Raw genomic sequence first — 57,671 nt, 5'->3', positions numbered from 1 at the left:
CAGTTAGCCTCATATGGCTAGTTAGTTTTATCCAAATGGTTTATTACAATTGTCTAAGTTTACGACTTGAGTATGCTTAATGTCAAGGAGACGCAAACCTAACGTGTTTTGGCTAACTGTAAGGTTTTTTCAGAGCATGCTGTAGGGGATTTTATTACAAAAGGTTTTAAGGGTTTAACGGCAGGTGATACTGGAGATTGATGCTTCCAAATCCTGTTGTGCTACCCCGTTATAAAAACGGGCTTCTTCGCCCACGCTGGCAAAGTAAAGGTTACCATTGCATTGGAAACTTAACACCGTAACCGTGTAATCTTGCACACTAACATTATCTTCAACTGTGCTGAAGACCGCTTTTGCTATCCATGCAGGGGTATTGTCCAACAGTTTAGTTTCTATAGTATCCAACAATATTTTAGGGTTTTTAGCTTTAGTTTTTATGTTAGTTATGTAAAGTTTAATTGCTTCGTCAGGATTAATATTAGCATTTGGTATAGTACGACTAGGTGGCTTTTCAATGGTTAAAGCGGCTGTAGAGCTATCGGGTTTAGTAAAAATTACACGGGAAGGATCTACATCCTGCCTTATCCATGTGCTAGGATGTGCCACAATTACACCGAGAGCTGAATCTGAGTTTGCAGGGCTTGAAAAAACATGAGAAGGTAAATTCGCCAGCGTAGAACCAGTACCTGAGTTCATTACAAAAGCCAGTACGTATACAATAGCTCCGATAATTACCGTAATTAACAATGCCAATAGCATAAATAGCCAGGCGCGTGGTTTAGCTCGCTTGTAGCCAAACTGATTACGTGGCAACACTGCATCCGGTGGGAATAGTTCGGAGTGGTCTCGAACAGTGGAAGGTTTCGCTTGTTCGCCGAAATAATCGAATACACCTTGCTGCTGCGCTACAAAAGATAATTGCCCGGAATCAGCGGAAGCTTCCACAAATGGATTATTTTCAGATGTAGTAAGGTTAACAAATTTCCCTTGAGAGGTTTGGGAAATTAAATTATCAAATTCCTTATTTGAAGGTGAGTTTTCATAGGTGGCTTCGAGTAATAACAAAACATCTCCCACTCGAAGTTTATCTCCGGGACGAACCAGCACCGATTGCATGGGAGCAAGAGATCGCCCGTTTAAGGTAGTGCCGTTCTGGCTGTTCATATCGCAAACAAGCAGCCCGTCTTCTCTTATCTCTAGTTCGAGATGAAAGCGCGACACACTACTATCAACCAGCACTATATCGTTTCCAACTTTTCTGCCTAATTTGAGTTTGGAACGGGCAGGATTATGCCACAAATCAAAGACATCCGGTTGGGGAGCGCCCGGTAACATATGAGGTTCTTCTAAAATTTTTAACTTCATATCAACTAGAGCTGGTATTGTCATAAAATTTCTCAATAACAATTATAGCATGTACTCCGGTCTAGAAAACTAGCCCTTTTTTACTGTTATTTGTAGTAACAAAAAGTGTCCCCGTAATATTTTAAACGGATAAGGCTGCTATGAGGTTCTAGGTTTTTATAACAATTTCGTCAGGGTTTCAGGAAAGACTGCCAACAATCTCACCGTCGAGTATTTCAATTTGGCGGGTGGCATTGCGTGCCCAATAAGCATCATGGGTTACCATTAACACTGTTTTCCCCGAAGCTACAAACTGTTGTAGCAATTTAAAAACATAATTAGCGGCATCACTTGGCAGATTACCAATTGGTTCATCGCCTAATAAAATGGGTGGGTCATTTGCAAGCGCCCGTGCAAGTGCCACGAGTTGCTTTTCACGACGATTAAGATCAGAGGGCTTAAGACGTGGGATTTCAGGGTCGGTAAGACCGACTAGAAACAGACGCTCCATTGCGATCTCGTTGCGGCGGCGAGGGTCAACCACCGTACCTGCTAATTCAATCGCGGTGGTGATTTGCTCCAAAATAGTCAGGCGAGGATTTAGCTGGTTCAAATCACTGTTCATATAGCCAATATTGCGACTTCGCCAACGTACATGGTCGCGCTCTTCTTCAAGATTTAAGCGTTTTTTACCGCGCCAGCTTTCGTGGGTTGGTATTTGATAACCAAGAATTGATACCGTACCACGATCAGCAGCTAGAAAACCGCCCATAATTTCAACTAATTCACTTTTACCTGAGCCGGAAGGACCAACTAATGCTACCAATTCACCTTGACGCAAACCAATTCTCACGTCTTTGAGTAAAAGGGTGGAGGCGCGCCCACTGCCTTCGTTGTACCACACCCCTTCCAAACGCGCTACCTCTGCCCCAAGCCGCGCTTGTGGTACAGCAGGGCGTGCTATTTCAGGGCGATAAAGAGCCGTGCCTTCTGGTAACGCCGCGCTAGATTGCCGCTGGTTTCGCCCAACAACAATCAAATTCACCGCTAGATTTGTTTCGCCCTCTTCAATAGAGCGCCGTATATCATCCGGGCTATTTTGGGTAATTTCCCGAAACGTCATGTCACCTAGGAAAGTTTTATCAAATTTGGTACCATCCTCAAGTTCAGGGATGTTAAGGTCATCTGCTCTGAAAACGGCACTTAGTCGCTGGTTCTCTATTTTAAAATCTGCTTCAACATCGCCAAACCGCAGGATATCGCCATCATGTAGCATGATCGGCGCATCCGCTTGCACACCGTTTACAAAGGTTTTATTGGTGCTACCAAGATCGCTGATATATACGCCGTTTGGGGTGCGGGCGAGGCGGGCATGCTGGCGTGACATACTATTGCTATCAATTACTATATCATTGGCTTGTCCACGCCCAATAGTAGCTTCTTCGCCGGAAAACAGGTAACGCTGACCATTTCTCAAAAAGATGTAAATAAAGATGTCGTCAGAAAGAGAGGCGGTTGGGCGGGTAGTTACGATTGGAGTGGGATTAGGACGTGGTGCTGGTACGCCTGTAACGCCTTCAAAGAGTATTTCAGTCAAGCCTAGCTTAATATGATCGCCGGGATGCAAAGGTAATGGGGCGGTTAGTTGGGCAATTTGACCGTTAACCAAAGTACCATTGATGCTACCCAAATCATGAATCAATAACTGACCATGTTGACCTGCAAAAATCTCGGCGTGACGGCGGCTTACATCGGCGCTATCTATCCAGATAGGACATTCGCGGCTGCGTCCTAGTAATATTGTGGAAATGCCTTGCTCAGGATAAGGCAGACTCAAGCGTTCTCCGGTGCGTGGTCCGGTAACAAAATTCATTTTTAACTGAGGACCTTCACGGTTAACGACTACAGGCTGACTCAATTAACCTACACCCCTTTACCCTAGCGGTTTTGGCGACGACCTCCACGGGCACTTCCAGTACGAACGGTATCGTCTTCATCATCACCACTACCCGCAGCGCTGATTACAAAAAGCTCGCCAAACATTGGAATCGCCATCAACAATGTTACAATTACTGCTAATCCCACCCCTAACCACAGAGAAGTATCGCTATCAAAATTCAAACTATTATGTAGCAAGGCTATCGTAATTCCGCCCAACCAGAAAATAAACTGAGCCATGATAACCAGCAGATAGATGGGAATAAACGCTACAAACCAATTAAAGATGCGTTTCTCTCGCTGTGTATAATGCCTCACATCAGGCTTGCGCGTCAATCGCCTTCGAACATGTACCAATGCTTTTTTGCGCAAGCTTGGAATTTCCACCCAATCCATTAAAGCGTAATAACCGTCGCCTTCCACCAAAGGATTGAGATTAATATATGCCAATGTGAAGGCAATAACGCCTAATTGAAATAGGGCATCCCGGGTATGGGTATCGCTTTCAGACACCAAAAATAGCCACAGAAAACAAATATTACAGAAAAGAATATTGGTTAACGGACCTGCCAAGTTTACGACAATACGGGGCCAGCGTTTTTCCAACCATATCTGGTTTGTATCGACCAAAAACACAGGCCCTACCAGATTCCAGCCTACGCCTACTCCCATTACTTTCCGCCCAAAATGTTTGCAGGCTAGACCATGCGCAATTTCATGAATAAAGAAGTTAAATAATAAGACCAGAATAAGTATCCACCATAGTCCGGTGGCAAATAAAGCAATGGGCGGTTGCACCAGTGCCGAAAGACCACCCTTCCAAACAAAAGCAGCCGTTCCGGCTAGTACAATGAGAGCGAAGAGAAATACAAGCGGTTTCCAGAAAAATACCCTGCCAAAGTAGCGGTACAAACCTGTGAAAAAGCCATCCACATTTTTAATTTCTGTGGTATAAGTCAACGTTCGGAAAATCGGTTGCCACAATTTTCCTATAATGCTTCGTTCCTTACCTTGCTTCTCCCCTAGTAAGCGCTCATCCACCTTAGGCACTTCCAGAAAACCTGCTGCTTGCAACTGCCCCACGAGGTTGGATACACCCTCTAGGTCAAGACTTTTAAATTCCATAAAATAGGACAGTGCCAAATCGTTAATGCTATTATCACCATCCATCAATTGCCACAGGAAATAACCGCCCTCTGAGAGCTTGAAATAATCCTCACCCTTGCTCAAAAGATGCTGGGTTTCACCCATAGCATTGGTTTGTTCGGTGATAGACCAATCGGCTACGCGCTTCGGGCGATAACGTTTGCTGATACCTTTGGCAAAATACTGACCAAGCGCGTAATTTCCGCCTAATTTCAGCACTTCTTCAAATTGGGGGCGGTACAAGGTCAATAACTGCACTTCTTCAACTGCATGACAGGTATTGGTGCGGGTTGGGTTATCGGATAGGGCAGTCTCGCCAAAAAACTGACCCGGTCCGATTGTCATATCGGTGCGATTCTCACCACTACGAGTCTGGAAACTAAGCTCAATTTGTCCTTTGCGGATAATATAAAATGCGTCTGCACGTTCCCCTTCTTTGAAAATAACCCGCCCTTTGGGAAACTTTTTAACCTTCATACGGGCGGCAATTTGAGCTACTAATTGCGGGGGCATTGTAGTAAAAGGGCTGATGCGGTTTAGTACCGCGCCTAGCGGTAAGCCCAATAATTCGGCGCCAAGATTTGCTACCGGATCGGCGCTCTGACTCAATACCGTCTCAAAATCGGCTTTAGCAAGGGCGTAAGCATCTACCAGTTTCCGAGCACGCACTGTCACCGGATAGGTTTCACCTTCGCTAGCAATCCCATCGCCAAAAGTGTCGCCTTCTTCAAGCTCGGCAATAACCTGTTCGGTTCCTTTGCTATTTACGGTAAAAGCAGTAGCCTCACCCCCTACAATCAGGAAGAACTGATCGCATGGTTTATCTTTTTCACCGATGAGTTCACCCGGTTTAAATGAACGATAGCGCATACGAGCAGCCAAGTCGCGGATTGTTCTGTCCGAGAGAGTGCGCATTAAAATAGTGCCGCGTAACCAAGTAGCAGTCGAATAAGTGGCAACTTGTTGTTGAAAGAAAGAAAGGATTTTAGGATTATTGCTGAATGTCCGTACAAAATCCGACTCTTCCAATCGAAGCGCTTCCACCCTAGTACGCGCCACCAAACGATTGACAAAGGGTTGGTTGGCAAAAATTGTACGCTCACCGTAGATTGCACCGGGTCCGATTTCAGCCAGCACCAATCGTTCATCCCGCCGCTCATTCAAAGCACGCGAGATAGTTATATATCCCGATAATACGGCAAAAAATGCCCCTTTACCCTGCCCTTCTCGCGCAATTTCCTGTTCTGAATTGTAAGTAACCTGTTTGAAATAAGGTTGAAGCTGTTTAAATAGTTCATCGTCCAATTCATCGAAAGGTGGAATCTTGCGAAGCGGATGCAGATTCTTTTCTTCCTTAACCGCTTGCATTCCGGCAACATCCGGTGAACCTGAATCTGCGATTGTTTGGGTTGAATCAGCCATTTCAAGGGTAACAGGTTGCCCACTTCTGAGCATCACAGTTTGACCATCTTCGCGAGAGGGTTCATAATCTTCGAAAATGAACTCAAACTGACCTATTTTAAGACGGTCTCCACCGTTCAGGGCAATCGGACGTTTAATATCCTGACCGTTTACCAACACACCGTTGGAAGTACCGAGATCGGTTAACACATAACGCCCTGATTCATATACCAAAATTGCGTGGCGTTTTGAAACATAGGGGTCAAGAAGGCGCAAGTCATTGCTTTCAGAACGTCCTATTTGAACCTGACGATCACGAGGCAAACCAAGAAACCGCGCACCAAGATGTAACTGGCTGTGATCAAGCGCAAAGCGAAGGCGTTGCGAAGTTATTTTCACTGCCTCCAGTTTGGTAGATACTTGGTAGGGTACACGCGAAGCACGATACGAAAACTCACTTCCACGTATATTGATGGTATCACCATCCTGCAAGCGACGGGGGGCATCCAGCGCCACATCATTGATATAAGTAGGGTTGGCAGCGCCCAAATCTCGCAATACGTAGCCATTGCTAATCCAGCGAATCTCAGCATGGCTCCGACTGACATCTTCGTCCAACAATTGCAAATCATTATCGCCAAATCGCCCGATACTGAGGGGATGTGTTGGAATTAACCTAATAAAAGAACCAACCCTCAAGTTGCGAGCATCACTAACCAGCACATCGAGACGAGCAACACCGGGCCAAGTATCTTCAGGCATGTGTTTCTCATCAGGCAATTGAGCCAGTAAGGTTTTAATACCATCCACCGGTACAAAAAAAAGCAATTGGATACTACCACAGCCGATTATATCGCCGGGGAAAAGTGGCATAAGACTGCCGATCTGTTGCCCGTTCAGATAAGTGCCATTGCTGGAAGTATCACGTAGGGTTAAAACTTCATCCTCTTTACGCCAAGCAAACTCTGAATGGTGACGAGATACCCGGTTAGTGGGGTCTTGCAATAAAAAATTCGAATCAGGGGCACGTCCGATAACAAAGGGGGTAATAGCTAATGCATTAAAATCTAACGGGATGCAAGTACCTTGCTGAGGACCGTTAAGGATTCTTAAATGTGGGGTTTGCGGTGCTACTTCCGCCAAGACAACAACCTCTCGAATATTTTAGTTCTAAAACGCAATAAATAATGATATTAATTGGGTATCTTTCAGGGATTTACTTGGCAGATGAGCAAATACTCTTAAAATGAGTATATAACATTATAACATAATAGCCCTGAATTTTTAACGGGCTTATTTGCAACTAAATTTTATTTGTATAATCTATTTAAACGATGCGATTTCAAATTATGGTAGTAAAAAAGAGAAATCCGTCAAGATGTAACATCCCAGCGGATTTGTGAATAAAAATATAATAGCACATTAGAATTCTAGGAGTAACTTACCCGGTTGCGTCCCTCACTCTTACTCTGGTAGAGCAATTTGTCAATACGCTCAAATAAACTATCGGGCGTATCATTGGTGCTATTGAGAGCAGCGCCGATAGAAATAGTAACTTTAATCTCGCCGTGTAGAGTATGCAATTGAGCTTTCCCCACCAACGCTCTGATTTTCTCGCTAATTGCTATTAGTCGCTCTTGATCCATATTGTGTAATACCACAACAAATTCTTCTCCGCCCCAACGACCAACAAAGTCTGTTACGCGAACATTATTAGCAATTGTTTTAGCAACCATTTTTAAAACTTGATCGCCAATATCATGCCCGTAATTATCATTTACCTTTTTAAAGTAGTCTATATCAATTAATAATACACCAATTTGATCACCCAGTTGTTGGGCTTCGCCTAGAGAAAAGCGAAATTTATGCTCGATAAAACGGCGATTGCCAATACCGGTGAGGGCATCTTCCATTGCCTCTTTTTGAAAATTATTGGCTCGTTTGCGTTCTTGTATGGTGATAGAGTTATCGCTGAAACTTTCCACCGCGCCAATAATATTACCTTCCTCATCCACTAATGGAGCTACCCGAACCAATACAGGGACACGATGCCCATCACTATGATGCAGAAACACTTCCGCTTCACGAACCGCACCGTCGGTAATTGTTTCAGAAATTGGACATCCAGTAATACAAAGGAGAGTCCCAGACTCGCTTACATGCATTAGTAGGTTCTCAGAACATTTACGACCTATTACGGTTTCACTATCGTAACCCGTAATACGTGTTGCCCCCTTATTCCAGTAGGTAATCCTTTTATCTTTTCCAACCAGATAAACACCATCAAACAGATTATCTAGGATTATCCGGTAAAATTCTTCTTTTCCAAACACTTTATCACCTTCATCAATGTAACTTCGAAACTTACCCTAATCTAATTATAATTATAATCAATATCACAAGTATTCTGTAAGTAGGTAATATTATAGAACTTTCGCTTTTAGGCAAGGGACTTAAGCCCTTTGTCCGTAATCTAGGCTCATTTTTACTATCGCAAGCGGAAGTCCTAAATAAAATTTTTATGTCAAAACTTAAAGCATCGAACATAAATAGGTTGGGATTATAATAAAAGGTGGGTTGAAAAAACCTTAGAGGTATAAGTTTAGCCGATAAAATCAGGAGCGTAGCACGGAAATAACCAGTTCAGCGTAAAATTTCGCACCTTCAGGGCGTAGGTGAAGCCCGTCGTCCCAAAATAATTCAGGATGATTATTAGAAGCAGCAAACCAATCGACCAGTTGGGTATTGGGGTAGCGTTTCACGCCCCTAGCAATAATATCATTATTTGCCTCTTCCCAACGACGCGGAACTTTATCATTTACAAATATAACCCGCTTAATATCTCCTAAAGTTTGCATAAGTTCGTCAAATTGCTGATCGCTAATACCACCGTTATTGCCCAAATGTATTATTACCAAATTTCCCAGAACGCCTTCTTTCCTATATGCCTTCAGAATATCGGTCGCTCGCATAAATTGGCGACTAACCTCTGCATCGATAGTTAAGCCGGGAATAAAATTGCCCAAGTCTTTTGCTGCACCCAGCATTACCGAGTCCCCAATAGCAGTAACCCGCAAAGGTACTTCAGGAGTTGGAGTTGGTTCAGGTGTTGCGGTTGCCGGTGGTGTGGCAGTAGGCAAGGGTGTATGGGTAGGTTGGGGCGGTTGGGTTGCCTCAAAGGTAGCAATAGCTTCAGGAGTAGAAGATGGCAACAGAGCATAATTTGAAAGTGGAGTTGCCGTAAAAGCTGGCAGAGTAATATTTATTATGTTGGGGTAAGTGATTTTAAGAGAAGTTTCTGCCAGATAAGCAGGAGTTTGAACAGGATGCGCTGCAGAAACAGCCCCAACTAACGCCAGTGAAAATACTATGAATGTAGTTAGAGACATCTTCCAGCGCCAACCGAGTATTCTGCGCTTAATACCGTTAGCCTCGCGCCAAGATTTCCAAGCATTACCCAAAGCGCCTTTACGTATAGGTGTTTCTACAACGGTGTAAGAAAGTTCGGCAAACAAACAGGTTAATACAAGACGTACCACTAACAAGGGCAATCCGTTTAAGGATACATCCAGATTCGAGCGCGTAACCATATAAATTGGCCAGTGCCAAAGGTAAATTCCATATGAGCGCGAGCCAATCCAACGCATAACGCTTAAGCCTAGTAAGCGTGTAGCTAATCTGTTATAGGGATGTACTACTACCGCTATTAAGATTGCGGTAAGAAGTCCGGTTACCAGAAACCCGCCTTGATACAAGAAAGGGTTCGATTCATCCAGCCAAATTAAGATAAAGACTAAGCCGCCAAATGCCGCAAAACCTGTAATGTCCAGAAGTATGGGGGGAATCCTATCTTCCCGTGATTGCATACGCCATGGTGTCCAGAAATATGCCAGCGCCGCCCCAATCAGCAAACCGGTAGCACGGGTATCAGTTCCATAGTATATTCGCGAGGGGTCTATATTCGGTATATAGAGCGCAGCCATCAACAGAGTTGAGCCAATAATTCCTATACCCAGAATAAGCAAAGCTAATACTTTGCGTACTTTTATGAGAACAAAACTTAGGAGCAACGGAAAGAGGATATAAAATTGCTCTTCTACTGCCAGTGACCATAAGTGCTTTAAAAGCGATGGTCTGGCGATAAGCTCAAAATATGATTTATTCTCAAAAATAAGATACCAATTTGTAATGTAGCTAGTTGCAGCGAGGGCATCGCCTCGAATACCGCCTACCTCGTCGGGCAGGAAAATTAATGAAAAAGCCAAGGTTGCGATGAGCAAAAGGAAAACGGCGGGAAGCAAACGACGAGCGCGCCTGAACCAGAACATTTGGAGGTTGGCACTACCTGTGCGACGTACTTCTTCCAGTAATAGCGAGGTGATTAGATAGCCACTAATTACGAAAAATATTTCAACGCCTAAAAAACCGCCCGGTATAAATAGTAAATCGGCGTGATAAAGTATTACTGCAATTACAGCAATAGCCCGTAAACCTTCCAGACCCGGCAGGTATGGTAATCGTGCTTCGTGAGTGAGTTTCTCAACAAAGGTAAACGTGCTTATTTTAGTAGTTATTAGCGGTCTCTGAACCTCAAGCATTGATCAGAATCCTAAAAACTTTGTTGATTTTGTTTGAATTCTGTATGATGTTTATATAATACAATATTTCAGGAATTTATGCTACTACAAACCTGCATTAAAATTTTATTAAACAACAAAACCAAGTCTCGGGGTTTTGCTTCTACATTTTAACATCAGGGAGAGAATTTACAGATATAGTTGTTTCGCTGAGACCTTCCAGCGGTGGCAGTTCAGACAAGTTTTTTAGACCAAACTGATGTAAGAATTCTATGGTGCTTCCGAATAACACCGGATGTCCGATGCTTTCGGCACGCCCTACTTCCTCAATCAAGCTTCGTGCCTGCAAGGTATTTATAACCCCACTACTATCTACCCCACGTATTGCCTCTATTCCTTGACGAGTAATCGGTTGGCGGTAAGCAATAATGGTCAAGGTTTCAAGCGCGGCTGCCGAAAGGCGGGAAGCTGGTTGTAAACCGAGAAAGCGTTCAATATAGGGGGCAACTTCCGGGGAAGTAACCAGTTGAACTGTGTTGTTATGTCTGTAAATACGTAAACCCCTATCGTTGATTTTGTAATCTTCGTTAAGGGTATTGATTAGTTCTTCAAGCCAGTTTGGCTCTACTTGCAAAGCCTTTTGTAAATCGGCAAGATTAACAGCTTCTGCGGAGATGAACAGTATCGCTTCAATAGCGGCTAATTGTCGAGAGATATTGGAGTTTTCCATTTATTTATCAGTCTGCTTGCTCATTGTTAGTAAGTTTTAATACTGCCTGATAAAGAATATCCAAGCTGCTTAAAACACCTTTCCCCTCTTCGGATACAGCCTTAGAGATGTCGGAAATATGCCGGATTGTAGATACTAGCTGTCCGCTGGCATCACGTTGCTGTTGGATGGCTACGGCAATTTGGCGTGCGAGAGTTGCAGTATTTTCAGCCATTGCTACAACTCCCTCCAACGCGCTATTAATCTGGCGTGAACCTGAAATGACCTGAGTAGTTTCACCAACACCCTGTTGAGCAGTTTCGGACGTAGCTTGTATTGCTCGGCGAAAATCATCCATAACTCGCCTGACTTGATCTGCCGCATCGCGACTGCGATTAGCCAAACGTTGGACTTCGTTGGCAACACTAGCAAAGCGTTTACCGTATTCACGCGCACCCGCCGCTTCAATAGTAGCATTCAAAGCCAGCAGATTGGTTTCTTCGGCAACTTCGGTTATCAATTCAATAATTTGGTCGATTTGATGTGCCTGATTGTACAAGTCATCCATCGAATTGGCAAACTCTTGGGCACGTTCACTGATTGATAATAGGGAACTTAAAGCGGTTTGCACATTATCCGTGCCATCTTCAGCTACTTTGAGAGATTCTTGAGCAGTTAAATCTACCTGACGAGCCAAGCGTGCAATCGCATCGTTAGTCTGACCAAATTGTTCAACGGTAGTGGTTACCTCTAATACAGCAGCGAGTTGATTAGTTGTATAAAGGGCTTGCTCGTTAAAGGAGGAGGCAACTTGTCCGGTGAGGGCGTTGACCTGAAGTGATAATTGACGCTCAGCATCACGCTTTTGCGCTAGCTCACGATTAAGGGTATCTAAACTAAAATTTCGCTCTCTCAAACGTGAGATGAGATTTTGCGAATTAGCATCAAAAAACCACGATAGCCCCGCCATCACTACTAAAAGAGCAACAGGAGTGCTGATATTATTAAAAACGTCGGTTGGCTTCTCCAACAAAAAGAGTCCGGGTTTAACGCGGAGTAATGCCACAATAAAAATGCCGGCAATACCAACCCCTGCAAAAATAAAACAGTAAACAGCCCCAATAATTACCGAAGATGCAACTACTGGCAAGATTAGCAAAGTCGAAATCGAACGCAAATCTATAACGAACATTTCATCCGGTGAAGTAAACACATAGGTAAGTACCAAACCGTTTACCAGCAAGAAAAAAATAATAGCAGAGATGTTGGGAGATACTACTCGATTTAACAGAAAACACAAGAGAATTATGGCTAACCCTGCCAACTGAGGAATGAACTGTCGAAAATCAATATTGGGGAAAGTAGGAATCTGAGTGGTTAAAATAAGAACCAAAACCCCTAATCCAGTAACCAACAACAAGACATTAAAAAGCCGGGCGCGCCTTTGCTCGTCCGGATTTAGTCGCGGATTAGGGGCAATCAGTTTTTGCCAAATATTAACTTTGCTCTGCGTTTCAACCTGACGGATAGTACAATAACCCCCTGACCCGATTAAGTTCCGAACTTATAGCCTAGTCCGCGCACATTCAAAATATATTCGGGATTATTAGGGTCACGCTCTATTTTGTGTCGCAGGTGCTTGATATGAACCCGGATCATAGAGCGACTATCAAACTCACTGAGATCATAATTGTGAACTTGCTTTACTAGGTATTTACAACTCAAAACGCGCCCAGCATTGTTCATTAAAGTAACCAACAAGTTAAATTCGGTAGGAGTCAGACTCAGCATCTCGTCATCACGACGAACTTCGTGCTTTCTAATATCTACTACAACGTCACTAACCTTGATTATTTCTTCGTCTTCGATTTTGGCACTTTTAACTTCAGCAATTGCTGCGGATTGGATTTCGCCACCCTCAATTACGCTGCGGGCGAACTGTCGCGCTTGTTCAGCTAATCGTTTTTGGTTTAGAGTTTCTTCGCGTTTTTTCAGCCCTTCTTTAAGGCTATCCTTGAGAGCTTGAATCTTGATCGGCTTAAGCAAGTAATCAGAAGCGCCTGTACGAATCGCTTCCATTGCACTGTCCAGTGAACCATGTCCGGTTAGCATTATCACCACAGTATCAGGGGAGCGTTTTTTTACTTCGCGCATAACTTCGAGACCATCAATATCCCGGAGTTTTAAGTCTACCAGCACAAGGTCATAGACAGCATCTTCCAGAGAAGAAACCGCCTCAGTACCACTTGCTTTGGTAGATATTTCGTAACCTTCATCATCCAGCGCATCACTCAGGTAGCGTAAAATATTTTGTTCATCATCGACAATTAAAATCTTAGGGCTTTTCATTGGTAAACTCCCATCCTAGAGTGAAACTGGCATCTATGCCAAGTAACCAGCTTAAGCAGATGTATTCCAATTTAGCTAAACAAGTATCCACACGGCGAAAAATAAATAAAGATTATGTCTATTTTAGCACACTTTTTAATTCTTTTCTGCATTTTTGATACAACCCCCTGTATACTCAACTGAAATTTTCCGACTTTTCAAATGTGTTAAAATACTTTATGGCAGTTATAAAGTGACCGGAGAGGAGTGCGGTGGCTAATAACCTTATATTGTTTTATGGGTGCGCAAACGATTCATCGCTTACACCTGTAGAATTGGCGATGGATAAGCTGCTGAGATTAGCCGCCGTATCTACCTTACAGACTGCTCGCTCGACCGGTCTTTTTGAAAGAATGCTAGTGCTGACCAACGACCATTCTTTCAACCCACCAGATGGGGTTGAACTGCTGTTCGATAATGAAATTTCTTCTTCTGGTACATTTGATTTTGGGTATTCGCTAAGTCGAATAGCACAATTGTTGCCTTCAAAAGATGCCGTCGTTTATGCTGGAGCAGGGGCAGGGGCGTTGTTCTCTGTAGCCGAATGGCAATCTTTGCTTAAAGTTTTGGAAGAAGAACCGGCAGTTGTAACAGCTAATAACTTTTTTAGCGCTGATATAGTAGGCTGGAAACCGACAGAAGCTGTTAATAAACTTGTCGCTCGTAATGAATTGCCGGATAGTGATAATAATCTGGCTTGGAGTTTATGCCAGCGCGCCGGTTTAGTATGGCGGCAAATGTTACCGGGAGACAGTCGGACGTTTCGTACCATTTTTGATATAGATACTCCTACCGATGGAGCCGCTTTAAAAATATGGCTTGATAATAATACAGAACTGAGCTTGCTCAAAGAGTTTTTAAGTGAGGAAAAATCTTTCCCCACTCGCAACGCCAGCGCTTTTTTACGCGAATTGGGTCGTTTTGAAAGCGAAGTGCTGATAAGCGGCAGAGTCAGTGGTGGAGTGCATCGTTTGCTAGAAACGCGCACACATGGGCAAACCCGAATACTTAGCGAAGAACGGGGTATGCGTGCCAGTGGTAGAGAAGCAAAGGGCTTGGTAAAATCTCTGGCAGGGATAATTCTGGAAAAATCCGGCCCACAGAGTTTTTTTTTCCAACTAGCTGAATTAAGTACAGCCGTAGCGATTGATACACGAGTTTTGTTTGCCCATTTAAAATATAATTTCAGCCGATCTGACCGTTTTAACAGCGATGCTTTTAATCCCGAAGGTATTCATGATGCCTACTTACGGGAATTTACCTACGCAGCAGTGGAGGTTCAAGAGAAAACTGGGCTGACCGTTTTAATGGGCGGTCATTCTTTAATAGCGGGAGATTTAATGTTACTATTGGAGTTAACTCCCCCACGTTTCGGCTAAATACAGGTCGGTTTGTCTTAATATATTAGGTTAAAATAAGCGAGAACAGAAATGGCGAAAAGCAAAAGGTCCTTGAAACAAACCCAAGAATTGGGAGCATCACCTCAAATTACCAAAAGAGCGGCTACACCCGGTGGACAGCCCCCATTGAATACTAGTAATGAAGAGAAACAAACTGTAGATATACGTATTCTCAGTTGGTTCGGCAACAATAATTGGCTGCTAGCACTGATGAATCTCGGTGCGGCTATTGCTATGTTTGTTCTGGGCGGAACTGCGTTAATTACCGGAGGATTTGGGCTATTTTTGCCGCTCGGTTTCGGTTTATTAGGATTGAGATTTGTAGTAGTATTCTTGGAAGTAGCGTTGCAATTGCAACTGGGCGGTACAGGTAAAATCCTGAAAACCGGGTTACCTTTGATTGCGCTAATTTTCTTAGTTATAGGACTTAGCTTAAAGATTTAGACAGTTGTAAATATAAACAGAAGTTTTGGTATTAAAATAAATCACATATTAATAATGAGGTCATTCAAGTAAAATGAATAAAGATTCTTACAGGGTCGCCATGCTCAGCGTGCATACCTGTCCCCTGGCAGTTTTGGGTGGCAAAGAAGCAGGCGGCATGAACGTTTATGTGCGCGAACTAAGCCGAGAACTGGGGCGGCGCGGTATAATGGTAGATGTCTTTACCCGTACCCAGAGCTTGATTACACCCCTGACCCATACTTTGAGCGATAATGCGCGTATTATCCACTTACCGGCAGGACCGCTCAAACCTTATAATAAAAACAAGATATACGATCATTTGCCTGAGTTTGTGCGCAATATCCAGAATTTCCAGCGCAGCGAAGGCTTGCAATATGACGTTATCCATTCCCATTACTGGCTAAGTGGGTATGCAGGCTTGGTGCTGAGCGAGAAATGGCGAGTGCCTGTAGTGCAAATGTTTCACACCCTAGCTTTGCTGAAGAATGCTACGGCGCGCAATGAAAGCGAACTTGAGCCGGATATCCGCACAGAACGCGAAACCTTATTAATGGATAAAGTGGATCGAATTGTGGCTGCCACCGCCGCCGAAAAAGCTTCATTAAGTTGGCAATACGGGGCAGAAGCGGACAAAATAGATATAATTCCTTGTGGAGTGGATTTGAAGCTATTCAAGCCACGTCACAAAGCCGATGCACGTACCCAGTTAGGTTTGACCGCACGCAATATTCTATTGCTGGTAGGGCGAATTGAGCCGATCAAAGGGGTGGACGTACTGATAGGCGCTATTCGGCAGTTGGTGGAAAAGGGTGAGCGAGATACACAGGTGATTGTGGTGGGAGGAGGCAATAAGGCAGGGCAGGACGATAACCCGGAAGCCATTCGCCTTCAGACTATGGTAAGAGAGTTAGGTTTGGATGATTATGTAAAGTTCCTGCCCTCTCAGCCTCAGAACTTGATGCCATTTTATTATAGCGCTGCTGATATTACTATTATGTCAAGCTACTATGAGAGTTTTGGCATGGCTGCCCTTGAGTCACAAGCTTGTGGAACTCCCGTAATTGCCAGCCGAGCAGGCGGGTTGCCCTACACGGTAAAGGATGGCTATAGTGGTTTACTGGTTCCCCCCGGAGATGAAGCTGAACTGGCTAATGCCATCCGCCAATTACTGGATGATACCCAATACCGCAACAAGCTCGGACACCAAGCGATTCTCCATGCCGAGCAGTTTAGCTGGCGCGCTATCGCCGACCGAGTGCTGGAAACTTACCAAGACTTGACCGGTGTCATAGCTGAATCCAGAGTAAGCATAATGAGTAAATAACTACAGAACCGATTTTTATGAATTAAAAATCCCTTTCCTTCAAATTATTTGCGAAGGAAAGGGATTTTTGAGCTATACGGATTATTTTCTAGAAGGGGCGCGTGGGCGCAGAGCAAAGGCATAGGCAGCCATAGCCATCATAATACCTACCAAGCCAATTTCAATAAATGTAATGGCTTGCAAACGCTCGGTCACTACCACAGTACGGCTTGGAGGGTTGGCTGGATAAATAACAGTTGGTCCATTTGGGTCACTGGCAGCGCAAACACTCCCATTTTCACTTGAAGTAGAGCAAGTTACCGAAGAAAGTGCGCCAAAAGTAGGGAGTTGGTAACTAGCGGCAAGTGTCTCTGTTCGAGTGGAAGTAAAGTTAAAAGCACCAATAATGTCCAGGGCTAGAAACAATACCAGCAATGTAGCAGCAATCGCTCCGGCAAAAGTAGAAAAGCGATAAAGCGGTTTTGGCTTCAAACTATTAGCTTGGGCTTGGCTCAGGACAAATGAACGCGGTAGTGGTTGGTCAATAGCCGAAATGCGACGGAACATTGCGCGCACCCGTTGCAAGCCTGCCACTTCTTCCCGGCAAGACTCGCAACTTGCGAGATGTTCCTCCATTTCTTTTAGTTGTTGGGTAGTTAACCGCCCGTCCACGTAGTCATCTAGATGAATAGAATACAACTCATTATGGTGGTCAAAGGCGGATTTTGGTTCTCGCTTAAACACGGCATTCTTAGGACTTTTCCCAAAGTCCTCTCCCGGCAAACCTGCCAGAACCGACAGGAAGGCATAATTAAAGATTGAGGAAAACCAACTCTATATTATAGACGCCTGTTTCGCGACAAAAGTTCCGTATTTTGCAACAATTCGCGTATTTTGGTGCGTCCTCGGTTTAGGCGGCTTTTAACCGTTCCGAGCGAAGTGTGGGTCATCGTCGCTATTTCTTCATAGTTCATCCCCTGCACATCACTCAATATTATCACTAACTTCTGTTCGGGAGGCAGCTTATCCAGAGCACGACTCAGTTCAACCATCATCTCCCGCTGCAAATATTTATCACCCGGATCAGAATCAACGTCTTCTAGCAACGCAAGGGCGCTACCACCTACTTCTTCGGCTTCGTTCACCAGTGCATCCAAAGAAGAGGTAGGGCGGCGGCGGCGGGTACGCAAACGGTCATAGCTTATATTGGTAGCTATACGTAACAGCCAGCTTTTAAAAGACCCGCCGCGATATTGCCCGATTGCGCGATACGCCTGAAAGAAAGTATCTTGGGTAGCATCGGCGGCAGATTCCCTATCCCCCAGCAAACGGTAAGCTAAATTAAATATTCGTTGCTCGTACAAAGTGACCAATTGGTTAAATGCGGGGAGGTCACCTTGCTGAGCGAGAATAACCAAACCGTCTTCGCCTGCCTTATCATCATCGATAGGAGTGCTAATTTTCATGACTTCAGATGCTTCTGATGATTGCTGGTTTCGGCTAATGTAATTCAACATTAGTTACTACCGATTATACCTTCCGCGCTACCGTAATTAATGATAACCCAAAAGGTAAATTAAAATTTGTGTGACGCAAGACTCTAGCTTCTTGAGCCATTATACCAATAAGTATTTTGTTGAGTAGAGGGTGTGGCGGTTTCAAATCACTTTCAAGTTCTTCATCCACTTTGTTTTTGAGGAGAAATTTTTTAATGAGACGAGAAATGGCAGCAGGAGGAAAAAGGAAGGTATTTAGGTAAGACATACGAACCGGCGCAAGACCATGCTTTGCCAGTAAAGCTTGCACCTCTCCCCGATTAAAACGTCGCAACACTCTGACTGCTATATCATGCTCACTGTATAAAAACTGATATGCGGGCAACTTTATAATTGCCAACCCTCCATGATTTAGTACCCGTGCTACTTCTCGAAAGCCCGGTTCTGGGTCGGATAGGTTAGAAATAACCTCGAAACTGACCAGAATATCTATCGAATTATCTGCTACGGGAATTGCAGTAATAGAACCTTGAAATAGGCGGCGGTCAAGTTTGCGCCGACGGCAAAAGCGCAGGGCTTCGCTGCTAATATCAAACCCTACCGCTCGATTAGTGGCGATTTCCCCTTCAAAACCAGCAGCAAGGTGCTGCAAGGTCGCTCCTGTGCCGCATCCGGCATCGAGAACAACTGGGTTTGGTTTGGCTTGCCAATCCCAATGGCGTTGCAGCAAACTGAGAAGATTCCGGCGCATGCCCTCATACCACCAGAAATTATCCTCCACATTGTACATGATACCGTATTCGTGAAGGCGCATTTCAGTAGAGGCAGGGGCTGTTTGTTCAGCCAGTTTCAGGGACAATAAACGCTCCTTTTAGCAGAAGGATAGCAATTATCCTGAGTAAGATAGTCAAATTTCGGTGCTTAATCTGCACAATTTGAGTATATATACCATCAATCAAGCTGTCAAAATCTAGCTATTAGCAATTTTTTCAAAGTATTCGTTCATTACCTGTTCGTGCAAAGAAAAAGCGAGGGGTTCTGGTTTTTCCAGTATCTTTATCTCGGTACTTTCGGCTGATAACCGGAACGGGGGAAGATCGGCTAGGGTACGAAGCTTTGCCAACGCAAAGATAAGCACTGTACCATCCGGTGCGCTTAAAACCTTGAAGTTTTCAAGTTCAGCCGAATCAACAGTTACTCCTGTTTCCTCCAGCAGTTCTCTAGCAGCAGCCTGTTGCCAACTTTCGCCAAGGTCGATAAAACCACCCGGAAGTGCCCACAAACCCTTTTTCGGTTCGATACCGCGACGTACCACCAACAAACCGCTATCTATCGGAAGCAAGGTTACAGCTACCGGAATAGGATTTAAAAAGGTGGCATGACCGCATACCGCACATTTGCGTGGGAAGGGAAGGGCATCCTCAAATTTTGCGCCACACCAAGAACAATAGGAGTTCTTTTTAAACATACTTGAAAGATACGTTCCTTCCTATTCCTACTAGAGCAAGAAGGAACGCATTATACTACTCTGGTTCAATCCAGCGCCCGTGCTGCTTGATTATGGAAATCAAACGGTCGACTGCCTCTTCGGTAGCCACGCCTTTTTCAACAGAGGTTTTGCCTACGAACAGGTTTACTTTACCCGGCGCGCCACCCATATAACCGAAATCGGCATCCGCCAATTCTCCAAGGCCATTGACGATACAGCCCATAATGGCAATTTTCACGCCTACCAAATGTCCGGTTTTGGCTTTGATACGAGCGGTGGTGCTTTGCAAATCAAAAAGGGTGCGACCACAGCTAGGGCAAGCGATAAACTCGGCTTTGCTGCTGCGCGCCCCTGCTGCCTGTAAAATGTTAAACGCCAGTTGTATTTGCTGTTCACCTGTAAGAGGGCTATTATCGCCTTGCATTACCTGTATGCTATCGCCAATGCCATCGGCAAGTAGCGCACCGGTAGCGATGCTATCATTTATCAGGTAATCTTCAACTACGCCCTGCTTCAAACCGGGCGCTTCTAGGTGAATAGGGTAGTCCCAGCCCAATTCTTGCAGTTTTGCAGCCAATAAACGATAGCTCCAAATAGTACGCGCCGAACTGTCCAGACCCAAGCCTAACACTATTTCCTTTACACCTACCTCGCGACTGGTGTAAGCGGCTTCCAACAGGTTATCCAGTTCAGGAGTGTCATAACTGGTGACAGTGCTGTAAAGAGCGTTGCCCGATGCCACACTTTGCAGGAAAAGAGGCTTATCGTTGGCAACTGCTAGTTGTGCTACAAGACGTACTTGAGCGAGATTAGTAGTACCACTTTGTGAGTATAGCGCTAGCATGAAAGCATCTGCCCCGGCTGCTAAGGCGATTTGCGCGTCTTTTTCCTCATAAACTTGAGCCAGTAGAGGTAACTTATCTCCTTGTGCTTTTTTCAGTTCGATTATTTCAGAGGTAAATTCATCTACCACATATATATCAGGTACGGTGGGCGCTTCGGTAGAGGTCTTTTTCTTGCTACCCGCCAAAGGCAATTCGCGGTTGGCTTTGAGCAACTCTTCAAGTCGTGTTTGGGTAAGCAACGCTATTACTTGCGGCACATTCTCGCCACCTAGACGAACACTACCAACCTGTACTACTCTGGAACTACGGCGCACAAAATGGTAAGGGTCACGTCTGTCGGGAATAGTCTGCGAAGCTTCCAGATGGGTAAAAGCTTCCGGCAAAATAGTTGGGGTTTCGTCGGTTGCAGAGGCTTTTTCGAGAATAGACCCATCAATCCGAGAATAGCGACGCGCCAACCGAACAGCTACCGGGATTTCCAATTCAGGGTCTTCGGTGAGAGAAACACGAATAGTATCACCCAAACCATCCTCTAGCAAAGAGCCAATTCCGATTGCACTCTTTATGCGCCCGTCCTCACCATTTCCGGCTTCGGTAACACCCAGATGCAAGGGATAATCCCAACCACGCTCATCCAGTCGCGCTGCCAACAAGCGGTATGCTTGAATCATTACTTTGGGATTGCTGGCTTTCATAGAAAAAATAAGGTCGTGGAAATTGTATTTGCGGGCGACTTCGGCAAATTCAAGCGCAGATTCAACCATCCCTTCAGGAGTATCCCCAAACTGGTTCATAATCCGGTCACTAAGTGAACCATGATTAGTACCGATACGGATGCTGCGCCCTAATTCTTTGCAACGCTCCAGCAAAGGCGCGAATTTTTCCTCAATCTTGTCCAGTTCGGCACGATATTCATTAGCGGTATAGTCACGCTCGGCAAAACGCTTGGCATCGGCAAAGTTGCCGGGATTGATACGCACCTTGTCAGCCCAACGCGCGGCTTCCATAGCAGCGTTCGGGTTGAAGTGAATATCTGCCACCAATGGCACATTTATGCCTTTAGCGTCCAGCGCAGCCCGAATATTTTTAAGGTTCTCGGCATCTTTGGCAGTGGGGGTGGTAATGCGTACAATTTCGCAGCCAACATTAACCAGCCGTATTGCTTCCGCTACGGTAGAATCGGTATCCAACGTATCGGCGGTAGTCATAGATTGCACTCTGATGGGGTTATTCCCACCAACACCGATGTTGCCCACCCTCACCGTGCGGGTTTTGCGACGCTGGTAGCGATAAGCGTCAGCCACATACAAAAGTTTGCTGAAATCCTGCTTTGTATCTAATGACATTCTTGAGATTTCCTTACAATTTCATTGCCGTTTCCAAGCCATCTGCAACAGTATAAGACGCGCAATGGCTAATCGCAAGCGTATAAATTAAGAGTTCATGTAAATAATGAGGGGTTTTGGTATTAGAAAATTACTCTGGGGCGAAAGCCCATTTGAGAAAATCAGGTAAGACACTACTCCACGTTTCTGGATCGTGCTTGCCACCTTCTACCTGTACATAAACGATTTCTTCGTCCCTGCGATAACCCTTCAATTCTAGCTCATCAATAAGTTCAAGCGTATCCTGAATCGCGTCTATAACACCATTGTCGTCCCGATCGCTGGTTTCGTCTGCCGTCCCGGCTTGGAACCAGAATTTCAAACCTTCCCGCTTCTGGCTCTCCCGTACCACCTTATGCATAATACGTGAAGCCTGTTGAGCGCGCCAATCGGTATCATCGGTACGCCACCAGAAAGAACCGGAAAATACCCCAACCTTGCCAAAAAGAGTAGGATTGCGCCACGCAAGGTCAATCGCCGAAAGCCCGCCCAATGAAACGCCTGATATGGCGGTATTGGGTGCGCCCTTGCGAATCCGATAGTGATGCTCCATATAAATTAAGAGACGCTCAAGCACAAATTGCTCATATTCATGTGCTTTGGAACCGCGATTATGTGCATCTGGGATACCTACTACTCCGTAATCATGTACTCGGTCGTGGGAGGCGTGAATTGCTACAACTATAATAGGTTCTAGTTGCTGTAAACGATAAAGTTTTTCAAGGGTTTCTCGCATAAGCAACCGCGCCATATCCTGACCGTCATTCACATATAGCACTTTGTAAGTTTGATGCGGGCTGGAATCATAGCCCGGCGGCAAGAATATATCCACGCGATGGCGGTGCAAAATGTGGGGGAACTTTAATAAGTGTGTCGTTACAATCGAGACATGAGAATCGGGTTGGGGCTGCGAATTATTCGCGGATAGGGATGACAACGGCTAAATATAACCTCCAACAGGTCTTGAAACTTGAATTCAAAGTATAATCAGATGATTTTACCATACCAATGCACATGCTTGAGCCTTTTTTGCCTGTCTAGTTAGCCTTTGTTATAATCTGATACCGGAGGATATTCAAACTATCAAAGGTTTACCAACCAAAACTCCCCATAAAGCGTCTGGTACTTCCGAACCAACGCACCTTGCTCTAACTATATTTTTCGAGGCGAGCTTTAGCATATGCCTAATTCTCGGTGCGCTCGGTCTAATTATTGCCCTGAAAATACCAGCTTCAATATGGCGTGGGCTTGATGCACTGATTCGGCTGGATTTTGACCCCATCAGAATTGATGAACGAGGCAGCCCGTTGGATGAGTTACACAGCCCCTTCCCGCTTTTTCCACTGCTAGTAGTCGGTTTGTGGCTGGTGGGCGCTTTTGGGCTGTTATCGGTACGAAAGAGTGCGAAAGTCAAAATTGAGTTTGCCGCATTCCCCATAATGCTCCAAAGCCGTATGCTTTGGGGATTAGGGCTGGTAGGAGCGTTAGCAGCAGGCTGGGCAGTACGCGCCACCCAATTGTTGCCCGATAGCGCGGGACGATGGTCTGCCTCCAACTATGACGAAATGGTGTACTTTAGCGCCGCTTCTCAATTGGCGCAAGGACATTTACCCTATCGCGATTTTTTTCTGGCACATCCACCGGGCGCGCTGCTAACACTTGCGCCTATTATCAAGCTATTCGGCGCAATGGGTGGCGCAGATGCTTACGCCGCTTTACGCTGGCTAACCGTTATTGCCGGATTGATCACCTGTGCCGGAGTTGCATGGGCTGGCTCAAGAATGTGGGGCAATAAAGGGATATTGTGGGGCTTACCCGGAATAGCTGCCGCGGTGCTGCTGGCAGTAGATGTGCGTGCCTCCCAAATCGCGGTGCTGGAAACCATCTCAAATCTTTTTGCGGTCTTCGCTTTTATTTGCTTGCTCGAAGGCTTACGCAAGCAAATCAACCCGCTATGGTTTGCCGGGGCGGGCGCGCTGGCAGGAATGGCTTTCCTGAGCAAATTGCCCGGTGTGGCGGTAATTTTCGGCTTTCTGGTTTATCTAGCTTGGAAACGCAACTGGCGCGGGTTAGGCTTGACTGCCGCAGGATTTACGGGTTTGACTGCGCTTATTGTGGGCTTTTTCGGGTTTGCGGGTGGAATCGGTCAATTCATCCGACAGATTTTTTTCTTCCAACTATTACGCCCGCAGGAAGTAGCGGAGGGGCGCGACCAAATAGGACGATTGGCAGAAGAACCACAAGCCGCTTTAACCTTGCTGCTGGCAGGGATGGTATTTTGTATCATTGCGTGGCGGGTAATTCGCCGCCAAACAAGCAACGACCTGTGGATGATACCCGCCACATGGAGTTTTCCTTTGCTGGCTACCTTGCTGGTTGGTAAGAGTTTTCACCCTTGGTATTACGCGCAATTGGCTTTACCGCTTGCCTTGCTGGCAGGGGGGCTTTTTATATTTGAAGTTCGCAAGCCCGACCAGCAATTTTATACACTGGCGGCAACCGGATTGGTGGCGCTGCTATTGGTAGTTATGCCTCTAGCAGCGCGACAATGGCTACAGGGACAAAGCGTGACGGTTGATCGGGTTTATCACGCTTCGAGCGAGTATCTAAGGCAGCAACCCGATAGCAGCAGCATTTTGAGCTTTGACCCGGGTTTTGCCTTCCTCTCAGGACGTGAACCGACACGTACCCCCGATGGTAAGTTCCTAGTAGATAGCGCCGGTTATATGGTTTATCTTAACCTTGATATTGACCGACGCGGTTTAGGTGAAATGACCGGGCAAATATTTAATCTTAACCGTGAGCGTGGGCAGGTGGATGACACTTTCCAAAAAGGACGGGCGCAAGCAATTATGAGCGCGGCTGCCACTTCGAGCAGTTGGATTGCTCTGGATGGGAAAATTGCCCTTCCGCAACTCACCCCCGCTTCGGTAGAATATTTCCAGACGCTTACAGCCAAAGCCTTTACCTTTGATTACGTTGACCTTTACCGGAGTAGATTCCAGCCAGCGCCAACGCGCTTTTCAAACGGGCTAACCCTTTATAGTTTTGGGGCAAGTAGCAGTTTTCAGGGTAAAGCTAATTACGATCCGGTGGAAGCAGACGGGGTTTTGAGGCTGAACACGAAAGATAGCGGTACTCGTACACTAGATTTGCGGCTGGTCTGGGAAACAGTTGCTACCCCACTGCAACAAGCTAAGGTGTTTATCCATCTGATAGATGAAAAAACCGGGCAACGGGTAGCGCAACGCGATTTGTTACCGCTCGATGGTAAAGGGGATACCCGCACTTGGCGCAAAGGCGATTTTTATCAAGATGTGCATAGCCTTCCGCTACCCCCGAACCTGCCAATAGGACGTTATAAAATTATTGTAGGGCTTTACGATGCAGCGAACACAGCGCGAATACCCTTGGCTGATTATAGTGATGCCTACACTTTGGGATATGTCGAGGTAACTCCATAATTGAGCAAGGTTATTGCCAAACCGGAAAAAGCAGTTATCTCAAGCAATAAAATTCGCTTATGGCTAGCTTCATCATGGCGTGACGAAATGAGCCTCTGGCGCAAAGCTCTTTCATCTCCCGCGCTTTACTTGCTAGTGCTGGTATCGGTTGGGGTTTTTGTGCTTTCGTGGCAGCCCGGTTGGAATTATAACCTCGATCAGAATAGCCATTTTCGACTAGATGAACCCTTTGTGTCAAAGTTCAACGGACGCGAACCGACTACCCCAACCCCAAATGTGCCAAATTCGCGCTGGACTCGCGGCGAATCCTACCTTAATTTTATGGGAGTCGGGAAGCATGAATACGGCTTAAGGCTAAAACTCCAACCCGGTGGCAACCCGAATCCTAACCTAGACCTGTATGTTTATGCCAATGAAACGCTCATCGGCTATTACAAGATTGACTCCGGCAAGGTAGATTATGATTTCGTTATACCCGCTTCTGCCATCACTGGTATATATGGTGATCTGCGCCTAACTCTTAAAACCACGCCTTTTTACCCACCCGACGACCCCCGCGAACTTGGGCTGGTTTTCTGGGGTGCGGAAATCACAGCGATGGGCACTAGCTTCACCTTACCGCCCGTTACGCAACTGTTGTACTTGCTGGCAACAGTATTATTCACGTACCTGATTGTCACCAGAGCGGGCTTAAACGGTTGGGTCGGATTTGGCACAGGTGCAACCGTGTTGGCAGTAATGGCTTATGTCATTGCCACACCTGCCCGTCCGTGGCTTACCATCTTCTCTGCCAAACTGTCCTTTGCCTTCTTTTTGGCATTGCTGGCGTTGGTGATACTGGATTTGCCGATGCGTGCGGTGTGGCAATATCGGTGGGAACGCGCGTGGGTGTTGAGCTTTTTCGGGCTGGCGCTGGCAATCCGCTTCGGTGGAACGTTGCATCCTCATATCCAAATGACCGATATGGGCTTTCACTATAACCATTTCCAGATGCTGTGGGACAAAGGACTATTCTTCCAAAAAATACAATCGGCAGAGTGGGGGGGCAAAGAAACCTATTATCCCACCACCGGATATTTTATGATGGGTTTGTTCCAATGGCTAATACCCGATGTCAACTTATTGCAAAAATTCTGGATGACCGCTTTCGATACCTCACGGGCATTGTTGGCGTTCTATCTAGTTAAAAAGACGGTGGGAGACGGACGCACTGCCGTATTTGCCGCTTTTTTCATGGTCACCATACCTGTAGCATGGATTTCAATCGGCTTCGGGCAAGTCTCCAATATGTACGGCGAGTGGCTGATGATGGTCGCGCTGTGTTTGGTGGCAGTTAAATATAAACAGTTAAATCGTCCTTTTTATTTCTTTATCCTCACGCTGACTTTGCTGGCTTCTTTCATGCAACATCCGGGCGTAACTATACTTAGCGGGGCAGTTTTCCTGCTGTTTGCGTTGGTACAGTGGTTCAGAGAAAGAAACGGAGCGAAATTTCTGGGACTGGCTTATCTGCTGGCATTGGTGCTTTCAATCGCCATTTACCATCGTCAAACACTGGTGGAGATGATTCCACAGGCGTTGGATACGATTAGCAGCAAAGTAAGCGGCACCGCCACAACTACAAAAGGCAATTTGCTATATGTGGGTGGTTCGGTAGCAGACCCTCGTTTGGGATTAATCCGCAAGCCTGTCAACAATTTCGGGGATTGGTTATGGGGAGGGTTGTCCGGTTTCTGGGCAGAGGGGCAGGTTTATTTCAATCTCATTCCCTTAATCTTTGCGCTCTGGGCTTTATGGTGGTTGTGGAATAACGGCAAGAATGGACTTCTTCCGGTGGAAACAGAGGACAATATAGAATTTCAGGAAGGGCGCGGTCGCTTATTACGGGTTAGTCTTAGCTGGTATGCCATTGCATTGCTCTTTGCAATACTCGGCTGGATAACCAACCTCTATGTACGTTATTCACTTTTTGCCTTACCAGTAGTCGCGGTAGGAGCGGGTATCTTTTCCTCAAGACTGTGGAAACGGCAAGGCTGGCGCGGTAAGTTGCTGGTACTACTTATCGCGGTATTCTTCGTGATTACCATCCTCGCACTCTGGTACGACCGGGTGATTTTCCGTTCCACCGAACTGAGAGATTGAATTAACGGGTGGTAGCTGTTTTCTAACCTCTTCCAACATCGATTCAAGCCCACTTATTTCTTCTGGTACAACCAGCAACGATAGCCAACCTTGTACCAGCCAATAATACCCGGTTAGTAATCGCACCGGGATTATTGCGCGGCGATTCCAGAAAGTGAATACCAACCACCCCACTAACGCAACCCCCATATTTAGCAAGTGCGATTCCTTGCGGCAGCGTGCCTCTACCAATGACTCGTAAAGCAATTCTTCCAGTTCACAATAGAGTTGAGGTGGGTTGGAAGGCAATTCGTTAGCAACGATTTGAGTACAATTCAACTGAAATTCGCTCAATACCCCATAATGATCGGTATAGGCGCGAGGTGCTTGTGTATTTATCTGGTTAAAACACAAAGCACTTGAAACTGGAGTTATACTAGATTCACTGCCTGCGCGATAAAGTATATAATCCAACCGCTTGGATGGCTCGCTCTTGTTTGAATAGGGATTATTGACCGAATAGGTGTAACCGGGGTCTTGCGGATTCAGTTCGGAATAACTATCCAACAGATTTGCCAAGTGGCGCAAAAGGCGATAGGGCAATTGATCAGGACGCATATTCAAATCGCCCATCAAAATAACGGGATATTTTCGATTTGCATGGGTATTTACAAACCTTGCGGCTTCGTAAGCGGCAGCGGCGCGATGGGCACGATATAAATCGTTACTATCTCCGGTGTATTGCGCTACCGGATGAATATTAAACAGTTCGACAAACCCGGTTGGAGTCTGTATCCGGGCATACCCGATACCTTTACCCCCGAAATAATCGAGTTCCTGGGGAACTCTTTCCGGGCGGGAGGTGAGCTTGAAGCGTAAAAAGGCAACATCTACCAATGGATAACGTGATAGCAATAACAAACCGCTACCATTTACACCCGATGCGAAATAATGCCAGTGCTTGAGTCCAGCACGTTTGCCACCTTCCACCAGTGTGCGTCGGTCGAGAGACAACCATGCTTCTTGAATCGCTACAACATCAGGCTTTAGCTCCAGCAAGTGCTGTGCGATTGCCGCAATGCGCATTTTACGTTCCGCTGTAAAAAAAGGCACGCCCCAGACGTTAAGAGTCAGGGCGCGCAACTTGGTTTCATTCGTAAGCAAATCGCTAATAGATGACATTCGGGGAGGTTACCGCACTCCAACGCTAGAATAGCGGCGTACAAAGCGGTTAATGCGCTCCATAGCTTCCTCTATTTTTGGCAGGCTGGTAGCATAACAGGCGCGAATGTGTCCTGCTCCGCTTGGACCAAACGAGTATCCCGGCACTACCGCTACATGTTCCTCTACCAAAAGTTTTTCGCAGAAATCATCTTCGTTCATACCAGTAGCCTTGATACTGGGGAAGGTGTAAAATGCGCCCTTTGGCTCAAAACATGGCAGCCCGATTTCGTTGAAAGATTTGACCATAAACTGGCGGCGACGATCATATTCCGCGACCATTTCTAGCACCGAATGTTCATTATTCTTCAGGGCTTCAATCGCGGCATGTTGTCCAGCAGTGGGAGCGCTCATAATTGCATACTGGTGAATACGGAGAGAAGCTCCGATAATATCGGCAGGAGCGCATACATAGCCAATACGCCATCCGGTCATTGCATAAGCCTTGCTAAAGCCGCCTAAAGTGACGGTGCGCTCTTTCATGCCCGGTAGTGCGGCGATGCAAATATGCTCAACACCATAAACCAAGCGATCATAAATCTCATCGCTGAAAACCAATAAGTCATGCTTCTTGGCAAATTCGGCAATTTCTAAGGCGCGTTGAGGAGTTAACACCGCTCCGGTAGGGTTGTTGGGATAACCCAGCAACAGCGCACGGGTGTTAGGCGTTACCCTCGCTTCAAGGTCGGCTACCGTCGGCATAAATTGTTCATCGACGCTGGTTGGTACATAAACCGGAGTTGCACCGGCAAAAATAACCGAAGGCGCGTATGATACGAAACTCGGTTCAGGTATCAACACTTCTTCACCCGGATTAAGCGAAGCTAAGCATACCGTTTGAAGGGCTTCACTCACCCCCACTGTGATAATCATCTCATGGATAGGGTCGTAATCTACTCCATAGCGATGATTCAAGTGCGCTTGCACAAGCTGCCGCAGTTCCAAAATACCGGCGTTGGAAGTGTAGCGGGTTTGACCTTTTTCGATTGAATCAACCGCTGCTCGACGAATATTATCGGGAGTTACGAAATCAGGCTCACCAACACCCAATGAAATAACATCCTGCATAGTGGCGGCAATATCAAAGAATCGCCGAATACCGCTGGGCGGCACAATGTCCATACGTTTAGCCACAAACTTTGCCATTACAATTCTCCCTCATCTTTTATGTAAAGTTAATTCTGGTATGCAGATAATTTTCCTATGGGTTGGTTAGCTTATTCAAGACCAATCTCAATGCGCTTGTTTACCTTACCCTTACTACGAGTACCCAAAACCTTTAGGGTTCCAAGCTCACGAATATTGGCAACGTGAGTGCCGCCGCAAAACTGCCGATCTAACCCGGCTATTTCCACAACACGCATTTTTTCTGACTGCGGTGGCATGGCATTAAGGGTACGCACCAATTCTGGCATAGTTGCCGCTTCTTCCTGAGTAACCAGACGTGGAATAGTATCGAAGGCTTTGGCAATTATCGCATTCGACTCTTTCTCAATATATGCCACCTTCTCCGGATTCAGGTCTTCTAAGGTCAAGTCTATGCGGGCACGATCAGTATAAATTTGACCGCCCGTAACCAATGCCCCGAAAGCGAGATAAGCCACGCCGTTAAGCACATGCAAGGCGGTATGATGACGCATAATTGCATAGCGACGCTCCCAATCGAGCGCACCTTTCAAGGACTGCCCTTTTAATCCGGTTGGTAACGCGCGGTCGAGCTTATGCCAAGTTAGCCCTTCCGAGCTATAGGCTTCGGTGACATTATAGATTTCACCATCAATCGTGAGAGTTCCGGTGTCAGTTGGCTGTCCACCACCGGGCGTAAAGAACAAGCTGCGATCGAGGGCTACAGCCAATCTATCCTCGCTTATAGTTACGATTTTGGCTTCAAATTCTTGTAAATAAGGATCTATGTAATACAATTTTTCGGTCATTTAAATTCCTTCAAATTCAATTTGGCAGTTAAGAAAACCGGAGAGTTGCTTTTATTTTAAGCTATTTTACCTGATTTATAGTGCGATGATTCGACTAATCCGAAATTAATAATTCAACCTGATGGCGTTGTGACCAGCGTACACCGCGCTTATAAAGCTGCAAACCGTTGTAATGATGAGGTTTATTACTGCGAGCTTGCTCAAGATAGTGCTGGAATTGTTCAACTGCTGCGCGATTCAACTGCCTTCCCAGTAAACGGATGGTAATTGCTGCCGCCGCCAGCGCATTCCTAGGCTCAATCCGGTCTATATCCTCAAAGAACCATGCACAACTGGTGTACATTTGATGTTTGTAAATCTGAGCCATCAACAAACGACGGGCAGCTTCCATATTTTTGTCCGAGGGCAAACGCAAGTGAATAGGCGCAAAGTCATTTTCATTCTGAAAGCCAAGATATACTTGTAGCCATTCGCGCAAGGCAGCATTCGGATCAACAAAAAGTTTTGGACTATTTTCATTAAACAGGCGGTCAGCTTCCATGCCCAGAACATTAAAAGCGAGACGCAAGTATTTTTTCCAAGATGTATCACCGGGAGTACAATCACAACCTTCGCCCCAACGTTTGACTCCGTGAAAACAACTCCAACTAGTATTTTCCAAGATTCGGATTTTGCGACGAGGTGGATGAGTACGCAACCAATGAGAAGGGAAAGTTACGTTAAAACCAGCCGCCTCAATCGAATGTTCTACCAGACGTTTCAGAAACAGGTCTCGGTAGGATTTATGGTGCCCGTAAAGTTCGCCATCGGTAGCAATAGTGATTAACTGATCTACCCCACGTTCAAGCTTATCAAGATTAACCTGAGGAGCAATCCAATTTTTTACAAAAGAATCCGCATCGGAAGTTGCACCGTGATCAAAAGACACGCCACCACTGAGAGGCGCATTGTAAAAAAAGACTATAATGCTTTTCCCATTTCGCAAAGTAACTTCATAAGGCTCGTTCGGGTCAAAGGTTTCGGGGATAATTGCATGTTCTAACGCAACAGAAGCAGCCCACTGCAAACGCTCATCTTGGTGGAATTGGTGGCTCAGGCTTCCTAATACATTGCTGCGCAGGCGCGTTTGCTCTAACTGATGTTCGAGAGGATCAATGGTTTCAACACTATCATGATAAGCTTGCCATGGGGCAAGTATAGTAAATTTTATACCGCAATCTGCCAATAATTCCAGTACGGTACTATTTACGGCTGCCTCAGCCAACCACATGCCTTCAGGCAAATGTCCGAATCGGCGCTGAAAATCGGCAATACCCCACTCAATTTGCACCCGCATATCTTCAGGTCGGGCAAGGGGCATAATCACATGGTTATAAACTTGCGCCAGCGCGTTACCATAACCGTATTTTTCAACATTTGAACTGTCGGCTTGAATAACATTGCGGTAGGTAACAGGGTCATTTTTTTCGAGCCAAGCCGCCAGCGTAGGTCCAAAGTTAAAACTGATATTGCGGTAATTATTCAACTTGGCATTAGGGCTATAACACTCTGCTGTAATCTTATCGTTAAAATTAGCGTAAGGTTCAGCGCCCGGCTCAGGCGGAATAAGCCCGGTGAAGGGGTTTTCCCTAGGCGGTTGGTAAAAGTGACCGTGTATGCAGATTTGTACACTGGAACTTTCGACTTTACCAGTCAAGAATGAGGTCTCCATAATTTTAAAATTTGATTGTGTCTATGCTATAATAGCATAAATTCGGGCTGCTCACCCGCTTATGGAATTGCTGGAGGTAATTATTAGTTGAGTTCAGTTGAACAGAATAAACCCTTTAGCTCTGACCAAGAAACCTTGTTCAGAGAAAGAGGAAACACCTCTGCGACTCTGGAGTTTGAGAAGCTTTCAGAAATGAACAACGAAATCAAACCTTTTAAATTCGGGCATCCCGCCGATAAGGACGATGAAGCCCCGAAATGCCAGTTTGATATTTCAGGCTCTTTCCAGATTTTGAATTCAAAACACGCCACGCTAAACCAGAACCAGAACAAATCGACAGCAAGTCGGGAACGCCTGTTTTACGCCCTGCGGCTGGTAATGGATTCTTTACTAATTTTGCTGGCATTTGGGCTGGCTTATTTCGTGCGCTATGTTTTACAGATTGGGGTTGAAGTTCTTGAAGAATATCAAGTTCCCTTCACCAATTATATTCCAATTGAGTTAGCCTACACCTTCGTTTTGTTAGTCACTCTCCATTTCAAAGGTTTCTATCGCCGAAAACAGGTGCTCTCATTTCTTGACGAACTCGGCACTATCCTCAGTTCTACTCTAATCGCAGTTGCCAGTATGATGGTGCTGGTTTTCATCAGCCGTCCACTGGCTTTTAGCCGTCTCATGTTTGTTTTTCTAATCCCTACAACCATTTTAACGCTGGCAATAGAACGCATCGTAGTTAAGAGGATAAGACGCTCACTGTGGCATCGTGGAATTGGCGTACGTAGGTTACTGGTAGTAGGAGCGACAGATGCCGCCTCACGTCTGATGGATGCAGTAGTAGCCAACCCAGATCATCGCTATCGGCTGGCTGGTTACGTTGATGATGAAACCCGCTTTTCGGAGTGGATTTTACCACCACGCTATTTGGATGGGCAACCGGTATCTTGCCTAGGTACTTTTGATAACTTGAGTGCACTTTTATCTTCGCATAAAATTGACGAAGTTATTATCGCCCTACCCGCAACGCACCATACCACTATCAACGATATAATAAATATATGTAGAGAAAGCGATGTTGATTTTAACCTGATACCCGATATTTTTGAGATGCGCCTCGACTCGTTGAATTTCACCGAGATTAATGGCGTACCACTGATTGGATTCAAGGGTACTAATCTAACTGGTTGGAATTATGTTTTAAAACGGGCGATGGATATTACCTTAGCACTCACCACGCTAATAATCCTCTCCCCGTTCTTATTATTGATCGCCTTGCTTATCAAACTGGATTCTAAAGGACCGATTATCTACAAACAGACCAGAGTAGGCAAACACGGTAAAACCTTTACCTTCTTTAAGTTCAGATCAATGAAGGTAGGCTCAGATCAGCAACTGAATAACCTGACCCATCTCAATGAAACCGGCGGACCTACTTTTAAAATTGCCAATGACCCTCGCCGTACCAGATTGGGGAAATTCTTGCGTCGCACCAGCCTTGATGAATTACCTCAGCTTTTTAATATCCTGTTCGGGCAAATGAGCTTCGTTGGACCACGCCCACCAATTGATCGAGAAGTGGAACAGTATGAGGAATGGCACTATCGCCGCCTTGAAGTGGCATGCGGGCTAACTGGTTTATGGCAGATAAGCGGGCGAAGCAAACTCTCGTTCGACGATATGGTGAAATTAGATATATACTATGCTGAGAACTGGTCGCTCTGGCTAGATTTTAAAATCCTGATTCGCACAATCCCGGCGGTTCTTAAGGGGGAGGGAGCATACTAGGAATCAATGAAAGTTGCACTTGTACACGATTACCTGAACCAATATGGAGGAGCCGAGCGAGTGCTGGAAGCAATAGCCGATATGTTTCCAGAAGCCCCAATCTACACTTCCATTTATGATAAGAGATTGATGGAAGGAAAGTTTCCGGGTCATAAAATATATACCTCTTTTATGCAACGATTTCCGGGTGTTCTCAAACGCCATCAGATATATTTGCTGGCTTACTCCTTTGCTTTTGAGCATTTTGATTTGAAAGACTACGATGTGGTTATCAGTAGTAGCAGCGCATGGGCGAAGGGAATAGTTACTCCTCCCAATACCCTGCACATCTGCTATTGCCACGCCCCAATGCGCTTTGCTTGGGATACCCAAGATTACGCCCGCAGAGAAAACATGAGTCGGCTGGCTAAAATCGGGTTGCCTTTGGTAATGGAATTTGTTAGACTGTGGGACATATCTAGCGCCGCCCGACCACACTTCTATGTGGCAAATTCGCAAACCATCGCAGGGCGTATCAAAGAATACTGGGGACGTGAGGCAGTAGTGATAAATCCCCCGGTAGAGGTTGAGCAAATCCCCTGCAATTATGGTCCGCGTGAAGATTTTTATTTGATGGCATCGCGCCTAATGCCCTATAAACGTTTGGATGTTGGGGTAAAAGCGTTTCGGGAACTGGGATTGCCCTTGAAAATTGTGGGAACCGGACGCGATTTGAAAAATTTGAAGGATTTGGGCGGCTCAAATATTGAGTTTTTAGGCTATGTATCGGACGAAGAATTGTATGAATTATTCGGTCAATGTAAAGCCTTCATCCAAACCGGCGCGGAAGATTTCGGGATTACTCAGGTTGAGGCTATGGCAGCAGGTGCGCCGGTAATCGCCATCAAGCAGAACGGACCCGCCGAAGTAAACATCGAGGGGCTAACCGGAATGTTCTTTGATGAACAGTCTCCCCAATCTCTAATGGAAACAGTACAGCGTTTTGAGCAAATGAGCGCCCAATTCGACTCACATATAATTCGCAAGCACGCGGAAACTTTTAGCCGTGAAATCTTTATCAAACATTTCCACGAACAAATTGACTTTTGTGTACGCGAATTCAAAGCAGCACAGCAAAAAAAAATTTTGGCGATACGCCCTTTGAGTGATACGGCTGAAATGCCCAATATCAAAGAGCAAACGGCGCAGTAACAGGTAACAGGGAATGGAACTCAGAAAATACGGGCGAATCCTTTTTAGATATTGGTGGATAGTGCTGCTCTTTACCGTTGCGGGCGGAGCGTTAGCTTATATCCAGTACAAATCCACTGCCTCCAATTACCAAGCAGCTTTTGAGGTCAATGCCGGGCGCAACGACCCTCCACCTGACCAAACCAACAAAGGTTTTCAGGACTATTTCAATTATTACCAGTTTATCTCGTCTGAATATGTGCTAGATGACTATGTAATGATTGTAAAAGGCAGCGTCTTTTTAAACGACGCAGTGGAAAAGCTGAAAAGCACCAAATACCCGCTATCCCCGGAAGAACTCAAGGGCAATTTCGATGTAGAGCGTAAACACCGCGAGATTACCTTCACGGTGCATACTGACACCGAAGATAAGGCGTTGGTAATATCCAAAGCGCTGGCTGATACGATTGTGCAAAACGCCGGTAAATATATTGCACATGGTGATAATACGCAGTTTTCAGCTAATTTGATTGATTTCCCGACCAGTGCGGTATTTAACAGTGGGCGCAACCTACTTGTATCCAGTATCCGGCTCATAGTGGGTCTCATTTTGGGAGTAGGGTTAGCTTTCTTGCTGGCGTATCTTGATAACAGGCTGAGAACTCCTGAAGATTTCAAGGAAGCGCTGGGTTTACCCATAATTGGGGTCATCCCTGCAAAATCGCTATTACCTTTCGGACAAAATAATAGCAATGGTGGTAATTATAATCCTAGTAGCTCCGAGCCAGAGCAAATATCGGCGCGGCGGTAACAAAGGGTGTTATGCAACTCAAGGATTATATAAACGTCCTGAAAAAAAGATGGTGGCTGGCATTGCTGGTAGCAATGGTAGCGGCAGGAGTAGCTTTTGGATATAGCCTCAGCCAGCCAAAAACCTATCAGGCTATCGCCAAATTGCAAGGTGATGTGGGCAAACCGGATAATAACCTGTGGGCTTCACTAAAAGAGCAGATAAATGGCTACCCTGCCCGTTTCGACTCGGTTGAGTTTGCTTCTGCCATTAATGAGCGGGGCAAATTTGATCTTCCAATTGACGAAATCAGAGGCAAAATCAAAGTACAGGCGCGACCAGCCGAATATACCTTTGTAATTACCGTAGATGATACGGATGCAAAACGTGCCGCCGCTATTGCCAACACCTCCGGTCAGATTCTGGTGGATGAAAACGAGCAAAAAATTGCCGGATATAACCAAGATCAGCAGACCTATATTAAATTAACCAGTCCTGCCGCAGTACCTGATAAGCCTAACGGACCGCGTACCAACCTTAACACCGCCGCAGGAGCAGCATTAGGACTTGTCATTGGTTTGATATTTATTTTTGCTGTTGAGTTTTTTGACGATACTATTAAGAGCGAAGAAGAGTTAAAGCGTTTGACCGGATTGACGGTGTTGGGAAGTGTACCGATTTGGAAAGGTACAAGAAATGATTCCTCTTACAATTCAACTATTAACACCGATGCCGCTGCGAACAATTCAAGACCGATCAAAGCAGGCAGCAAACGCGATTAACGGAAGGATTTTTTAACCTAGCATGAGCAATTCCAGTATAGGGGGTATAGAGAAATTGGTGACATTGGCAGATCCGCGTTCACCTGCCGCCGAAGCATACAAAGACTTACGCACCAATATTCAATTCAGCGGGCTTGATCGCCAATTACGCGCCTTGCTTATCACCAGCGCGCGCCCTGATGAGGGCAAATCTGAAACACTAGCAAATCTAGCGGTGTCCTTTGCCCAAGCCGGAAATAAAGTTTTAATGATAGATTGTGATCTGCGCCGTCCGAGTCTCCATATTCTTTTCGGATTAGAGCAAGAACCCGGTCTATCAAATGTCATTCTTGAAGCGGGCGGGTTTGCCTCGTCTTCAAAGAACGGTTCAGGGATTGGTTCAATCAAATTCCCGATCCTGGAAACCGGCGTGCCAAATTTGCGGTTGCTACCAGCCGGGTTGCAAGCTCCAAATCCTGCCGAGATTCTTGGCAGTAACCTGATGCGCGAAATAATCGAGCAACTTCGCGGAGAAGCTGATTATCTTTTCTTTGACTCGCCTCCCCTTTTGGCAGTAACCGATGCAGCAGTATTATCCACTCGTTTGGATGGAGTGCTGTTAACGTTAAAAGCCAATAAAACCAAGCGGGATGATGCTAAAGAAGCGAAAGAACAACTCGAAAAAGTGCGCGCCAATATTGTAGGCGTGGTGCTGAACGAGGTGAAAAGCGGCGCAAACCGCTACAGTTATTAATTATAGGATTGAACTAAATAGAATGAACCTGTTGAATTTCCTTTCATTAAGCGCATCCCCACCTCCCTGCCGCGCTGTAGCGCAGTAAGCAGGAGAGGCATACCCCCAATTATTCCCTCAATTCAGCTATAGGCATAATTGCCAAGTAGCTTGTTTTTGGATTTTGCCTCCTTGTTTTTCACTTTATGTAAAGTTAATTAGATTATGATTCACCGTGTAAAACCGGAGGTTAATATATGATTGGCTCAGAAGAATTAATACTCACAAAGCAACAGGAAAAAAAGAGAAGCGGTGGAATTGTGCTTCTGGTGATGGCAGCAGGGATTTGGGGAACAGTCGGGGTTTCCTCGGCACTGCTCAATCGGATAGAAAGCACACCCGCGCTAACAATCGGCTTTTTGAGGCTGGCTTTTTCTGCTCCCTTTCTATTGGGAGTAGCCTTTTTCACCACCCGACGCAACCCGTTCAAAGCTAGATTGCGCGATTTACCGCTGTTCGCCGCGCTGGGAATCGCAATGGCAAGTTACCAGCTTTTTTACTTTATGGCTATTCCCCTCTCCAGCGTAACTCTGGTAGTAGTAGTGGCGTTATGTAGCGCACCGGTAATAGTCGCGTTACTCTCGATACCGATTTTTAAAGAGAAGTTGACGGGTTCGGTTATCCTAGCGCTTGGACTGGCGCTGGCAGGAACGGGCTTGCTAACCCTAGGCGGTAGTAGTAACAGTGGTGATTTTCTCAAACCGGAGTATCTACTTGGAGCGTTGCTGGCTTTAGGAGCAGGGCTATCGTACTCAAGTATTACTATCTTGTCCAAACTAGCAACACGTCACACAAAGTCCGGCAACAGCCAAACAATGGCTCTATCGTTTACGTTTGCGGCGATTCTGTTGCTAGGGGGGGCTTTGCTCACGGGGAATTTAAAGCTAAACCTAGCGCCGGGAGTTTGGATGATGGCGGCATACTTGGGACTGATACCAACCGGAGTAGCCTACATAATTTTTATGCAAGCGCTCAGACGTGCCACTGCCACCGCCGCTTCAATCGTTACTTTGTTAGAACCGGGAGTGGCAGCTTTTCTGGCATGGTTGTTGCTGGGTGAAAGCGTTAGTCTCTTGACACTTGCTGGAACAATAATGCTGGTAGTAAGTGTATGGATTCTCTCAATTAGAAAAAGTTAACGACGAGAAGGCAGGAAATAACTTTCGCGTACATAGGCTGTTTCTAAACCGAGTCGGTGGAGGTTATGCTCCGAGCTTCCACCGTAAGGGGTTTGAGCGGTAATTATTTGTCTGCCGCGCCGCAAGGCTTCTTCAAGCATAGCCCGCAAGAGCGCACTCTGTACACCATGCTGCCGAAAATCCGGTAGGGTACTGGCGGAATAAAGCCCGGCATAATTGCCGTCTTTACTTAAAAATAGAGTTGCGCCCCCTGCGAGTTGGTCATGAATATATGCCAAGTAGCAAATTTGCTGGGGATGCCCAACACTTGCCCTACTGACTGCCTCCCAAGTTCTGCGGAAACCGCCTCTCAATTCAAACCCTTCACATACCACTTGTGCAAATTCTTCACGTTGTTCAGGAGTTACCAGCCGTATTTGAGCCTCTACGGAATGATTCTCTGCTAACGGGGGGAGACTACCGGGAATATAAGCAAGAACACTGCTACGAGCTTTAGAAGTAAAACCGCGCTCTTTAAGCAAAGTTGATAAGTTGGTCGGCTTTGAATGGTTTTCAATCACATAAATAGTACAGGAAACCTTCAGAGCATAAGCGCGTTTAACTATTCGGTCTATGTCATCGCTAGAAGCGGGTTTGCTTAGTCCTAAACCAAGTACGCGGTTCAAAAAGCTAACATTCGGAGCTTCGGTGCTGGCAAATTGGAATAGACCGTTGCTGATAATAATGTTCAACCCCAAATCCATCATAGACGGACCAATAGATTGGAAAAATACTGAGTAGGACTCCATTTCATAACTCTCGAATTGTCCCACCTCCAACTCGTTTATTTGCATCTATAACCACTCCGATAATTGGTTTCTATAAAATAAAGGTTCAACACCACCTAGAGATATTCGTTAATTTGCAGCAATTCCACGCTTTACAGCATATAATGCGGCGTGCGTTCTGCCCGGTAAGTTCAATTTATTGAGAATACTACTCACATGAGCTTTTACCGTTTTCTCGCTTACCGAGAGGTCACGGGCAATTTCCTTATTGCTCATTCCTTTGCCTAATAAGCCGAGAACTTCACGCTCACGTTCGGTCAACTCTTCAATCGCATCCGCTTCCTTAGGAGGAGCTAACACCTCATGCATGAGTTTCTTGGCAACTTCAGGATGCAATTGGACTTCGCCACGTTCGGCAGCCAGCACCGCTTTCACCAAATCTTGGGGCTGTACATCTTTTAGCAAATAGCCGGTAGCGCCGCTACGAATAGCAGTGAACACTTTCTCGTCATCGGCAAAGCTGGTAAGTGCAATGACTTCGGTTTCAGGGCGCATCAACTTAATTTCTTTGATAGCAGTCAGACCATCCATAACAGGCATAACTAAATCCATCAGAACTACATCAGGATGCAATTCTTTGACTTTTTGAAGAGCTTCCTTGCCGTTGCTGGCTTCGCCCACCACTTCAATTTCGTCTTGCAACTCAAGAAAAGTTATAAGACCTTGGCGTACAACCGCATGATCATCAACAATCAAAACTTTAACCGATTCGTTGCCATCCGTAGCCATTTCTTATAAGCTCCTTTAATATATTCCTAAGCCAACCGGACGCGGCGCTACCAACAAAGGCAAAATTACTCTTATTTTAGTACCTTCACCGGGTTTACTTTCTACATGTAACGCACCACCGGCTAATTCCGCTCTTTCCCGCATACTGGTCATACCTAGAGATTTTCGTTCTGTGCTACCACTGTTAACTACTTCCTGTGGGCTAAAACCTACTCCGTTATCGTGTATAGCTAACTCGGCTTGCTGGTCATCTATTGTCAGTTTAATAAGAACCTTGCTTGCCTGAGCATGTTTCATAATATTATTCAAGGCTTCCTGAGTAATGCGATAAAGGGTTTGTTCATGCTCATTAGAAAGTCGTCGTTCTCCGAATACATCAAATTCAATATCCAGATGTTCCTTTACCTTGACCGACTCAATATGTTTTTGAAGGGCTGTAATCAAGCCCTGTTCTTCCAAAGCAGCAGGGCGTAATTGAAAAATTAAAGCGCGCATTTCCGCCAACGCCCCTCGTGCCATAACCTGCAAACGATCGAGTTGCGCCTCAACTCTCTCAGGTTTTTTAATAAGCATTGCCCGCGCCGATTCGGCAGTAAGAGTAATGCTGAAAAGAGTCTGAGTAACCGAGTCGTGCAGGTCGCGCGCCAAACGGTTGCGTTCCTCTAATGCAGCTACCAGTTGCGCTTGTGAATATAGTTGGGCATTTTCTACTGCAATACCAATCTGGCTACCGATGGCTTTATATAGAACTATATCATTATCGGTGAAGTTTTTTCGGAAATCGCTGGTCATAGCAATTACGCCCACTACGCCACTACTACTGGTAAGAGGGATACCCAAATAGCTCCTGATATAGCTTTGTGTTTGTATATCTGGATGAACTCGCGAGTCTTCAAGCACATTATCATTTAGGTAAATTACTTCGCCGGATTCGGCAACTTGCCCGGTCATATATTCGCCCACCTTCAACCCTTTGTTGAAAATATTCAACGACTGATCTGATTGGGCGCGATGCAACACTAATCGCAAAATCTGGCTATCAGGCGAAACTAGAAAGACCGCACAACGCTCCATTTCCGACACCGAAATAAGTTCTTCCATTGCGTCATTAAGTACCTGATCGAGGTCGAGAGAGGCACTAATAGAAGCCATTACACGGTTGACAGCAGTTAATTCGCGGTTGCGGCGGCGAGTCTCATTTAAGGAAGATTGCAGACGATTGCGGGAGATTCTTAAATTTTCCGCCATGCGACCCATTGCCCCGGCAAGGCTGGCAACTTCGTCATTGCCTCGCGATTGAGGAACAGAGACATCATAATTATCTTTGTGGATGGCATCAGCCACAGAGGCAAGCTCACGAAGAGGGCGCGTTATGCTGCGAGTAATCAAAGCTGCTACTATAATGCCGCCGAGAGTGGTCATCAACACCAGAACCAAAGATAATATGGTAATCAAAGTACCCTGATCACGTGCCGCTTGGATTTTACGAGCAATTTCTTCACGATATAAGCTAAGGTCGTTATTGATGGCGGTAATCAGGTTATTCTTTTGTTCGCGCGCCACCCTTTCATAGGTGCGAATAGCAGTAGTTTTGAAATCTTCAAGGTTTATAGCGCGAATCTGATTAATTGTGGTAGAAAACTTATCGTACAATTCTTGGGTCTGGCTGGCGCTACGTTGAGTTAGAGAAAGCGATTCAAAGGCTTTATTTAGCTGAGCATTGGCATCTTCATAAATCTTGGTAGCTTCAGAAAATTCCTTATCCGTATCAGCCGGATCAAGGCTAAGAAGCACACCACGTGCGGCGTTAAACTGGCGCTCTACTGCCAGTTCCAAACGTAATACCGAGTCTGTAACCTGTTGGTCAAGTTCTTCCTGAGTACTCAGGCTGCTCCCCGATTGGCTGGTATAAAGAATGGCAGCAAGAGCAACCACGAGACCCATGAAAGCCATAGCCAAGAACCCGGCAAGAATCCGCCCACCTAAACTATTTCGCAGCGGGAAAACACCACCCTGAGAAGATTGCTTGTACAGCTCTTCAGTTCCAGAATGGGCAGCCGCTACTTGTGGCTGGTTGCCAATATTGAGTTTGTTCCTATCCAGCGAATCGGGCATGCTACAACCTGTTCATTTTGAGTTCAACGGCTGCTTAGCTACTACAGTGAAGATATAAATGAAGGTTATATAACGCTAAATATTATACTAATTTCCTTTGACCTATACAACAGTTAAAATATTATGTTAAAATGAATTCAAACGACTGTAGTTATGGAAAGGAGAACCCGGGTGGCTAAGCAAACGCCAAAAGCCAATAGTGCTGCAATGGTCACAATTTTCGATTTTTTCACTTTCTTTCTTGGTCTGGCGATGACTACTTTGGGGGAGTTCTTTGCGCTGGCGGGCGGAGCAAATATAAACTTCGGGCTGGCTGTTTTTAGTGTTTTGATTATTATAGTTGGTATCGGTATCAGCACTATCCGCGAACTAACCAGCGAAAATGCCGATGACGAAGACGGCATCCGTAAAATTTACGGCTTTGTATGTTTTATTACCGGAGTAGCGCTAGTGGTTATACCCGTAGTCAGAGCAGCATTTTTGCTTATAAACGGCGGTATGGATTTAGGCAATGCCCTGCTTTTGAGCTTCTCGGTGGTAGTAGGCGTAATTTACATTTTTCTTGGATATTCATGGGCAGGCGCGTTCGACCCACCACCCGATAGCGATTATTAATTCTCGCCGCACCGGGTGGATTCAAATTTCACAACCTGTAGCAGGTATCCTAGGGCGGCTGAAAAGCCGCTCTTATAGTATAATTTGCCTTGTGCAATAAAATCTTTTGTCAAAATTTCGCATTTCTTGAAGAAGGACGGTATGGCTAACGAGGAAAAGTACGTCGAGGAATTAGCTGATAAAGAAGACGATTTCAGCGAGTGGTATAACGAACTGGTAATTAAGGCGCAACTCGCCGATTACGCGCCTGTACGCGGCTGTATGATTATACGCCCTTATGGTTACGCCCTTTGGGAAAATATTCAGCACACGCTAGACACTCGGTTTAAAGAGACCGATGTGGTCAACGCTTATTTCCCACTGTTCATCCCCAAGAGCTTCCTTGAGCGCGAAGCCGAACACGTAGAAGGCTTTGCTCCTGAAGTAGCATGGGTTACACGAGGTGGCGGAGAAGAACTGGAAGAACCCCTTGCCGTGCGCCCTACCAGTGAAACTATCATCGGCTACAGCTATGCCAAGTGGGTACAAAGCTATCGCGATTTGCCCATCTTGATTAACCTTTGGAATAACGTAGTACGTTGGGAAAAACGCACTAAATTATTCTTGCGTACCGCTGAGTTCCTGTGGCAAGAAGGGCACACTGCCCACCGCAGCCTCGAAGAAGCCGAAGAACGCACTCGCATGATGCTGGATGTATATCGCTCTTTCGCTGAAGAAGATGCTGCTATTCCGGTCTTTACCGGGCGCAAAAGCGAGAACGAAAAATTCGCAGGCGCACTCCGCACTTACTCCATCGAAGCGATGATGGGCGATGGCAAGGCGTTACAGTCGGGAACGAGCCATAATCTCGGTCAGAATTTCGCCAAAAGCTTTGACATCCAGTATCTAGATAGCGACGGACAGCGCAAGTATTGCTCCACCACCAGTTGGGGTCTCAGCACCCGCATGATCGGCGGCATCATTATGGTACATGGCGACAAGAACGGGCTGATTTTCCCGCCACGTCTTGCCCCGCATCAAGTGGTAATTGTACCGATCTGGCGCAAGGAAGAGGAAAAAGTAGCCGTTCTCGAAATGGTCGAGCGCGTCAAGAAATTGCTCAAGGGCAAGGTGCGTGTAACTGTCGACCTGAGCGAAAATACGCCGGGCTGGAAGTTTGCCGAATACGAAATGCGCGGCGTACCGGTGCGTATGGAAATCGGACCCCGCGATGTGCAGAATAATAGCGTGGTGCTGGTACGGCGCGATAGTCGCGCCAAAGAATTTGTAGGCGTGGACGCACTCACAGAACGTTTGCCCGTGCTGCTCGAAGAAATCCAGAAAGCGTTATACGACAAAGCTAAGAAATTCCGGGACGAGCATACCTACTATACCGACAACTATGATGAATTCAAGCAGATTCTGGAAGAAAAGCGTGGTTTTGTCCGAGTCCCTTGGTCGGAGGACAGCGCGGCGGAGCTAAAAATCAAAGAGGAAACCAAAGCCACCGTGCGTGTGATTCCTTTTGACCAACCCGCAGAGGGGATGCAAGGTAAGAAGTGTTTCTACACCGGCAATCCTGCCACCTGTGAAGCGCTTTTTGCCCGCTCGTATTAAATAATAGCGGCAGTTTGAGTTAGCGAAGCGAGTATACAAAGATGAGCGAGACGAAGGGGGGCGAAGGTGCTCCCCTAGCGCCCCACACAATGGAGGAAATGGTTGCGCACCTAAAAGAGCGCAAAGCCACTGCTTTACAATTGGGTGGGCAAAAAGAAATCGAGCGTCAACACGCCTCCGGCAAACTCACCAGCCGTGAACGCCTAGAATTGTTTTTTGATGGCGGGATCTTTACTGAATTCGGGATGCTGGGCGACCATCACTCCAGCCATCCCGACTTAAAGGGGCGAAAATTGCCCGCCGATGGAGTGACTACCTGCTACGGGCGCGTTAACGGACGCATGGTAGGGGTAGCTGCCTACGATTTCACAGTGCTTGCCGGGTCGATGGGTTCTACCGGAGAATACAAAGTGGCTATGCTGCGCGAAATGGCAGCAAAATGGCAAATGCCCATCGTGTGGCTGCTCGATTCTTCGGGGGCGCGTATTCAAGAAACCACGGGGAGTCAATTTGCCGGGTCGGGTTATCTTTTTAAAGAGCAAGTGCTAATGAGCGGGGTAGTGCCACAGGTAGCAGCGGTAATGGGCCCCTGCGCGGCTGGCACTGCCTACATCCCCGGTCTCGCCGATTTTGTGCCGATGGTGAAGGGAACCGGCTCAATGGCGCTAGGTGGCACACATCTGGTAAAAGCAGCTACCGGCGAGGAAATCGGGGTAGAAGAACTGGGCGGTTCGAGCATCCATAATGAAATCAGCGGGGTAGCCGATATGGAGGTAGCTAACGACTATGCTTGCCTTCAAGCCATCAAGGATTACCTGAGCTATTTCCCTTCTAGCAGCCAGCAGCACCCACCACCTCTCCCAAACAACAACGCCACCTCTCAACGCGAAGAAAGCCTATACAAAATCGTCCCTACCAACCCACGTCGCGCCTATAATATGCACAAGGTGATTCACAAAATAGTAGATGGCGGTATATTTTTTGAGATGAAAGCGGGTTGGGCTAAAAATCTGGTCACAGGCTTTGCCCGAATCGAGGGTAAAGCAGTAGGTATAGTTGCGAACAATCCGCTGGTATTGGGTGGAATTCTAGATGTCAATAGTGCCGATAAAGGAGCGCGTTTTATCACCCTCTGCGATGCCTTCAATATACCGCTGATATTTCTGGTAGATACGCCCGGCTTCCTCATCGGCTCTAAAGTAGAAAAAGAAGGCATCATCCGACACGGCGCAAAGATGATTTTTGCAGTCAGTTCTGCCACTGTTCCAAAACTGACGGTTGTGGTACGTAAAGCCTACGGGGCGGGTTACTTCGCAATGTGCGGCAAAGCCTACGACCCGGATTTGATCGTAGCTTGGCCTACCGCCGAAATAAGCGTAATGGGACCAGAAGGCGCAGTGAACATCATCGGGCGAAAGGCGCTGAGTGAAGCGCGGGGACAGGGAGGGGAGGTAGCAGAAGCAGCCTTACGCGCCCAGATGGAAGCCCAGTTTCGTAAGCTGATTGACCCCTATCTAGCCGCTTCCTACACCTATGTGGATGATATTATTGATCCCGCCGATACTCGTGCCTTACTGGCGCAAGGACTGGAAGCCAGCAAAAATAAACAAACGCTGCGTTATCCTCGCAAACACGGCATTTTTCCGGTCTAACCAGCCCTTTCTTTACCCCTGTTCGATAATATATAATTAGTATTATTAAGTTACGACATATTGATTTGATTTTCCTAAAAACACAATATATTGTGTATGGAATCAAATTTTAGAGCAAGGAAAGCTTTAAAAAGCTACTGAATAAATCAAATCAGAGTAACACTCTCCCATACAGGATTTTATAATTATCTCCTACAATTTGGTATAGAGGGGCTGAATAGGTACATCAATTTATTCGGACTCGCCTAAGCGTTCACGGTTGAAAAACAGGCAAGGCTATGTTAAATTGTGATATGTAAAATAGTGAGTCGCCAAACTGAATTTTCCAGAGAATAGAGAAGACTAAACCGACGTAATCGGACAAGGCTGCCCTCATATAGGTTTGAGTGGAGCGAGTCGGTTGGATGGATAGGAATAATATGCTGCTGTACATCACGCGGGAAACAACCGAATCGCCGCCTGTGTTTGCTGTTGACGTTAGTAACAGTTCTGTAAGAGCAAGCCTATATAATTCCCATGCCAACTCTTTTCTAAATCAAGAAGCCCGAAGCCTGTACCAGCTTAATACTACGCCAGACGGTGGGATAAAAACAAACCCGGACACACTGTTAAAGTCCGTTTTTATCGTTACTTATCAGGTTCTTGAAAAAGCTAGAAAGCTTTCAGCTAGAATCGGAGCAGTAGCGTTGGATACTTTCTGGCACAGCATAAGGGGAAATTGACCAAAAGGTAATGCCGGGGCGCCCAATATGCTTGGGCAAATATGCCGATGCTGCTTCCCGCTTACGGTAAGAACATAATAAGCAAGGACTTGAAAAGTCTAACTACCATTTTGGTAATAGCTTCCAGCCCAACCTAACCGGCATGAGGTTAAAAATGCAGCAAGGGAAAGGCAAAGAGATTTATATAAACAGCTTATCAAATCAAAAAACTAGCTGACTTTATAATCAAGGAGATAGCAAATTGACTAGCAGCGTAAGAGAGAAGATTGATCCAAAACTGGAAGAATTAGCCATTAATACCATCCGCTTTCTAGCGGTGGACGGTGTTCAGAAAGCTAATTCGGGGCATCCCGGCGCACCATTAGGGCTTGCTCCACTTACCTATCTACTATGGACTCGCCAGATGCGCTATAACCCGCGCAACCCACACTGGCACAACCGTGACCGTTTTATCCTCTCAAACGGACACGCTTCGATGCTTAACTATGCCATGCTTTATTTAAGCGGTTACGATTTACCACTGGAACAGCTAAAGCAGTTCCGGCAGTGGGGCAGCATTACCCCCGGTCACCCTGAATATGGAATGACTGCGGGAGTAGAAACCACCACCGGACCGCTAGGACAGGGCTTCGGCAACGGTGTTGGAATGGGTATCGCCCAGAAATTTCTTCAAGCAACCTATAACAAACCGGGACATGAAATAATCGACCATTATATCTATGTCATTGTGGGTGATGGTTGTCTTGAAGAAGGGGTAGCCAGCGAAGCCGCTTCAATGGCAGGACATCTAGAACTAGATAACCTGATTTACTTCTATGATGATAACCATATCACTATTGAAGGCGATACCAAGATTGCTTTTACCGAAGATGTAGGCAAACGCTTTGAGGCTTATGGCTGGCATGTTCAGCATGTAAGCGATATTAACGATGTGGCAGCGGTAGAAGCTGCAATCGAGGTTGCCAAACAAGTTAAAGGCAAGCCGCATTTAATCAACTTGAGAAGTATCATTGGTTATGGCAGCCCTCTTGCAAATAGCGCAAAAGCGCACGGTAGCCCGCTCGGCAAAGACAATGTAAAAGCAACCAAAGAGAAGTTGGGCTGGCCCCTTGAGCCTGAATTCTATGTGCCGGAAGAGGCGTTGGCGTTGTACCGTCAGGCAATTGACAACGGTGCACAATTGGAAGCAGAATGGAACAAGAAATGGGAAGCATACAAAGCAGCTTACCCTGAACTGGCAGCGCAACTCGAAACGGCATGGGATAACAAATTGCCAGAAGGCTGGGAAGAAGCGCTACCGGTATTCAGCAGCGGTTCGATCCCTACGCGCAACGCCAGCGGTACGGTGCTGAATGCGATTGCTCCAAAGCTACCCAACTTTATCGGCGGTAGCGCAGACTTGGCAGAATCTACCATAACAAGCCTTGAACATTATGCCGGGTTCCAGCCTAACGCCGAAAAGGGCGGTTCTTACGATGGGCGCACGCTACATTACGGCGTTAGAGAACACGGCATGGGATCAGCCGTAAATGGGGCTACTCTCTATGGTGGCTTAAGAATCTACGGGGCGACCTTCTTTGTATTCGCCGATTATATGCGCCCTAGCTTAAGACTTGCTGCCCTTATGGGTATTCCCAGCATCTTTGTCTTCACCCATGACAGCATCGGAGTAGGCGAGGATGGACCAACCCATCAACCAATCGAACATTTAGCCAGCCTTCGCCTTATTCATAATCTGACGGTAATTCGCCCCGCCGATGCCAACGAAACCGCGCAAGCGTGGAAAGTGATATTGGAACGGCAGCATAGCCCATCTTGCATTATCTTGAGTCGCCAGAAATTGCCCGTTCTCGAACCTGAGAAATACCCAACGGCAAATCTGGCTAAGGGCGCATATATCTTGAGTGAAGCCCCTTCCGGCACACCACAGGTTATCTTGATTGCTACCGGGTCAGAAGTGAGCCTTGCACTTAAGGCGCAGGAGCAATTAACGGCAGCAGGCGTACAAGCGCGAGTTGTGAGTATGCCCAGTTGGGAAATTTATGAGGAACAATCGGAAGAATACAAGGAATCAGTATTACCTTCTGACGTTACCGCTCGCCTTTCGATAGAAGCAGGTAGCCCAATGGGTTGGGAACGCTATATAGGCGGGGAAGGCGCATCGCTGGCAATTAATCACTTCGGTGCGAGCGCACCCGGTGATATAGTAGCAGAACATTTTGGATTCAATGTGCCAACTGTTACGGAATTGGCGCAAAAATTGGTAAGCAACCCAAAAGAGGGTCGCGCTCTAGCAAAAAAGATTATGAACCAATCCTTCCATCCGGGGGGACATTAATATAATTTTCGCTTGAAGCACTAAGCAGGGGGCTGAAGCCCCTTGCCCACAGCGAAAACCCCTAAATCAAAATAATCAGAGAGAGAAAGACAAGGAGTGGAGTATTTATGGGCAACCCATTGCAGGAATTGCAAAAGTACGGACAGAGCGTGTGGTATGACAATGTGTCACGTAGCTTGATTAAGGACGGTAGTTTCAAGCGCATGATTCAGGAACAGGCGGTAGTTGGCGTAACCAGCAACCCCACCATTTTTGAGAAAGCTATTAGCAGTTCAGCAGAATATGACGAACAAATCTTGCACGCAGCAAGCGAAGGCAAAGATGCCTCTGCTATTTTCGACGAACTGGCGATTGAGGACATTCAAAATGTAGCCGATATTTTCCGTCCGGTTTACGATGAAAGTAACGGGTTGGACGGCTATGTATCATTGGAAGTCTCCCCGACACTGGCGAATGACACCGAAGGTACAAAAAAATCGGCGGTTTATTATTACACCCGCGTAGATCGCCCTAACCTGATGATTAAGATCCCTGCCACCCCGGCGGGTATTCCGGCTATTACTGCCACCATTGGGGCTGGCATTAATGTAAACGTTACTCTTATTTTCTCCCTTGATTCTTATAAGCAAGTAGCCTATGCCTATATCGAAGGTTTGGAAGAACTGTCGAAAAGTGGCAAGAAAAACTTGAGTGAGATTTCGAGCGTAGCAAGCTTCTTTGTTAGCCGCGTGGATTCGCTGGTGGACAAATTGTTAGAGCAGAACGGCGCGCCAGCAGAGCTTTTCGGTAAGGCAGGCATCGGTAATAGTCGCCTCGCCTATGAAATGTCTGAGCAAATCTATAGCACCGAACGCTGGAAGAACCTCGAAGCGCAAGGCGCGCGCAAGCAGCGCTTGCTTTGGGCAAGTACCAGCACCAAAAACCCTGCATACCGCGATGTAATTTACGTAGAGCAATTGATCGGGCGGGATACGGTCAATACCATGCCACCTCAAACAGTCATAGCTTTTGGCGACCATGGTGTGGCATCCGAAACCGTAAATAAGGGTTATGAGGAAGCGAAAGCTCATGTTAAAGCCCTTGAAACTTATGGAGTCTCAATTGATGCAGTAACTGCGCAATTGCTGGCAGAAGGTGTCAAAAGCTTTTCCGATAGCTTTGAAACTTTGCTGGCAGGAGTAGAAGCCAAACGGCAGTTGGTATTGGCTAATAAAGGGTAGTATCAATTAATATTAGGGCGGGAATTTTACACACGTTTTTTACTATTTCAATCGTGCTATAATCCCCGCCCAATTTTTAGTAACAAAAAGCAGCAAATCTTTTGATGCAGTATTGTAAGAAAGGTTAAAATATAAATGGAACTAGGTTTTGTCGGCTTGGGGCGTATGGGTGCAAACATGGTACAACGGTTGGTAACTCTGGGCGGACACCGTGTAGTTGCCTATAACCGTTCTCAAGATAAAGTGCAAGAAGTGGTTAAATTTGGGGCGGTTGGTGCTACTTCCCTGCAAAATCTGGTAGATCAATTGCAAGAATCACCCAAAGCAGTATGGCTAATGGTTCCAAGCGGAGATGTCACCGAACAGTATGTGAATGAAGTTTCAGACCTACTCAAGCCCGGCGATATTGTTATTGACGGTGGAAACAGCAACTATAAAGATACTATCCGTCGCCACGATCTATTAAAACAAAAGGGGATACATTATCTTGACTGCGGCACCAGCGGCGGTGTTTGGGGTCTTACGGTCGGTTATGCCTTGATGGTAGGTGGCGAAAAAGAACAGGTAGAACATCTATATCCTCTTTTCAAAACCTTAGCCCCTGAGAACGGTTATTTACACTGCGGACCAAGCGGCTCAGGACACTTCGTCAAAATGGTACACAACGGCATTGAATACGGCATGTTGCAGGCATATGGCGAAGGTTATGAAATTTTGAAAAACAGCCGATATGACTTAGATCTGCTAGCTATCAGCAAAATGTGGATGAACGGTAGCGTAGTGAGAAGTTGGTTGCTTGAACTAGCGGTAAATGCTTTTGAAAGCGAAGGCAACGACCTGACGAATATCAAGGGATTTGTACAGGATAGCGGCGAAGGACGATGGACAGTGCAAGAAGCAATTGACCAATCTACGCCTGCTCCAATCCTAACCCTTTCGTTATTGGCTCGATTTGTCAGTCGCCAGGACGATAGCTTCAGCGCGAAGGTGATTTCTGCCCTGCGCAATCAGTTTGGTGGGCATGCAGTGCTTTCCAAAGTTACAGGGGAAATGGAAAAACAACACGGTTAATTCCCGCTTTGCCTGTCCCTTCCAAAACGACAGGGACAGGTGCAATGATAATTTCTTAAAATATAAATAGACAATAAAGAAAGTAATTACTAATATGACGCAGGCTCTCACAACCACAGCTACTCCTGCCATTAACCCGCTTAGGACTGGCATGCGAAATGAGCGCACACCTGAACCATGTGTAATGGTTATTTTTGGAGCTACCGGAGATCTTACTCACCGAAAATTGATTCCTGCTCTTTATAATCTTGCAATCGAACGCTACTTACCTGCCAATTTTAATGTGATTGGCTTTGCGCGTCGCCCTCTTACAGACGAGCAATTTCGGGAATCTCTGGTCGAATCAATTAATCATTTCTCACGCCGCCGTCCGATCATGCCGGAAGTAAAAGATCAGTTTACACAGACAATCCATTTTATCAGCAGCGATTTTCAAAATCCGGAAGGCTACCAGCGTTTAAGCGATTTACTTGGAAAACTCGATCAAGAACAAGGTACTCAGGGAAATCGACTATTTTATCTAGCTACAAACCCCAGCGATTATCCGGTTATTATCCAGAATCTCGGGGCAGTAGGTTTAGCACGCCCCCAAAGAGCCGGCTCGAGTGCTTGGGCGCGCATTATTGTGGAAAAGCCGATTGGGCATGATTTGGAAAGCGCGCAGCAATTAAATGAAACAGTAGCACAGGTGTTTCGTGAAAATCAGGTCTTCCGCATTGACCACTATCTGGGTAAGGAAACCGTTCAGAATATCTTGGTGTTTCGTTTTGCCAATAGCATCTTTGAACCGCTCTGGAACCGCCGTTATATAGACCATATCCAGATGACGGTATCAGAAGAATTAGGGGTGGAAGGGCGTGGTCCTTACTACGAAAATTCAGGTACAATTCGAGATATGGTGCAGAACCATATGATGCAATTGCTCAGCCTCGTATGTATGGAACCGCCTATCAACTTTGATGCGAACTCTGTGCGAGATGAAAAGGTGAAAGTTTTACGTGCCATCGCGCCGTTAGATACGGATGATGTAGTACAACGTACCGTTCGTGGGCAATACGGAGCGGGGGTAATTTTCGGTAAGCCGGTCAAGGGTTATCGTGAAGAAGAGCGGGTTGACCCTAATTCGGTAACGGATACTTTCGTAGCCATCAAACTTTTTGTAGAGAACTGGCGCTGGGCGGGTGTGCCCATTTATCTACGTACCGGCAAACGCTTGCCTAAACGTATCACTGAAGTAGCTTTGCAATTTAAACCTGCGCCACATCGTCTCTTCCCGCAAACTAATATTGAACCAAGCGTATTAACCCTGCAAATCCAGCCCAACGATGGTATTTCAATGCGTTTTGGGGCTAAAGTTCCCGGTCAGGCAATGCAAATTCGCCCGGTAACTATGGACTTCCGGTTCGGTCAAAGCTTTGGCAATGTGGCTACCGATGCCTATGAACGCCTAATTCTTGATGCGCTATTGGGCGATTCTACCCTGTTTGCACGCCGCGATGAAGTTGAGCAAGCCTGGACGATAGTTAACTCAATTACGGATGGTTGGAAGTATTTAATGACTCCTAACTTTCCTAATTATGAGTCGGGAACATGGGGACCAAAAGAAGCCGATGATTTCATCGAGAAGGACGGTCGCCGCTGGCGCCGGTTGTAACAAAGCGAGGTAATTAGCGGTGACCGATAATACAAATAGTAAAATATTCGGTAGTGGAACCGGTACAATCAATAGTGATTCCTTACAACAGATTATCGAACAGGGACAAGCGCATACTGTTGCACTTGAAGACATAGAAAAAGGAATAACCGCGCTCTGGCAAGCCACCGAGATGACGCGACAACCTGATAGTGAGCCTGCTGTGATGCGAGCTTGCGTTTTGAATCTGGTAATATGTACTGAAACCGATGAAGAGTTGGAGCATGCAACTAACTCGATTGCGCGTTTGACTTGGACTTACCCTAGCCGCAGTATTGTATTGCTTTCAAAGCCAAATGATCCAGAGGAAGAAATAACAGCCTGGATTTCGGCACATTGCCAGATGCCTGATCCTAAAGGTCAAAAAGTATGCTGTGAGCAAATAACTATTGAAGGGCGAGGTTCGGGCGCAGAACGCATCAGTAGCATGGTCTTGCCATTGTTGGTTTCAGATTTACCGGTGGTATTGTGGTGGCGGTACGACCTTGGCTCCCAATTTAATCTTTTCCAACATCTATTTGAAACGGCTGACCGACTAGTTGTTGATTCGCGGCTGTTCAAAAAACCAACTGCCAGTTTCAAGCAATTAGCTGACCTAGCAAAAAGTACCCAGCATAAGGTTAATATCAGCGATTTGAACTGGGCACGTTTGACTCCATGGCGTAGCGCAATTTCACAGTTTTTTGACAATACCAATTTCCTGCCGTATCTTTATGCTGTGGACAAATTGGAAATCGAGTATGAAGCGCCCTATGATATTGAACAACCGAATTTCTCTGAAGCATTGTTACTGGTGGGATGGTTTGCAAAAGTGCTTAACTGGAAACCGGCTTTTGCTCTGAAAGTGCGTGGCTCAAATGCAAGTCTGATAATCGACCGAGGTGGGCAACCACTAAACATTGAATTTCATGGGCACAATGAGCGGAAAGATGAATCGGGTGGAATAACCTCCTTACGGGTTTATTCCAGCCTACCGGATGAGAACAGGGAAGCAGTTTTTACGCTTACGCTTTCGGACGATTTGGAACATGCTCATAGCAAAATTGAGGAAAACGGGCAAATTGTTTCAACCTTCTCGGCGCTCTTACCATTGCGAGATGTAACCGACCTTATGCACGAAGAGTTGAGCGTGGTAGGTGGGGACTTGCTGTTTGAGGAAGCGCTGGTTTACGCCGGTAAGTTTGGCGGCAGCGGTAGTTAAGGATAATATGCATAATATCGACCCGCAAATTAAAATCCAAACCTTTGAAAATCTAGCGGAATTGAGCAAAGCAGCGGCAGAAAGGTTAGCCGTCTATTCCGCTGATTGTATAGCGCAGCAAGGGCGTTTTACAATTGCTTTGGCAGGAGGCAACACCCCCCGCGAACTGTACAAGATATTGGCACAACCACCGATTCGTGAACAAATAGACTGGTTCAATACTTATCTGTTTTTCGGGGATGAGCGGTGTGTGCCGCCCAACCATCCTGACAGTAATTACCGGATGGTACAGGAAAATTTGCTGGATTTTGTGGGAATTCCATTCGCCAATATCTTTCGGATGGAAGGTGAAAACCTTGATCCGGAAGCAGCAGCAACAAACTACGCCAACCTGTTACAAGAGTTCTTCGAACTCGAATCCGGAGATGGCCCTAGCCCGGAAAACTTCCCGAAATTTGACTTGATATTGCTGGGAATGGGACCAGACGGGCATACCGCTTCGTTATTTCCCGGCACATCCGCTCTTCAGGAACGGGGGCATCCGGTAGCCGCAAATTTCGTCCCAAAATTGAACGCTAACCGCCTGACGCTTACCGCTCCAACCATAAACCGGGCAGAACAAGTCTGGTTCTTAGTAGTCGGAGAGGATAAAGCACCGACTCTAAAGCGAGTTCTCGAAGGCGATTATCAGCCGCAAACCTTGCCAAGCCAGTTAGTAAAACCCAATGGAGGACGTGTTTACTGGTTTGTAGATCGAGCGGCAGCATCTCAATTGGACACAATTTAAGGGATTTATACACAAACAACCTACAAATAGACAGGAACGATACTTTTAATGAGCTTGGTTGACCTTTTAAAGAGTAATAGTAGCGACGAGTGGTTTCAAAGAATCTGGGAAGAACGCGAAGAGAAGATTTACACTGAATTATTCGGTAAATTACCTGAAACTGTTATTCGGCTGCATGAGCAAGCCTTGAAAGCTATTTTGGGAGCAGAAGCCAAAATCCTACCGGAATGGCTTCATTACGGGGTAATTGAAATTGCCCCTAACGCTCATCATTCGGACTGGCTATATGTTACCACCGGTTTCAGCCAACCTTGGAACATTGATAAAGAGACCGAGTTGAACCCGAACGGAGGCAGCGGTACGGGAATTGAAATAGTAGTGCGCACGCCTGAACGTGCCGGGTGGGCAGTGGATGTGTTGCACCGACTTAGCGCCTACCAGATTGGCGTTACCAGCAAAATAATCAAAGGCAAGGTCTTTAATTATGGCGATTGGATGCCACTAAACGGATCGATAGACCCCGGCACGCCAAATAGCAAAGTGCGTGGTATTTTAGTATCGCAGCCGCGTGATTTTCAAGCAGGTTTTTCATTACCTAGCGGTAAGGTAGAGTTGTTGCAGTTGTTAGGGATTACTGGGCAAGAATTAGCTTACCTTCTGGCTAAGGGACCTACCGCATTGGAAGATTTACTTTACGAACAGGGAGCGGCGCCAGTTATTAACCCGAATCGCGAAAGTGTAGAGCTTCCAAATCGCTTTCCACTCCCTAAAGAGCTTCAAGCCCGGTTTTAAGAGACCCTACATATCTTTGCGCCCGTAAAAGCGGGCGCGCCTTCCATTTATCAACGCCTGTAACTCTACCCCGCTCACCCCATACAATTTGGCAGTGCGACGAATAAATTCGAGGCTGGCTTCAAATTCAGGCTGGATTACTTCGTCTGCGCCCGAATTTTTTAGCATTTCAATAGTTTTTTGCTCGGTGGCGCGAGTGATAATTTCAAGCTGGGGGTTCATTGCCCTTCCGGCACGACTGGCTGCTTCAGCTACAATCGCATCTGGCACAGTTATAGCAAGCACCTTAGCTTCAGTTATATTTGCCTGTTTAAGAGTTACCTCAACCGATGCGTCGCCAAATAAGCCGATAATACCACGTTTGCGAGCCAGTTCCAGCCTGCGTGGGTTATACTCAATCACTACCACGTCGAAATTCCGGCGCATACATGCATCCACCAATTGCTGACCTACCCGTCCATAACCGCACACCACCACATGCTTTTTGTAGGGCCAACGCTCGGTCTGACCTCTAAGCCCGCGTCGGGTATAAAGCATCTCGCCAGCTTCTTTCTCTTCGACTAGTGGACGCAACGAAACCGGTAAGGACACCCCGGCATTAGCATAACCTGGAACAGCTTTACCCAACAGCCTGAACAAGCGGGTACGGAGTTGGGTTAGCCAAAGGGTTAAAGTGGGAAAGAACTGCAATAAAAGCGGATTCGCAATAATAGTAACCAGCGCTGCCGAAAGTAGCAAGGATTCAACCCGGCTGTTAATTGCCCGGCTATCAACCCCGATACGCGCCAAAACAAACGAAAACTCCCCTACCTGCGCCAGCAATAAACCGGCTAGAGCTGCGGTTTTTAAGGGTTGTTTGAACAGAAGTAATATTCCGCTGGTCAACGCCCATTTACCAATCAACACTGTAATTACCAACAGCATAATTTCAGGGAAGTTATTTACCAAAAAAACAGGGTCGATCAACATGCCGATACTCACAAAAAAAAGGCTGGCAAAAACATCGCGTATCGGTATGATTTCGGTGAGAATATCCCCGGCAGACTCAGAGCCGCTCACCATTAAACCTGCTACAAAAGCGCCCAATGCGAAGGAGATATCAAGAAAATAGGCTAAACTTGCCGTACCTAAAGCAATCGTTATCACGCCAAGCAAAAACATCTCGCGCATTCCCAACATCACCAGTTTTTGTACTATCCAAGGCATGAAACGAGTGCCTACGATATAAGCTCCCACTAAAAATAGAGTGCCTTTCAACAGTGCCAGCCCAATGCTCAAGGCTAGATTATCACCACCCTTTTCTCCAAGGGCAGGCAATAATACCACCAGCACAATAACGCTCAGGTCTTGGACAATACCCAACCCAAGCGCTACTTTGCCATGCAGCGATTCCATTTCGCCGCGTCCCATAAGGATTTTCAGAATTACAATTGAGCTTGAAATGGCAAGGAGACCTCCCAAGAAAATGCTACTGCTTAAATTTAGCCCTAGCAGCATTCCTACCGGGATTCCCAGAAGAATAGTAAGAGAAATCTGAAAGA

General features: G+C 46.1%; 44 protein-coding genes (1 of these 44 only partly in view). 22 read left to right on the top strand and 22 right to left on the bottom strand.

Annotated elements, in window-relative coordinates; translation table 11 throughout:
* Positions 1-174: 174 nt before the first annotated feature.
* The 8 genes from OZ401_RS18795 to OZ401_RS18760 form a co-directional block, all read right to left on the bottom strand.
* Positions 175-1,389 (bottom strand): FHA domain-containing protein, encoded by a 1,215-nt coding sequence (locus OZ401_RS18795; protein WP_341470055.1) that lies wholly within the window; start codon positions 1,387-1,389, stop codon positions 175-177.
* A 154-nt stretch (positions 1,390-1,543) separates the two neighbouring features.
* Positions 1,544-3,262, bottom strand: coding sequence for an FHA domain-containing protein (locus OZ401_RS18790; RefSeq protein ID WP_341470054.1), 1,719 nt, complete (start codon positions 3,260-3,262; stop codon positions 1,544-1,546).
* 20 nt (positions 3,263-3,282) lie between these two features.
* On the bottom strand, positions 3,283-6,972 hold the full coding sequence (locus OZ401_RS18785; RefSeq protein WP_341470053.1) for an FHA domain-containing protein: 3,690 nt from the start codon (positions 6,970-6,972) through the stop codon (positions 3,283-3,285).
* A 287-nt stretch (positions 6,973-7,259) separates the two neighbouring features.
* Positions 7,260-8,162, bottom strand: coding sequence for a sensor domain-containing diguanylate cyclase (locus OZ401_RS18780; RefSeq protein WP_341470052.1), 903 nt, complete (start codon positions 8,160-8,162; stop codon positions 7,260-7,262).
* 282 nt (positions 8,163-8,444) lie between these two features.
* Positions 8,445-10,427 carry an acyltransferase family protein gene (locus OZ401_RS18775; RefSeq protein ID WP_341470051.1) on the bottom strand — a complete coding sequence of 661 codons (1,983 nt, stop codon included), beginning with the start codon at positions 10,425-10,427 and terminating at the stop codon, positions 8,445-8,447.
* Between the two features lie 142 nt (positions 10,428-10,569).
* Positions 10,570-11,136, bottom strand: a complete 567-nt coding sequence (gene scpB / locus OZ401_RS18770) for an SMC-Scp complex subunit ScpB (protein ID WP_341470050.1) — start codon at positions 11,134-11,136, stop codon at positions 10,570-10,572.
* A 7-nt stretch (positions 11,137-11,143) separates the two neighbouring features.
* Positions 11,144-12,508 carry a methyl-accepting chemotaxis protein gene (locus OZ401_RS18765; protein WP_341470049.1) on the bottom strand — a complete coding sequence of 455 codons (1,365 nt, stop codon included), beginning with the start codon at positions 12,506-12,508 and terminating at the stop codon, positions 11,144-11,146.
* A gap of 158 nt (positions 12,509-12,666) precedes the next feature.
* The gene (locus tag OZ401_RS18760; protein WP_341470048.1) at positions 12,667-13,464 is read right to left on the bottom strand and encodes a response regulator transcription factor; all 798 of its coding nucleotides are present in this window, start codon (positions 13,462-13,464) and stop codon (positions 12,667-12,669) included.
* 251 nt (positions 13,465-13,715) lie between these two features.
* On the opposite strand from OZ401_RS18760, the gene OZ401_RS18755 reads away from it, so the two are divergent.
* From OZ401_RS18755 to OZ401_RS18745, 3 genes are all read left to right on the top strand, one after another.
* The gene (locus tag OZ401_RS18755) at positions 13,716-14,882 is read left to right on the top strand and encodes a hypothetical protein (RefSeq protein ID WP_341470047.1); all 1,167 of its coding nucleotides are present in this window, start codon (positions 13,716-13,718) and stop codon (positions 14,880-14,882) included.
* 51 nt (positions 14,883-14,933) lie between these two features.
* The gene (locus OZ401_RS18750; protein WP_341470046.1) at positions 14,934-15,347 is read left to right on the top strand and encodes a hypothetical protein; all 414 of its coding nucleotides are present in this window, start codon (positions 14,934-14,936) and stop codon (positions 15,345-15,347) included.
* 73 nt (positions 15,348-15,420) lie between these two features.
* Complete coding sequence (locus OZ401_RS18745; protein WP_341470045.1) at positions 15,421-16,692, top strand: glycosyltransferase; 1,272 nt, start codon at positions 15,421-15,423, stop codon at positions 16,690-16,692.
* A gap of 81 nt (positions 16,693-16,773) precedes the next feature.
* On the opposite strand, the gene OZ401_RS18740 is transcribed toward OZ401_RS18745, so the two are convergent.
* The 6 genes from OZ401_RS18740 to OZ401_RS18715 all read right to left on the bottom strand — a co-directional run bounded on the left by OZ401_RS18740 (position 16,774) and on the right by OZ401_RS18715 (position 22,823).
* Positions 16,774-17,415, bottom strand: a complete 642-nt coding sequence (locus OZ401_RS18740; protein WP_341470044.1) for an anti-sigma factor family protein — start codon at positions 17,413-17,415, stop codon at positions 16,774-16,776.
* Positions 17,416-17,510: 95 nt separating this feature from the next.
* Positions 17,511-18,137: an RNA polymerase sigma factor gene (locus tag OZ401_RS18735; RefSeq protein ID WP_341470043.1), complete on the bottom strand. Its 627-nt coding sequence runs from the start codon at positions 18,135-18,137 to the stop codon at positions 17,511-17,513.
* A 64-nt stretch (positions 18,138-18,201) separates the two neighbouring features.
* Entirely contained in the window at positions 18,202-19,026 is an 825-nt protein-coding gene (locus OZ401_RS18730) for a class I SAM-dependent DNA methyltransferase (protein ID WP_341470042.1), read from the bottom strand.
* A 111-nt stretch (positions 19,027-19,137) separates the two neighbouring features.
* On the bottom strand, positions 19,138-19,635 hold the full coding sequence (locus OZ401_RS18725) for an NUDIX domain-containing protein (RefSeq protein WP_341470041.1): 498 nt from the start codon (positions 19,633-19,635) through the stop codon (positions 19,138-19,140).
* A gap of 55 nt (positions 19,636-19,690) precedes the next feature.
* A complete protein-coding gene (gene ispG, locus OZ401_RS18720; RefSeq protein ID WP_341470040.1) occupies positions 19,691-21,847 on the bottom strand; it encodes a (E)-4-hydroxy-3-methylbut-2-enyl-diphosphate synthase in 2,157 nt (718 codons plus the stop codon).
* A 130-nt stretch (positions 21,848-21,977) separates the two neighbouring features.
* Entirely contained in the window at positions 21,978-22,823 is an 846-nt protein-coding gene (locus OZ401_RS18715) for an alpha/beta hydrolase (RefSeq protein WP_341470039.1), read from the bottom strand.
* A 370-nt stretch (positions 22,824-23,193) separates the two neighbouring features.
* Between OZ401_RS18715 and OZ401_RS18710 the strand changes: the two genes are divergently transcribed.
* Together OZ401_RS18710 and OZ401_RS18705 are read left to right on the top strand one after the other, a co-directional pair.
* On the top strand, positions 23,194-25,350 hold the full coding sequence (locus tag OZ401_RS18710) for a glycosyltransferase family 39 protein (protein WP_341470038.1): 2,157 nt from the start codon (positions 23,194-23,196) through the stop codon (positions 25,348-25,350).
* Positions 25,351-27,492, top strand: coding sequence for a hypothetical protein (locus OZ401_RS18705; RefSeq protein ID WP_341470037.1), 2,142 nt, complete (start codon positions 25,351-25,353; stop codon positions 27,490-27,492). It abuts the gene before it with no gap.
* Here the strand turns inward: OZ401_RS18705 and OZ401_RS18700 are convergent.
* From OZ401_RS18700 to OZ401_RS18685, 4 genes are all read right to left on the bottom strand, one after another.
* A complete protein-coding gene (locus tag OZ401_RS18700; RefSeq protein WP_341470036.1) occupies positions 27,406-28,653 on the bottom strand; it encodes an endonuclease/exonuclease/phosphatase family protein in 1,248 nt (415 codons plus the stop codon). The two genes, OZ401_RS18705 and OZ401_RS18700, sit on opposite strands and share 87 nt — an antisense overlap.
* A 9-nt stretch (positions 28,654-28,662) precedes the next feature.
* On the bottom strand, positions 28,663-29,838 hold the full coding sequence (locus OZ401_RS18695) for an aminotransferase class I/II-fold pyridoxal phosphate-dependent enzyme (RefSeq protein WP_341470035.1): 1,176 nt from the start codon (positions 29,836-29,838) through the stop codon (positions 28,663-28,665).
* A gap of 71 nt (positions 29,839-29,909) precedes the next feature.
* The gene (locus OZ401_RS18690) at positions 29,910-30,626 is read right to left on the bottom strand and encodes an alanyl-tRNA editing protein (protein WP_341470034.1); all 717 of its coding nucleotides are present in this window, start codon (positions 30,624-30,626) and stop codon (positions 29,910-29,912) included.
* 94 nt (positions 30,627-30,720) lie between these two features.
* Entirely contained in the window at positions 30,721-32,322 is a 1,602-nt protein-coding gene (locus OZ401_RS18685; RefSeq protein ID WP_341470033.1) for a DUF3536 domain-containing protein, read from the bottom strand.
* Between the two features lie 102 nt (positions 32,323-32,424).
* Between OZ401_RS18685 and OZ401_RS18680 the strand changes: the two genes are divergently transcribed.
* From OZ401_RS18680 to OZ401_RS18655, 6 genes are all read left to right on the top strand, one after another.
* Complete coding sequence (locus OZ401_RS18680; protein ID WP_341470032.1) at positions 32,425-34,119, top strand: undecaprenyl-phosphate glucose phosphotransferase; 1,695 nt, start codon at positions 32,425-32,427, stop codon at positions 34,117-34,119.
* Positions 34,120-34,125: 6 nt separating this feature from the next.
* Positions 34,126-35,310, top strand: coding sequence for a glycosyltransferase (locus tag OZ401_RS18675; protein WP_341470031.1), 1,185 nt, complete (start codon positions 34,126-34,128; stop codon positions 35,308-35,310).
* A gap of 13 nt (positions 35,311-35,323) precedes the next feature.
* Positions 35,324-36,100, top strand: a complete 777-nt coding sequence (locus tag OZ401_RS18670) for a YveK family protein (RefSeq protein WP_341470030.1) — start codon at positions 35,324-35,326, stop codon at positions 36,098-36,100.
* Between the two features lie 11 nt (positions 36,101-36,111).
* A complete protein-coding gene (locus OZ401_RS18665; protein WP_341470029.1) occupies positions 36,112-36,861 on the top strand; it encodes a YveK family protein in 750 nt (249 codons plus the stop codon).
* A 22-nt stretch (positions 36,862-36,883) separates the two neighbouring features.
* A complete protein-coding gene (locus OZ401_RS18660; protein ID WP_341470028.1) occupies positions 36,884-37,594 on the top strand; it encodes a CpsD/CapB family tyrosine-protein kinase in 711 nt (236 codons plus the stop codon).
* 236 nt (positions 37,595-37,830) lie between these two features.
* The gene (locus tag OZ401_RS18655) at positions 37,831-38,772 is read left to right on the top strand and encodes a DMT family transporter (protein ID WP_341470027.1); all 942 of its coding nucleotides are present in this window, start codon (positions 37,831-37,833) and stop codon (positions 38,770-38,772) included.
* Here the strand turns inward: OZ401_RS18655 and OZ401_RS18650 are convergent.
* From OZ401_RS18650 to OZ401_RS18640, 3 genes are all read right to left on the bottom strand, one after another.
* Complete coding sequence (locus OZ401_RS18650) at positions 38,769-39,605, bottom strand: GNAT family N-acetyltransferase (RefSeq protein WP_341470026.1); 837 nt, start codon at positions 39,603-39,605, stop codon at positions 38,769-38,771. The genes OZ401_RS18655 and OZ401_RS18650 overlap by 4 nt on opposite strands.
* Before the next feature lie 63 nt (positions 39,606-39,668).
* The gene (locus tag OZ401_RS18645) at positions 39,669-40,328 is read right to left on the bottom strand and encodes a response regulator (protein ID WP_341470025.1); all 660 of its coding nucleotides are present in this window, start codon (positions 40,326-40,328) and stop codon (positions 39,669-39,671) included.
* A 15-nt stretch (positions 40,329-40,343) separates the two neighbouring features.
* Positions 40,344-42,443, bottom strand: coding sequence for a histidine kinase (locus OZ401_RS18640; RefSeq protein ID WP_341470024.1), 2,100 nt, complete (start codon positions 42,441-42,443; stop codon positions 40,344-40,346).
* A gap of 171 nt (positions 42,444-42,614) precedes the next feature.
* Between OZ401_RS18640 and OZ401_RS18635 the strand changes: the two genes are divergently transcribed.
* From OZ401_RS18635 to OZ401_RS18585, 11 genes are all read left to right on the top strand, one after another.
* Positions 42,615-43,058: a hypothetical protein gene (locus OZ401_RS18635; RefSeq protein ID WP_341470023.1), complete on the top strand. Its 444-nt coding sequence runs from the start codon at positions 42,615-42,617 to the stop codon at positions 43,056-43,058.
* 141 nt (positions 43,059-43,199) lie between these two features.
* Complete coding sequence (proS, locus tag OZ401_RS18630) at positions 43,200-44,654, top strand: proline--tRNA ligase (RefSeq protein ID WP_341470022.1); 1,455 nt, start codon at positions 43,200-43,202, stop codon at positions 44,652-44,654.
* 41 nt (positions 44,655-44,695) lie between these two features.
* Entirely contained in the window at positions 44,696-46,306 is a 1,611-nt protein-coding gene (locus OZ401_RS18625; RefSeq protein ID WP_341470021.1) for an acyl-CoA carboxylase subunit beta, read from the top strand.
* 404 nt (positions 46,307-46,710) lie between these two features.
* A complete protein-coding gene (locus OZ401_RS18620; RefSeq protein WP_341470020.1) occupies positions 46,711-47,028 on the top strand; it encodes a hypothetical protein in 318 nt (105 codons plus the stop codon).
* A 241-nt stretch (positions 47,029-47,269) separates the two neighbouring features.
* A complete protein-coding gene (gene tkt, locus OZ401_RS18615; RefSeq protein WP_341470019.1) occupies positions 47,270-49,366 on the top strand; it encodes a transketolase in 2,097 nt (698 codons plus the stop codon).
* 107 nt (positions 49,367-49,473) lie between these two features.
* Positions 49,474-50,586, top strand: a complete 1,113-nt coding sequence (gene tal, locus OZ401_RS18610; RefSeq protein ID WP_341470018.1) for a transaldolase — start codon at positions 49,474-49,476, stop codon at positions 50,584-50,586.
* A gap of 135 nt (positions 50,587-50,721) precedes the next feature.
* Positions 50,722-51,657, top strand: a complete 936-nt coding sequence (gene gnd / locus OZ401_RS18605) for a phosphogluconate dehydrogenase (NAD(+)-dependent, decarboxylating) (protein ID WP_341470017.1) — start codon at positions 50,722-50,724, stop codon at positions 51,655-51,657.
* Positions 51,658-51,751: 94 nt separating this feature from the next.
* Positions 51,752-53,311 (top strand): glucose-6-phosphate dehydrogenase, encoded by a 1,560-nt coding sequence (zwf, locus tag OZ401_RS18600; protein ID WP_341470016.1) that lies wholly within the window; start codon positions 51,752-51,754, stop codon positions 53,309-53,311.
* A 19-nt stretch (positions 53,312-53,330) separates the two neighbouring features.
* Positions 53,331-54,551, top strand: coding sequence for a glucose-6-phosphate dehydrogenase assembly protein OpcA (locus OZ401_RS18595; protein ID WP_341470015.1), 1,221 nt, complete (start codon positions 53,331-53,333; stop codon positions 54,549-54,551).
* Positions 54,502-55,338 (top strand): 6-phosphogluconolactonase, encoded by an 837-nt coding sequence (pgl, locus tag OZ401_RS18590; protein WP_341470014.1) that lies wholly within the window; start codon positions 54,502-54,504, stop codon positions 55,336-55,338. The genes OZ401_RS18595 and pgl overlap by 50 nt, the downstream gene beginning before the upstream one ends.
* 48 nt (positions 55,339-55,386) lie before the next feature.
* The gene (locus OZ401_RS18585) at positions 55,387-56,130 is read left to right on the top strand and encodes a suppressor of fused domain protein (RefSeq protein ID WP_341470013.1); all 744 of its coding nucleotides are present in this window, start codon (positions 55,387-55,389) and stop codon (positions 56,128-56,130) included.
* A 6-nt stretch (positions 56,131-56,136) separates the two neighbouring features.
* On the opposite strand, the gene OZ401_RS18580 is transcribed toward OZ401_RS18585, so the two are convergent.
* On the bottom strand, positions 56,137-57,671 hold the 3' portion of the coding sequence (locus OZ401_RS18580; protein WP_341470012.1) for a cation:proton antiporter. The gene runs 313 nt beyond the window's last position; only the last 1,535 of its 1,848 coding nucleotides appear in the window; its start codon lies beyond the right edge, outside the window; it ends in the stop codon at positions 56,137-56,139.

This window comes from Candidatus Chlorohelix allophototropha (genome assembly GCF_030389965.1).
Classification (GTDB): Bacteria; Chloroflexota; Chloroflexia; order Chloroheliales; family Chloroheliaceae; genus Chlorohelix; species Chlorohelix allophototropha.
Note: the sequence above shows the minus strand (reverse complement) of the source record. Positions and strands in the feature narration are given on the sequence as shown.

Coding starts and splice junctions, on each gene's coding strand:
- OZ401_RS18650 (WP_341470026.1), bottom strand. CDS start 39,605: ATGCAAATAAACGAGTTGGAGGTGGGACAATTCGAGAGTTATGAAATG.
- OZ401_RS18700 (WP_341470036.1), bottom strand. CDS start 28,653: ATGTCATCTATTAGCGATTTGCTTACGAATGAAACCAAGTTGCGCGCC.
- OZ401_RS18670 (WP_341470030.1), top strand. CDS start 35,324: ATGGAACTCAGAAAATACGGGCGAATCCTTTTTAGATATTGGTGGATA.
- OZ401_RS18725 (WP_341470041.1), bottom strand. CDS start 19,635: ATGTTTAAAAAGAACTCCTATTGTTCTTGGTGTGGCGCAAAATTTGAG.
- OZ401_RS18655 (WP_341470027.1), top strand. CDS start 37,831: ATGATTGGCTCAGAAGAATTAATACTCACAAAGCAACAGGAAAAAAAG.
- tal (WP_341470018.1), top strand. CDS start 49,474: ATGGGCAACCCATTGCAGGAATTGCAAAAGTACGGACAGAGCGTGTGG.
- gnd (WP_341470017.1), top strand. CDS start 50,722: ATGGAACTAGGTTTTGTCGGCTTGGGGCGTATGGGTGCAAACATGGTA.
- OZ401_RS18750 (WP_341470046.1), top strand. CDS start 14,934: ATGGCGAAAAGCAAAAGGTCCTTGAAACAAACCCAAGAATTGGGAGCA.
- OZ401_RS18645 (WP_341470025.1), bottom strand. CDS start 40,328: ATGGCTACGGATGGCAACGAATCGGTTAAAGTTTTGATTGTTGATGAT.
- OZ401_RS18760 (WP_341470048.1), bottom strand. CDS start 13,464: ATGAAAAGCCCTAAGATTTTAATTGTCGATGATGAACAAAATATTTTA.
- OZ401_RS18585 (WP_341470013.1), top strand. CDS start 55,387: ATGAGCTTGGTTGACCTTTTAAAGAGTAATAGTAGCGACGAGTGGTTT.
- proS (WP_341470022.1), top strand. CDS start 43,200: ATGGCTAACGAGGAAAAGTACGTCGAGGAATTAGCTGATAAAGAAGAC.
- OZ401_RS18735 (WP_341470043.1), bottom strand. CDS start 18,137: ATGAAAATTAGCACTCCTATCGATGATGATAAGGCAGGCGAAGACGGT.
- zwf (WP_341470016.1), top strand. CDS start 51,752: ATGACGCAGGCTCTCACAACCACAGCTACTCCTGCCATTAACCCGCTT.
- scpB (WP_341470050.1), bottom strand. CDS start 11,136: ATGGAAAACTCCAATATCTCTCGACAATTAGCCGCTATTGAAGCGATA.
- OZ401_RS18640 (WP_341470024.1), bottom strand. CDS start 42,443: ATGCCCGATTCGCTGGATAGGAACAAACTCAATATTGGCAACCAGCCA.
- OZ401_RS18745 (WP_341470045.1), top strand. CDS start 15,421: ATGAATAAAGATTCTTACAGGGTCGCCATGCTCAGCGTGCATACCTGT.
- OZ401_RS18795 (WP_341470055.1), bottom strand. CDS start 1,389: ATGACAATACCAGCTCTAGTTGATATGAAGTTAAAAATTTTAGAAGAA.
- OZ401_RS18660 (WP_341470028.1), top strand. CDS start 36,884: ATGAGCAATTCCAGTATAGGGGGTATAGAGAAATTGGTGACATTGGCA.
- OZ401_RS18775 (WP_341470051.1), bottom strand. CDS start 10,427: ATGCTTGAGGTTCAGAGACCGCTAATAACTACTAAAATAAGCACGTTT.
- OZ401_RS18620 (WP_341470020.1), top strand. CDS start 46,711: ATGGATAGGAATAATATGCTGCTGTACATCACGCGGGAAACAACCGAA.
- OZ401_RS18665 (WP_341470029.1), top strand. CDS start 36,112: ATGCAACTCAAGGATTATATAAACGTCCTGAAAAAAAGATGGTGGCTG.
- OZ401_RS18625 (WP_341470021.1), top strand. CDS start 44,696: ATGAGCGAGACGAAGGGGGGCGAAGGTGCTCCCCTAGCGCCCCACACA.
- OZ401_RS18675 (WP_341470031.1), top strand. CDS start 34,126: ATGAAAGTTGCACTTGTACACGATTACCTGAACCAATATGGAGGAGCC.
- OZ401_RS18695 (WP_341470035.1), bottom strand. CDS start 29,838: ATGGCAAAGTTTGTGGCTAAACGTATGGACATTGTGCCGCCCAGCGGT.
- OZ401_RS18690 (WP_341470034.1), bottom strand. CDS start 30,626: ATGACCGAAAAATTGTATTACATAGATCCTTATTTACAAGAATTTGAA.
- ispG (WP_341470040.1), bottom strand. CDS start 21,847: ATGTCATTAGATACAAAGCAGGATTTCAGCAAACTTTTGTATGTGGCT.